Origin of the sequence: Psychrobacter sp. W2-37-MNA-CIBAN-0211 (assembly GCF_040309405.1) — a bacterium.
GTDB classification, from domain to species: Bacteria; Pseudomonadota; Gammaproteobacteria; order Pseudomonadales; family Moraxellaceae; genus Psychrobacter; species Psychrobacter glaciei.
The window spans coordinates 115,343-173,013 of record NZ_JBEOOU010000002.1; the positions used below are offsets into that span (position 1 = coordinate 115,343).

46 protein-coding genes (2 of these 46 running past the window's edge) are annotated in these 57,671 nt (G+C 43.1%); 32 read left to right on the forward strand and 14 right to left on the reverse strand.

Going from position 1 to position 57,671, the window contains the following annotated elements:
* The 4 genes from AAEY72_RS03330 to AAEY72_RS03345 form a co-directional block, all read left to right on the forward strand.
* Positions 1-677: the 3' portion of a hypothetical protein gene (locus AAEY72_RS03330; protein WP_352309434.1), read on the forward strand. The gene continues 430 nt to the left of window position 1, outside the view; the window shows 677 of its 1,107 coding nt (coding positions 431-1,107); its start codon lies off the left edge, out of view; the stop codon is at positions 675-677.
* A gap of 898 nt (positions 678-1,575) precedes the next feature.
* Positions 1,576-6,039, forward strand: a complete 4,464-nt coding sequence (gene gltB, locus AAEY72_RS03335) for a glutamate synthase large subunit (protein WP_352309435.1) — start codon at positions 1,576-1,578, stop codon at positions 6,037-6,039.
* Positions 6,040-6,231: 192 nt separating this feature from the next.
* Complete coding sequence (locus AAEY72_RS03340) at positions 6,232-7,653, forward strand: glutamate synthase small subunit GltD family protein (protein ID WP_352309436.1); 1,422 nt, start codon at positions 6,232-6,234, stop codon at positions 7,651-7,653.
* 205 nt (positions 7,654-7,858) lie between these two features.
* Positions 7,859-9,082, forward strand: coding sequence for an FUSC family protein (locus AAEY72_RS03345; RefSeq protein WP_352309437.1), 1,224 nt, complete (start codon positions 7,859-7,861; stop codon positions 9,080-9,082).
* 84 nt (positions 9,083-9,166) lie between these two features.
* On the opposite strand, the gene AAEY72_RS03350 is transcribed toward AAEY72_RS03345, so the two are convergent.
* Positions 9,167-10,300 (reverse strand): ABC transporter substrate-binding protein, encoded by a 1,134-nt coding sequence (locus tag AAEY72_RS03350; RefSeq protein WP_352309438.1) that lies wholly within the window; start codon positions 10,298-10,300, stop codon positions 9,167-9,169.
* 358 nt (positions 10,301-10,658) lie between these two features.
* Here AAEY72_RS03350 and AAEY72_RS03355 point away from each other — a divergent pair, with 358 nt between their 5' ends.
* Positions 10,659-11,471, forward strand: a complete 813-nt coding sequence (locus tag AAEY72_RS03355; RefSeq protein ID WP_352309439.1) for a 3-oxoacyl-ACP reductase — start codon at positions 10,659-10,661, stop codon at positions 11,469-11,471.
* Between the two features lie 51 nt (positions 11,472-11,522).
* A complete protein-coding gene (locus AAEY72_RS03360; protein ID WP_352309440.1) occupies positions 11,523-11,783 on the forward strand; it encodes a hypothetical protein in 261 nt (86 codons plus the stop codon).
* 100 nt (positions 11,784-11,883) lie between these two features.
* On the opposite strand, the gene AAEY72_RS03365 is transcribed toward AAEY72_RS03360, so the two are convergent.
* Entirely contained in the window at positions 11,884-12,714 is an 831-nt protein-coding gene (locus tag AAEY72_RS03365; RefSeq protein ID WP_352309441.1) for an HAD family hydrolase, read from the reverse strand.
* Positions 12,715-13,015: 301 nt separating this feature from the next.
* Here AAEY72_RS03365 and AAEY72_RS03370 point away from each other — a divergent pair, with 301 nt between their 5' ends.
* Entirely contained in the window at positions 13,016-13,522 is a 507-nt protein-coding gene (locus tag AAEY72_RS03370) for a hypothetical protein (RefSeq protein WP_189585736.1), read from the forward strand.
* A gap of 293 nt (positions 13,523-13,815) precedes the next feature.
* Positions 13,816-14,295 carry a BLUF domain-containing protein gene (locus AAEY72_RS03375; protein WP_352309442.1) on the forward strand — a complete coding sequence of 160 codons (480 nt, stop codon included), beginning with the start codon at positions 13,816-13,818 and terminating at the stop codon, positions 14,293-14,295.
* 217 nt (positions 14,296-14,512) lie between these two features.
* Here the strand turns inward: AAEY72_RS03375 and AAEY72_RS03380 are convergent, their stop codons facing one another.
* Positions 14,513-14,872, reverse strand: coding sequence for a hypothetical protein (locus AAEY72_RS03380; RefSeq protein WP_045443948.1), 360 nt, complete (start codon positions 14,870-14,872; stop codon positions 14,513-14,515).
* Between the two features lie 265 nt (positions 14,873-15,137).
* Complete coding sequence (parC, locus tag AAEY72_RS03385; protein ID WP_352309443.1) at positions 15,138-17,444, reverse strand: DNA topoisomerase IV subunit A; 2,307 nt, start codon at positions 17,442-17,444, stop codon at positions 15,138-15,140.
* Between the two features lie 361 nt (positions 17,445-17,805).
* Here parC and AAEY72_RS03390 point away from each other — a divergent pair, with 361 nt between their 5' ends.
* The 6 genes from AAEY72_RS03390 to AAEY72_RS03415 all read left to right on the forward strand — a co-directional run bounded on the left by AAEY72_RS03390 (position 17,806) and on the right by AAEY72_RS03415 (position 26,754).
* On the forward strand, positions 17,806-19,608 hold the full coding sequence (locus AAEY72_RS03390; RefSeq protein WP_352309444.1) for a vWA domain-containing protein: 1,803 nt from the start codon (positions 17,806-17,808) through the stop codon (positions 19,606-19,608).
* 360 nt (positions 19,609-19,968) lie between these two features.
* A complete protein-coding gene (locus AAEY72_RS03395) occupies positions 19,969-21,696 on the forward strand; it encodes an AMP-binding protein (RefSeq protein WP_352309445.1) in 1,728 nt (575 codons plus the stop codon).
* A 503-nt stretch (positions 21,697-22,199) separates the two neighbouring features.
* Positions 22,200-23,984 carry an AMP-binding protein gene (locus AAEY72_RS03400; protein ID WP_352309446.1) on the forward strand — a complete coding sequence of 595 codons (1,785 nt, stop codon included), beginning with the start codon at positions 22,200-22,202 and terminating at the stop codon, positions 23,982-23,984.
* A 259-nt stretch (positions 23,985-24,243) separates the two neighbouring features.
* Complete coding sequence (rph, locus tag AAEY72_RS03405) at positions 24,244-24,960, forward strand: ribonuclease PH (RefSeq protein ID WP_352309447.1); 717 nt, start codon at positions 24,244-24,246, stop codon at positions 24,958-24,960.
* A gap of 163 nt (positions 24,961-25,123) precedes the next feature.
* Positions 25,124-25,615 carry a hypothetical protein gene (locus AAEY72_RS03410; protein WP_352309448.1) on the forward strand — a complete coding sequence of 164 codons (492 nt, stop codon included), beginning with the start codon at positions 25,124-25,126 and terminating at the stop codon, positions 25,613-25,615.
* A 302-nt stretch (positions 25,616-25,917) separates the two neighbouring features.
* Complete coding sequence (locus tag AAEY72_RS03415; protein ID WP_352309449.1) at positions 25,918-26,754, forward strand: hypothetical protein; 837 nt, start codon at positions 25,918-25,920, stop codon at positions 26,752-26,754.
* 156 nt (positions 26,755-26,910) lie between these two features.
* On the opposite strand, the gene hemJ is transcribed toward AAEY72_RS03415, so the two are convergent.
* The 6 genes from hemJ to serB all read right to left on the reverse strand — a co-directional run bounded on the left by hemJ (position 26,911) and on the right by serB (position 32,887).
* The gene (gene hemJ / locus AAEY72_RS03420) at positions 26,911-27,345 is read right to left on the reverse strand and encodes a protoporphyrinogen oxidase HemJ (RefSeq protein ID WP_010201681.1); all 435 of its coding nucleotides are present in this window, start codon (positions 27,343-27,345) and stop codon (positions 26,911-26,913) included.
* A gap of 76 nt (positions 27,346-27,421) precedes the next feature.
* The gene (bioB, locus tag AAEY72_RS03425) at positions 27,422-28,492 is read right to left on the reverse strand and encodes a biotin synthase BioB (protein WP_352309608.1); all 1,071 of its coding nucleotides are present in this window, start codon (positions 28,490-28,492) and stop codon (positions 27,422-27,424) included.
* A 335-nt stretch (positions 28,493-28,827) separates the two neighbouring features.
* Entirely contained in the window at positions 28,828-29,334 is a 507-nt protein-coding gene (locus AAEY72_RS03430; RefSeq protein ID WP_352309450.1) for an SCP2 sterol-binding domain-containing protein, read from the reverse strand.
* A 240-nt stretch (positions 29,335-29,574) separates the two neighbouring features.
* Complete coding sequence (gene aciT, locus AAEY72_RS03435; protein WP_352309451.1) at positions 29,575-29,976, reverse strand: AciT family ciprofloxacin tolerance protein; 402 nt, start codon at positions 29,974-29,976, stop codon at positions 29,575-29,577.
* 238 nt (positions 29,977-30,214) lie between these two features.
* Complete coding sequence (locus tag AAEY72_RS03440) at positions 30,215-31,204, reverse strand: DUF368 domain-containing protein (protein WP_352309452.1); 990 nt, start codon at positions 31,202-31,204, stop codon at positions 30,215-30,217.
* 492 nt (positions 31,205-31,696) lie between these two features.
* A complete protein-coding gene (gene serB, locus AAEY72_RS03445; protein WP_352309453.1) occupies positions 31,697-32,887 on the reverse strand; it encodes a phosphoserine phosphatase SerB in 1,191 nt (396 codons plus the stop codon).
* Between the two features lie 460 nt (positions 32,888-33,347).
* Between serB and AAEY72_RS03450 the strand changes: the two genes are divergently transcribed.
* The 6 genes from AAEY72_RS03450 to AAEY72_RS03475 all read left to right on the forward strand — a co-directional run bounded on the left by AAEY72_RS03450 (position 33,348) and on the right by AAEY72_RS03475 (position 38,890).
* Positions 33,348-34,904 (forward strand): hypothetical protein, encoded by a 1,557-nt coding sequence (locus AAEY72_RS03450; protein ID WP_352309454.1) that lies wholly within the window; start codon positions 33,348-33,350, stop codon positions 34,902-34,904.
* 194 nt (positions 34,905-35,098) lie between these two features.
* Positions 35,099-35,332 carry a PA3496 family putative envelope integrity protein gene (locus AAEY72_RS03455; protein WP_010201674.1) on the forward strand — a complete coding sequence of 78 codons (234 nt, stop codon included), beginning with the start codon at positions 35,099-35,101 and terminating at the stop codon, positions 35,330-35,332.
* Between the two features lie 534 nt (positions 35,333-35,866).
* Entirely contained in the window at positions 35,867-36,424 is a 558-nt protein-coding gene (locus AAEY72_RS03460) for a YecA/YgfB family protein (protein WP_010201673.1), read from the forward strand.
* A gap of 154 nt (positions 36,425-36,578) precedes the next feature.
* Positions 36,579-37,037 carry a YbjQ family protein gene (locus AAEY72_RS03465; RefSeq protein ID WP_352309455.1) on the forward strand — a complete coding sequence of 153 codons (459 nt, stop codon included), beginning with the start codon at positions 36,579-36,581 and terminating at the stop codon, positions 37,035-37,037.
* 49 nt (positions 37,038-37,086) lie between these two features.
* Complete coding sequence (locus tag AAEY72_RS03470; RefSeq protein WP_194619506.1) at positions 37,087-37,572, forward strand: YbjQ family protein; 486 nt, start codon at positions 37,087-37,089, stop codon at positions 37,570-37,572.
* Between the two features lie 394 nt (positions 37,573-37,966).
* Complete coding sequence (locus tag AAEY72_RS03475) at positions 37,967-38,890, forward strand: bile acid:sodium symporter family protein (protein ID WP_240215172.1); 924 nt, start codon at positions 37,967-37,969, stop codon at positions 38,888-38,890.
* A gap of 157 nt (positions 38,891-39,047) precedes the next feature.
* On the opposite strand, the gene AAEY72_RS03480 is transcribed toward AAEY72_RS03475, so the two are convergent.
* Positions 39,048-40,175, reverse strand: coding sequence for a formate/nitrite transporter family protein (locus AAEY72_RS03480; protein ID WP_352309456.1), 1,128 nt, complete (start codon positions 40,173-40,175; stop codon positions 39,048-39,050).
* Positions 40,176-40,531: 356 nt separating this feature from the next.
* On the opposite strand from AAEY72_RS03480, the gene AAEY72_RS03485 reads away from it, so the two are divergent.
* The 6 genes from AAEY72_RS03485 to AAEY72_RS03510 all read left to right on the forward strand — a co-directional run bounded on the left by AAEY72_RS03485 (position 40,532) and on the right by AAEY72_RS03510 (position 48,064).
* A complete protein-coding gene (locus AAEY72_RS03485; RefSeq protein WP_352309458.1) occupies positions 40,532-43,477 on the forward strand; it encodes a valine--tRNA ligase in 2,946 nt (981 codons plus the stop codon).
* A gap of 256 nt (positions 43,478-43,733) precedes the next feature.
* Positions 43,734-44,264 carry a TIR domain-containing protein gene (locus tag AAEY72_RS03490; RefSeq protein WP_352309459.1) on the forward strand — a complete coding sequence of 177 codons (531 nt, stop codon included), beginning with the start codon at positions 43,734-43,736 and terminating at the stop codon, positions 44,262-44,264.
* 12 nt (positions 44,265-44,276) lie between these two features.
* Entirely contained in the window at positions 44,277-45,449 is a 1,173-nt protein-coding gene (gene thcB4, locus AAEY72_RS03495) for a Thoeris type III anti-phage system protein ThcB4 (protein WP_352309609.1), read from the forward strand.
* Positions 45,437-46,018, forward strand: coding sequence for a Thoeris type III anti-phage system protein ThcA (gene thcA / locus AAEY72_RS03500; protein WP_352309460.1), 582 nt, complete (start codon positions 45,437-45,439; stop codon positions 46,016-46,018). Before thcB4 ends, thcA begins: the two co-directional genes overlap by 13 nt.
* On the forward strand, positions 46,018-46,644 hold the full coding sequence (locus tag AAEY72_RS03505) for a TIR domain-containing protein (protein ID WP_352309461.1): 627 nt from the start codon (positions 46,018-46,020) through the stop codon (positions 46,642-46,644). Before thcA ends, AAEY72_RS03505 begins: the two co-directional genes overlap by 1 nt.
* A gap of 112 nt (positions 46,645-46,756) precedes the next feature.
* On the forward strand, positions 46,757-48,064 hold the full coding sequence (locus AAEY72_RS03510; RefSeq protein WP_352309462.1) for a VWA domain-containing protein: 1,308 nt from the start codon (positions 46,757-46,759) through the stop codon (positions 48,062-48,064).
* A gap of 16 nt (positions 48,065-48,080) precedes the next feature.
* Here the strand turns inward: AAEY72_RS03510 and AAEY72_RS03515 are convergent, their stop codons facing one another.
* Positions 48,081-49,211, reverse strand: coding sequence for a sterol desaturase family protein (locus tag AAEY72_RS03515; protein ID WP_352309464.1), 1,131 nt, complete (start codon positions 49,209-49,211; stop codon positions 48,081-48,083).
* Between the two features lie 299 nt (positions 49,212-49,510).
* Between AAEY72_RS03515 and AAEY72_RS03520 the strand changes: the two genes are divergently transcribed.
* The 4 genes from AAEY72_RS03520 (at position 49,511) to AAEY72_RS03535 (ending at position 52,991) form a co-directional block, all read left to right on the forward strand.
* A complete protein-coding gene (locus tag AAEY72_RS03520; protein WP_352309465.1) occupies positions 49,511-51,328 on the forward strand; it encodes a hypothetical protein in 1,818 nt (605 codons plus the stop codon).
* Positions 51,329-51,507: 179 nt separating this feature from the next.
* The gene (locus tag AAEY72_RS03525) at positions 51,508-51,849 is read left to right on the forward strand and encodes a VWA domain-containing protein (RefSeq protein WP_352309466.1); all 342 of its coding nucleotides are present in this window, start codon (positions 51,508-51,510) and stop codon (positions 51,847-51,849) included.
* A gap of 265 nt (positions 51,850-52,114) precedes the next feature.
* On the forward strand, positions 52,115-52,537 hold the full coding sequence (locus AAEY72_RS03530; protein WP_352309467.1) for a YbaN family protein: 423 nt from the start codon (positions 52,115-52,117) through the stop codon (positions 52,535-52,537).
* A gap of 244 nt (positions 52,538-52,781) precedes the next feature.
* Complete coding sequence (locus tag AAEY72_RS03535; protein WP_010201661.1) at positions 52,782-52,991, forward strand: cold-shock protein; 210 nt, start codon at positions 52,782-52,784, stop codon at positions 52,989-52,991.
* Between the two features lie 288 nt (positions 52,992-53,279).
* On the opposite strand, the gene AAEY72_RS03540 is transcribed toward AAEY72_RS03535, so the two are convergent.
* Positions 53,280-54,365, reverse strand: a complete 1,086-nt coding sequence (locus AAEY72_RS03540; protein WP_352309468.1) for a YeiH family protein — start codon at positions 54,363-54,365, stop codon at positions 53,280-53,282.
* Between the two features lie 248 nt (positions 54,366-54,613).
* Between AAEY72_RS03540 and AAEY72_RS03545 the strand changes: the two genes are divergently transcribed.
* Positions 54,614-55,549: a LysR substrate-binding domain-containing protein gene (locus AAEY72_RS03545; RefSeq protein ID WP_352309469.1), complete on the forward strand. Its 936-nt coding sequence runs from the start codon at positions 54,614-54,616 to the stop codon at positions 55,547-55,549.
* Between the two features lie 154 nt (positions 55,550-55,703).
* Here AAEY72_RS03545 and AAEY72_RS03550 read toward each other — a convergent pair whose 3' ends face one another.
* Positions 55,704-56,165, reverse strand: coding sequence for a universal stress protein (locus AAEY72_RS03550; protein WP_010201658.1), 462 nt, complete (start codon positions 56,163-56,165; stop codon positions 55,704-55,706).
* 434 nt (positions 56,166-56,599) lie between these two features.
* Here AAEY72_RS03550 and AAEY72_RS03555 point away from each other — a divergent pair, with 434 nt between their 5' ends.
* Positions 56,600-57,671, forward strand: the start of a protein-coding gene (locus AAEY72_RS03555) for an insulinase family protein (protein WP_352309470.1). 2,006 nt of this gene lie beyond the right edge of the window; only the first 1,072 of its 3,078 coding nucleotides appear in the window; its start codon is at positions 56,600-56,602; the stop codon falls past the right edge of the window.

The window sequence follows — 57,671 nt, forward strand, 5'->3', positions numbered from 1 at the left end:
TTGATGATAATAGTCAGATCCGTTATATGCTGACTTATGGTTTGATGAGTAGTCCGCAAGAGGCTGTTGGTGCTGCCAAATTAATTGATTTTAGACTACCGGCCAATGTGCGTGTCTTGCCTGAAGAAATTAATCGCTATGTCAGTATCATCGACAATTATGAACGCCCTGATCCGGTCAAAGACTTGAGTGCTAGACGCACACAATCTGTTAATTTGCGTCCAACCAAACGTGAATTGCCGGTGCGTCAGACAACGCAAGCTAATGATAGTGTCAATGAAAAAGCTGTCAGCAATAATGCCAATCGTGGTGGTCAAGAAGTAACTAATAGTAGTAGTGAGGAAAGTATCCGCCAGTCAGTTGATACCTCTGCGACCTTGTCGGTCAATGAAGAACGTACTGTTGGTAATGAATCACAATCAATCTCTGAAGTACCGGCTAAAAACGAAAATGAGGCAAATAGGTCTAATCAGGACAATAAAACGCCTACGACATCAGGAACGGGTAATAGTCCTATAAAAAAACCACCAGTGGTAGTAGCGCCAAAACCACCAAATACGAATAGCAGTAATGGTGCAAGCAATAATTCGAACGCTACTGGTCGAGTCGCTAATACCAATCCTTCAAAAAATAATAGTGACAGCATGAAGGCGCTAATAGAAGATAAAAGCAACTGATCCTTATTGAGTGTTGATTTAATAATGAAACCCACTAACCGTCTTTGTTAGTGGGTTTTTTGATGTATTAGCACTCGTTTTGGCTGTTTTAAAGTGAGGCTTAGAGACAGCCATGCTTTATGCCTCTTCGCAGTTAAGTCTTAAATTTCTCTCTTTGTATTAAGTTTTCAATCTGGTTTTTCATTGTCCTATAACTAATAGTAATAAGTTGTCTTACAATTTATGGCTGATGAATCGATAGAAAAGACTAGATTTTTTGTTAAGCATTAACTAAGATGAGTATGGGCAACGCTCTGTATAGTTATCGTAAATAACGGTTTAACGAGCAGTCATTTAGTAACTTATTATTAGTGGTAAGATAGTTGCTTACTAAACGGTTGTCGCTTCAAGTGCGGCGATTGGCCCTCTATAGTAAGCTTATTACAAATCGCAAAATCCCTGCTAGTGTCACTTCGATTAGGGTTACTAAGGCGCTTGTATATAGAGTGTCTGATATTCAATATTAATAAAATGCCATATTGTCGCATGCTCAACTAGCCGCTTACTAAGCCACGCTAGTAGGATGTAACACCAAGCGTTAATGAAAGTGCTAATGAGTGGGTAACTGGTATACAGGGTGTTATTTTACTCGGTTGCCACGGGCGGTTACTGATGGTTTATTGGTGCATTTTATTATTACACGAGTGGTCTGTTATTAGATTATCAAATGATTGGTTGCCAAAGCACTGTGAGAGTTAGAGTTTCATCTTATTCTCACAGCATAACTGTCTACTGAGCATCGCACTATTTATTAATTCGCATATACGAATATTTACCTACCAGCCCGTTCTGCCTGCGGTCACCAGTTTATACTCCGCATTGGATATATAAGCTGCCCGTTTACTCAAAAGGACAAGCTATGTCAATGATCTCTTCCCATACGCATTTGGCCACGCCGGATGACTTTTCTGATAACTGCGGCTTTGGTTTGATTGCTCATATTGAGGGACAAGCCAGTCACGATTTGGTAAAAACGGCTATTCATAGCCTCAGCTGTATGACGCACCGTGGTGGTGTTGCTGCTGACGGTAAGACAGGCGATGGTTGTGGTTTGCTATTGGCGACACCCACGGCTTTCTTCAAAGACATTGCCCGCGAGCAACAGTTAGTAATCACAGATAATTTCGCTGTGGGTATGGTGTTTGTTAATCTCGACGAGTCCAAGGCCCAGTACAGTCAGCAGGTACTTGCTGATGCAATTATTGCTGAAGGTTTAGAGATTGCTGGCTGGCGCGACGTGCCACTTGATCTAAGTATTGTCGGTGAGATTGGTCGTGAGACCTTGCCAGGCTTTAAGCAAGTATTTGTCAATGCACCTGACACTTTAGATGCGGAAGATTTTAACCGTAAGCTGTTTGTAGCCCGCAAAAAAGCAGAGCAGCGTTTGGTGGATGACGAGCTGTTTTATGTGTGCTCGCTGAACTGTCAAACGATTATTTACAAAGGCTTGGTAATGCCTTCCGATCTTCCAGCGTTTTTCTTGGATTTACAAGATGAGCGTTTGGCCTCGCATATCGTGGTGTTCCACCAGCGTTTTTCAACTAATACATTGCCGCGCTGGCCATTGGCACAGCCATTCCGTTATCTTGCCCACAATGGTGAACTGAATACCATCACGGGTAATCGTAACTGGTCTAAAGCACGTACGCCAAAATTAAAATCAGACAAACTGCCTAACTTAAATGAACTGACGCCATTAGTGAATAGCACAGGTTCGGACTCATCAAGCCTAGATAATATGCTTGAAGTACTGATGTCTGGTGGTATGAACTTGTTCCATGCAATGTCGATTCTGGTACCACCTGCGTGGCAGAATGTTGATAGCATGGATATGGATTTGCGCGCGTTTTATGAATTTTACTCGCAGCATATGGAAGCGTGGGATGGTCCAGCAGGTCTTGTGATTCAAGATGGACGCTATGCGGTCTGTATGCTCGATAGAAACGGCCTGCGTCCTTCACGTTGGGTGACCACCAAGAACGGCTATATTACCGTTGCGTCAGAGGTTGGCGTTTGGGATTACTCGCCACAAGATGTATTGGCAAAAGGTCGAGTCGGACCTGGTCAAATGCTAGTCATTGATACGTTGACTGGTCAAGTCTTAGATACGACTGCCATTGCAACTTTACTAAAAACGGCTCATCCGTACCGCAAGTGGCTACGTGAAGAAGCGACACGCGTCCGTGATGATGAGCGCTTAGAAGAAACCTTGGCAGCGCAAGCTTGCCGTGGTGATAAGCTAAAAGCTTTGCAGAAAATGTATCACATCACTAATGAAGAGCGTACAGAAATCATTCGTCCGAACGCTGAAAATGGTCAAGAGCCAGTTGGTTCGATGGGTGATGATACACCAATGGCGGTTCTGTCGCAGCAAATTCGCCATGTCGGTGACTTCTTCCGTCAGCAGTTCGCTCAAGTAACCAATCCACCAATCGATCCACTACGTGAATCCATTGTGATGTCGCTACAGACATGCTTAGGTGCGGAAACCAACGTATTTGCGCCATCAGCTAGAGACGCACACCGTATTATTTTATCGTCACCAGTCTTGTCAGCCAGCAAGATGCAGCAACTTGAAACTTTAGATGATGCGGCGTTCAAGATGGCGCGTATTGATCTGAACTATGACCGTACTGTAGAGCTGTCTGATGCTATCGTGGCTATTTGTGAGCAAGTAGCGACTAGCATCCGTGCTGGTAATACGCTGATCGTTTTATCTGACAAAGATATCGATGCAGAAAAAGTGCCAGCCAATGCCATTATGGTTACTGGTGCCGTACATCACTATTTAATTGGCCAAGGTATTCGTACTGATGCCAACTTGGTGATTGAGACAGGTCTGGCTCGTGACTCGCATCAAATAGCGGTATTGATTGGTTTTGGCGCGACCTGTGTTTATCCGTACTTAGCTTATGACGTCATCGATGATTTGGTTGCCACTGGTGAGCTGCTTGGTGATCCGATTCAAGCGCGGGTTAATTTCCGCAAAGGCTTGGATAAGGGACTGCTAAAAATCTTATCAAAAATGGGTATTTCTACCATTGTTTCTTATCGCGGTGCGCAGTTGTTTGAAGCAGTCGGCCTCTCAGAAGAAGTTGTCAATTTATGCTTTAAAGGTGTGCAAAGTCGTATCAAAGGGGCTACTTTCGCAGACTTAGCTGCCGATCAAGCGCAGCTAGCAGCGAATGCCTTTAAACGTCGCGCGCCACTGGATCAAGGTGGTCTGCTGAAATTCGTCTTTAATAAAGAATACCATGCCTTTAATCCTGACGTGATTAACAGCCTACATACCGCTGTACGCACGGGCGATTATGACAATTATCGTAATTATGCTGATTTGGTGAATAGCCGTCCGGTCGCCACTTTGCGTGACTTATTGCAGTTGAAGACGGACAATCCGATCGATGTCAATGACGTCGAAGATATCTCCAAAATTTTGACTCGCTTTGACTCGGCTGGTATGTCGTTAGGCGCGCTGTCTCCTGAAGCGCATGAAGCGATCGCTATGGCAATGAATACCATTGGTGGTCGTTCAAACTCTGGTGAAGGCGGGGAAGACCCAGTACGTTATGGTACCTTGCGCAACTCAAAAATCAAGCAAGTTGCTTCTGGTCGTTTTGGCGTGACTCCAGCATACCTACGCTCAGCAGAAGTCATGCAAATTAAAGTCGCGCAGGGTGCTAAGCCGGGTGAGGGTGGTCAGCTGCCGGGTGGTAAGGTCAATGCCTTAATTGCACGTTTGCGTTATTCAGTGCCGGGGGTGACGTTGATTTCACCGCCGCCACATCATGATATTTATTCTATTGAAGATTTGGCGCAGCTGATTTTTGATTTAAAGCAAGTCAATCCAGATGCTTTGGTTTCGGTCAAATTAGTCTCACGTCCGGGCGTTGGTACCATCGCTACTGGCGTGGCAAAAGCCTATGCCGACTTGATTACTATCTCAGGTTATGATGGTGGTACTGCAGCCTCTCCGCTGTCATCTATCCATCATGCTGGCTCGCCGTGGGAGTTGGGTCTTGCTGAGACGCATCAGTCGTTGCGAGTCAATGGTCTTCGAGACAAAGTACGTATCCAAACGGATGGTGGTCTAAAAACTGGTCTAGATGTGGTCAAAGCCGCTATTCTTGGTGCTGAAAGCTTTGGTTTTGGTACGACGCCGATGATCGCTGTTGGTTGTAAGTATTTGCGTATTTGCCATTTAAATAACTGCCCGACTGGTGTTGCCACGCAAAAAGCCCAACTGCGTGATGAGCATTTCATTGGCGAAGCGGAAATGTTGATTAACTTCTTTAAGTTTGTCGCTACGGAGACACGAGAATGGTTAGCAGCATTGGGCGTGCGTAGTATGGAAGAGCTGGTTGGACGTACAGACCTGCTTGACGTGCTAGAAGGCAATACTGATAAGCAGCGTCATCTCGATTTATCACCGCTATTATTTAGCCATCCGGCCAGTAGTGGCAAAGCGCAGACCTGTCAAGTAGAGCGTAATGAGCCATTTGATAAAGGCTTACTTGCAGAGCAAATGATTAGTGATATGCTGCTCAATATTCGTCAAGGTAATGGCGGCGATTATAGCTATTTTGTTGGTAACTGTGACCGATCTATCGGTGCTCGTATTTCTGGCGAGATTGCACAAGTATGGGGCAACCTTGGCATGAGTGATATGCCGATAAAACTTCGTTTGACTGGTACAGCAGGGCAGAGCTTGGGTGTTTGGAATGCTGGCGGCTTGAATATTGAGCTTGAAGGCGATGCCAATGACTATGTTGGAAAAGGCATGGCAGGTGGTGAGATTGTCATTTACCCACCAAAAGACTCAAACTTCATCGCCCAAGAAACAGCCATTATCGGTAATACCTGCCTATATGGTGCAACTGGTGGCAAACTATATGCTGCTGGTACCGCAGGTGAGCGTTTTGGGGTTCGTAACTCTGGTGCGCATGCAGTCATCGAAAGCACTGGTGATCATTGTTGTGAATATATGACGGGTGGCATAATGACCATTCTTGGTCGTACTGGTCTCAACTTCGGTGCCGGTATGACGGGTGGCTTTGCTTATGTGCTCGACATGGAAGGGGATTTTTTTGATCGCTGTAATCATGAGTTGATTGATTTAAACCGTATCTCAAGTGAGCAGACGGAAGGTCATCGCATTCATTTACAACAAGTGATTGAGACCCATGTAGAGAAAACTGGTAGCGCGTGGGGTCAGACTATTTTGGCTGACTTTGAGCATTATGTTCGTAAGTTTTACTTGGTGAAGCCAAAAGCGGCAAACATTGCGAGTCTCCTTAAAACCACAATGGCTGACCCACAATAGCTTGTATTAAGTTGATTCAATCAATTAATTTAATCAGAGTCGCCAGCGTTCCGTTTTAAGACACGTTTTAACTCACAGGTTTCGAGTAGGCAAGTGGCAGCAACGACATAGAGGTCCTAAGTCCTGATGTATTAAGCATCGTTGCTTGCCACCACCCATCATAGAAGAGCCTTATATTAAAGAGATAACACCATGGCAAAACGCTTAGAAAATAGCTTTCAGTTTTTAGATGTACCTCGGCTTGAGCCGACCAAAAAAGACATCGCGACGCGCTCAACAGAGTTTGTCGAGATTTACAAACCGTTTGAGAATGAATCAGTGGCGCAGCAGTCGCATCGCTGTCTTGAGTGTGGTAACCCGTACTGTGAGTGGAAATGTCCAGTACACAACTACATTCCAAATTGGCTCAAACTGGCGACAGAAGGTCAAATATTTCAAGCAGCAGAATTGTGCCACCGTACCAATACCTTGCCTGAAGTATGCGGACGAGTTTGTCCACAAGACCGTCTGTGCGAAGGTGCTTGCACGTTGAACGACGGCTTTGGTGCAGTGACGATTGGTAACGTCGAAAAATATATCAACGACACTGCTTTTGCACTCGGTTGGCGTCCAGATATGTCTGAAGTGGTATGGACGGACAAAAAAGTCGCGGTTATCGGCGCAGGACCAGCAGGTCTTGGCTGCGCAGATATCTTGGTCAGAAATGGCGTAAAACCTGTCATCTTTGATAAACGTCCTGAAATCGGAGGCTTACTGACTTTTGGTATTCCTGAGTTCAAAATGGAAAAAGACGTCATGCGCAATCGCCGTGTGATTTTTGAAGACATGGGTATGGAATTCCGCCTAGAAACAGAAATTGGCACAGATGTCACTATCGATGAGCTATTGGCTGAATATGATGCAGTCTTTATGGGTATGGGTACGTACACCTATATGCGCGGCGGCTTTGCTGGTGAAGAACTGACAGGCGTTTACGATGCGCTAGATTACTTAATCGCCAATGTGAACCGTTGTAATGACTGGGAAAAAGATGCCGAAGAGTATATCGACTTCAAAGGCAAGAGAGTGGTGGTATTAGGTGGCGGTGATACAGCGATGGACTGTAACCGTACCGGTATTCGTCAAGGTGCTGAGCAAGTGGTCTGTGCCTATCGCCGTGATGAAGAAAACATGCCTGGCTCACGCCGCGAAGTGGTCAATGCTCGTGAGGAAGGCGTTGAGTTTTTATTCAACCGTCAGCCTACTGAAATCATTGGCTTAAATGGCAAGGTCAATGGCGTAAAAGTAGTCACTACGCATCTAGGTGCGCCGGACAACCGTGGTCGTCAGCGTCCTGAGCCGATTCCTAACTCTGAAGAGATCATCCCATGTGATGCCGTCATTATGGCATTTGGTTTTAGACCAAGTCCTGCTGATTGGTTTGAGTCTCAGCAAGTGGCGATGGACAGCTCTGGTCGCGTATTGGCCGCAGAGAAACAAACCTTTAAGTTCCAAACCCAGAATCCTAAGATATTTGCTGGTGGCGATATGGTACGTGGCTCTGATCTAGTCGTGACGGCTATTTGGGAAGGCCGCGAAGCTGCGGAAGGCATCCTCGACTATTTGGAAGTTTAGTCAGATTTATTAAACTCAGCAATTTATAAGTAGCGTTTGAACATGAACGTCTTTTGTCTTTTGATAGGCAGAAGACGTTTTTTTTGATTAATGCTTTGTAAATAGAGAATCGACTGCTAGCATGTTTGTGAGTAACCTATATGATTTATCATTTATCTTGCTTATCAACTAAAACTCGCTTAACCACTAAAAAGAGTAGCCTTGCGTGAAACCAACCCTTTACCAGCGTGTTACTGCTCCATTTACTGAACCTTATGTTCGCTATCAACATGCCGATGTCTTGCATGCCATTCGCTTAGGAACGGCAGTAATATTGGCCCTATTGGTCAATACACTCACCAACCTCCCACATGGTGAATGGACAACCATTACGGTTTTTATCATTTTGGGATTATTACAGTATCAAGGCGCTATCTATACCAAGGCAAAAGAGCGCGTAATAGGAACTTTATTAGGTATTGGCACTGCGCTTGGGGTGTTGTGGTTCAATCAGAATGCGGGTGCGTGGCTATGGGTAGATTATGCACTCATCGGTCTCCTAAGCGGCATCATTGGCTACTTAGCCGTCAGGCAGCTTGGATATACAGGGCTGCTGACGGGTATTACCATGTTGATGATTGTCTCCGATTTAGGTAACAACAGCATCGGACAAGATGGCATCTACCGAGCTCTAAACATTTTACTGGGTACAGGCGTTTCGGTAGCAGTGACACTGATTTTGCCGCTCAAATCGACCTTGATGTGGCGGTTTTTATTGAGTAGTAACCTTGACGCTTGTAGTAGTCTCTACGCTGGCGTAGGCCATCACATTGATGCAACGGAGGGCGGAGTAGATGGGACAACAGAGGACTCTGTGCAAAAGTTAAAACCCGTAGCCTTTTCTATTGAGGAAGTGCCCGTTGATAGAGCATTGGTCACAGCGCTACAGAAGATCAATAAACGCTTGCTGGCTGTGCGTCCACATATCGCTGCAACAGCGAGCGAATCAGGGATCGAAAAAGAAACGTTGGAGACGATTCAACGTACTCATCGTAATATCATCGGCACGATTGATTTATTATTAAGTGCCGCGCCGCGCTTGGCGAATATTGAAATCGATGAAGAAAACCATGTCCTATTGATACATTATCAGCATGAGCTGACCCAAGCGATGCATCATATGGCCGCGGTGCTACGTAGCCCAAGCGATGAAGTATTTCGACCCATTACTCGTATTGCCGTCTCAGAGTACCCAAGCGTACAGCACTTGGCATTTGAGTGGCAGGGGTATTTTTGGTTGACACAAACTTTGCAGACCCAGCTGCAGCAGTTGAGCGACTTGTTGCAAACGACTAAGCCACACTGGTTTGCAGCATCTGGTCTGGGCTATCAGCGCCGTGAGCAGCGCAGGATAAAAGAGCATGGTGGTGAGACAGATTTGCATTTATAACACATAAAAAAACGCTGACCATTTAAGGTCAGCGTTTTTTATTTTTAAAAGACTGCTTTATTTTAAAGTACTAAATCAAAACTATTAACGACCAGTCTTTAGCTTATCCCAATACTGCTGATACACTTGCAACGCTTCATCACCGACATCTTCTTGAAATTCCGCTTTTGCCAGTACTTCTTTAGAAGGATAAATCGTTGGATTGTTTTGGACGCTCTCATCCATCAGCTCACGTGCTGCTATATTTGGCGACGCATAGCCAATCTCTTCACTCACGATTTTTGCATTTTCAGGACGCAATAAGTAATCAATAAATTTGTGTGCTGCATCAACTTGCTTAGCATTTTTTGGAATGACAAAGTTGTCCATCCATAAGATAGCACCTTCAGTTGGATACTTATAAACCAAGCTAGTTAAACCTTCGTCATTGGCCATGACTGCCTCGCCATTCCACGTCATACCAAGCGAAGTTTCACCTTCTATATAAGGCATACGTGTCGCATCTGAATTGAAGGTTTTGACGTTTGGCATCAACGTAGTGAGCTTATCGTAAGCGGCTTTGATTTCGTCAGGATTTCTACTATTGCCTGAGTAGCCTAGGGTCAGTAGTGCCATACCAAACACTTCGCGTACGTCGTTGGTGAGCATCACTTGACCTTTATACTTAGGGTCCCACAGGTCGTTCCAGCTATTGACGGTTTTAGGGTCGACACTGTCACCATTAATCGCTAGACCGGTGCTGCCCCACATATAAGGAATAGAGTATTTGTTTTCAGGATCGACTTTAGTATTGGTAAATGAAGTATCGAGGTTTTTAAAATTGCTCAATTTAGACTTATCCAGCTCTTGCAACAGTCCTTCTTTGGCCATTTTTTCGACATAATAAGTCGATGGAATTGCTAAATCATATTGGCTAGAATCATCCAGCAGTTTGAGTTTGGCGTACATCGCTTCGTTAGAGTCAAAGGTGGTGTAATTGACCGAGATGCCAGTCTCTTCTTCGAAACCATCTAAAATCTCTTGCGGCATATATTCTGACCAGTTATACAGATTGAGCGTCTCATTACTCGCCGCTGCGCTGCCATCCGCTGCATTTTCAGAGTTGCTACAACTGGCAAGCACTAAGCCGACAGCCGCCGCTAATAATGCTTTTGGCACTATGCGACCGATACGAGCCGAGGTATTAATGGTTGGATGGGACGATGATAAATGGGTCAAAATATCTCTCCTAAATAAAGATGATGCAAATCAAAAAAATTGATAAAAATGGCAAGACGATAAATGCCTAATGTCGCTAATAAAACTATTATGGTTATCACTTTGCACAATTTAAAGGGCTATTCTCAAGACTGTACTTAGTAATACTAATAAAGGTAGCGAGTCGTGCCAATCAAATGAGTAGTAAAGCTAACTTAAAGACAGCCAATGTTTGGTAGGGCTTTTAGAAAATCGCCAACAGTGAATCGAGAGAAGGCAGTATATAACCATGCTATGATTAACGCAGGCCAAAACGCGCTAAGCCCTTAATTCTCATAATACTAAATAACCATACCACAATAATAAAGGATGCAACATCATGACTCAAATTACCTCGACTCACAGCACCTCAGTGATTCCTGCACTGCTCACAGAAAAAGTCGCTATCGTTACGGGAGCCAGTCGTGGTCTTGGTGCACAGATTGCTCAGCAAATGGCAGCAGCAGGCGCAATCGTTTGTGTCAACTATCTCAATAGTGAAGAGGCAGCTAATAGAGTGGTTGCTGACATCATAGCGGCGGGTGGGCAAGCATTTGCATATCAAGCAGATGTCACCGAGCTTGAGCAAGTACAAGCAATGGCGGCTGAAGTCGTCAGCCGCCATGGTCGTATCGATGTATTGGTCAATAACGCCTTGCCAAATTATCAGTTTAATCCCAGTGCCGAGTACACCAGCATTGAGACCGTCAAATGGTCGCATTTCTCGCAGCAGATAGACGGTATCGTCAAAGGAGCGGTCAATACAGTACAGGCCGTATTGCCGCAGATGAAGGCACAGCAGATGGGTAAAATCATCAATATCTCAACCAACCTTGTTTATAATCCAGTAGTCACCTATTACGACTATACCACTGCTAAATCAGCATTGATTGGGCTGACACGCAATCTCGCTGCGGAGCTAGGGCAGTATGGCATTCGCGTAAACTTGCTGGCAGGTGGTTTGCTTAAGACCACCGATGCAAGCAGTCTAACCACCGAGGAAGTATTCGATTATATCGCGACCACCACACCGCTGCGTCAAGCGACTTCAGTGTCTGACTTTGCCAATTCTGTATTACTCATGGCATCAGATTTGAGTTCGGCTATCACTGGACAGTCGATCGCTGTCGATGGTGGTTTGACCATGCCTTAACAATGCCTTGAGTGGTTAGTGTCATTTGATTGAGTTTAGAAGAGAAATGAGATGAATAATCGTAAACGTACTGGGATTATTACGGCTGTGCTTGGTATCGTCGCTTTTATGGCACTGTTCAATGTTGGCTCACCGACCGCTATCATTGATTGGCCGGTTGAGACATATATGGGTTTGGCGTTTACGATTGGTTGGTTGAGCAATGTGCCCAATTGGTTGGCTTATGTATTGGCGGCTGTGGTGCTTATTTTGATTATTGTCGGATTTTATAAAATTGGTAGTTGGGTTTATGGATTGATAGTAAGAAGATAAATTTCACCAACTTTTCCCGTTAAAAGTTATCTTGCACCCACAGCTTATCGCCTATGAAAGGTTGTAGCGTGTGACAGTTATCGCACGCTACGGTCTATTTTTATAATGCTACATGCAATCGATCAAGCACCGCTTGTATGCCGTACTCTTCAATCGTACCAGTGACAAAGTCTGCACGCGCAATCAATTCTTGCTTTGCATCACCCATCGCTACCGCATAGCCGACCAAGTCAAACATCTCTAAATCATTCATTCCATCACCGAACGCCATACACTCACTGGCATCTACCGCATAATATTTGCACACATCTTTGATACCTCGTGCTTTAGACGCATCGGCTGGGAGTATGTCTGCACCAATCTGATGCCAGTGCACCAGTTTTAAATCATACTGCGCAAAATCGACGTCTTGCATTTTTTCTTGTTGATTATTAAAAAATACCGAGCACTGATAGACAGTGTTTGACTTGTAATACTCAGGGTCAACAATAGAATTGGGTGTGACAGCATTGAACTCGCGCAAACGGTCATTTTCACCTGACCATGCGATATGGGTTGCCGAGTCAAACTTATGAATCAAATCACTCTGCTGGCACAGGCGCACTATTTTATCTGTTTGCTCAGCGGACAACGGATAGTGGCTGATCCGGCCGCTTTTATCAAAGCTATACTGTCCATTCATACAAATAATGGCATCTAAGACATCAGCTTCGAGCAAGGCTAAAATATCTGCTGGCAATATCGCTTTGGAGCGTCCCGTTGAAATCACCAGCTTAATATCAGTACCTGCAAGCTGTTCAAGGGTCGCTTTGTTGTGTTCGGCAATGATGCCATTGCGGCTCAAAGTATCATCGATGTCAAAAAAGATGATTTTAGGTGTCGAGATTTTAGTGGTCATACTTTCTTTGGCAATCTTATCTTCGATAAACATGATGATCCTATTATTTTTAGTCGTTTCAATACCAATGATTTAGATACTACTACAACACACCCAAAGAGATAAATAACTATCGAGTAACCTGTGATGCTGCAAATTTGGCTACTGATGCAGTATTTGCTTTGCTGGTGGTGCGATCGATTAATACTAATTCGAAGGATTAACAAAAATCCTAAACGATATGATTAACTTAACAGTGTTGATTTATTATAAGGTTATATTTAATTATTAAAATTAATTTATAAGATGAGATGGACTGTTTTCATTAGTGCATCAGCTACCTAAAGGAACAAGTATGAAATTCTTTACCTTAAAATCGGTTACTGCTTTGGCAACATTGGCACTATCTGCCAATGCTTTTGCGATGGATGTTAAGTTTAGTGATGCCGCTTGGGATGGTAAAAAAATACCTGAAGGGCAGCAGTGTTTAAACTATGATGGCAAAAGTCCAGCCACGCCAAACATGACCATCTCAAACATTCCGGCAGGCGCAGAGAGCTTGGTTTTCGTTTACAACGATGTGAGCAATAAACGTATGCAAAATGGTGGACATGGCATTGTGGAGTTTGCTCTACCAGAAGGTGCTACGAGCATAGAAGTACCACGAGTATTTGGTCATACTTATGAGGTGCCAGTAGGGATTGAGATGGTCGCAGAATACCGTAGCCGTAAAGGCGAGGTGGGCGGTGCATATAAACCGCCTTGCTCAGGTGGCAAAAACCATCTGTATACGGTAGATGTGCAGGCATGGCAAGGCGATAGTGTACTTGCTGAGACAACGGTTGAGATGGGTCGCTATTGATGCTTTACGTTACAAGATAGTTTCTATTTTAGGCTTAAATTGCGGTTGATAGGCTAATATAGATTAGACTTTTGAACGATTAGAATAATGCTATTACACTGATTTTGACAACTTTTGTAGTACTATTTTACTGTGATAAATGCTGCGTACTATCCCGTTAAAATTTTTATGCTATAACGCTAAAAATCATAATAGCTGATAAAAAATCGGTCAAAATCCAAAAATTTTATTGATTATATTTTATAATAAAGTGTATCTTAGTTTAGGTAAGCATTTTATAAATAAGGTTTCTTATGCATACAACGACAAGCCATACTCCAGAAAGCAAAAAAAGAAGTGGCGAGCATATTCTTATCAAAATGACATATATCGCCAAAAATGTCGACCTAGATTCGGGCATTGAGCTGACTCGTGCACTTGAGTATTGGCGCAGATATTTTGAAAAAAACGATATCGTTTCAGCTTTAGTTATTAGTGAAGGTTATTTCGTTCAAAGTTTTCAAGGAACAAGACCTTCTATCAATACTGCCTTAGAAAAGATACTTGACGAGCACTCAGCCATTTTTCCTAATATTGTCAATATAGAGGAAATAGAATCGCGTCAATGGAATGGGTTTTTAGTCAAACATCTTACGTCAAGCGCTGAAGATGAAGAGTATGCCCTAAAAAGCTTCTCAGCAGGTTCTGACTATAATCCCTATCTAATGACAAGTACTCAGATTGAAAGCTTTTTGACAGCAGTTTTTGAAGATGCTGACTCTAACAAGTCTTAGACGATTTTTCTATTCTGATTGTCGCAAAAAAGCCGTCTATACCGTGTGTATAGGCGGCTTTTTGGTGAGAGTAAGTTGTGTTTCACATATCTATAAGATGTGCTAGCTGAGTAATGAGGTAAAGTCTTGGTTGATGCTCGTAACATTTAACTGATAAGAACAACTTGGTCAGTATTATCTAATCAGCCCTACATGGTAAAAGCCCAGCCTACGGTTGCTAATCTCGATGCTCCCAAACAACAGCAATCTTAGTACCTAGTATGTTTTCTAATTCTTGTAATATTTCTGGGCGAATAGATATGGTTTCATTAATATCGCTTTCAAATTCTTCGTTGTCATTGTCATCTAATTGCCAAAACCTATTAGTTGCTACAAAATCTCCAGCAGTCATCATAAATGGGCTAGTAATAATAATATCTGAATGGGTTAGTTCTAAATTTTCAACTGCATCAAAATAGGGTTCATGTTCACACTCAATAATATTTCCGTCAAAAAGCGAAAACGCTTTTTCTTTTTGTTCGTCGCTTATTACATGGTCTCGTTCTTTAACATAAATATAAACATGTTGCTCACTCACAATATACTCCCAAAAAGTTAAATAAATTTATTTTAGTTAATTGGAACTTAATTAATTCCAATTCGATTTTAAATATACTGATTATGTCAAAATTTAACTAATCTACAATAATATATTTTAGAAAATATAAGCATGGATAGGTTAGCTATATGGTGCGCCCAACACACTAACATAATAATAATCTCTAAAAATGGTGCACGGGGTGCACCATACGTCAACTAGGCTATTAATCGAGCTTACTCAAGCTCAAATAATCAAACCAAAACTACCCAACCTCAACACTCGTTACATTCTGAAAGCCTCTTGGTAACTGCCCACCACGATTACCACGTACACCCGTATAGTTAGCCAAATCATTTGGCTTGAGCGTCACATGGCGTTTGCCAGCGGTAATGATAAGGCTATCTTGCTGACTGAGTGGCGTGATAGTAAGCACTTCTTCGCCCTCTTTCAACTTGATAAGTTTGTTGCCTTTGCCGCGAGCTTGCTCAGGCAGATCATCGAGGCCAAATATCAGTAAATATCCTGCATTGGTTGCGACGGCGATATGGTCAGGTGCTACGCGTGTATTGCTACTCTCACCATCAGCATTGGCGGTTGTTTCCACTGGTGCATCAATACGTGCAACAGGGAGCAAGCGGCTATCAGTGGCTAGGTTAATGACATTTTTACCCGCCTTTTGATTGCTATCGAGATTACCGATGGTATTGATAAAACCATAACCTGCGGAGCTGGCAAGGATAATGCGTTGATTGTCAGCACCCGTTAATAGCTGCTCAAAGCTGGCACCTGCTGGCGGCTTTAACACACTGGTTAGCGGATCACCTTGACCACGCGCAGACGCTAAATTATGCGCATCGATACTGTAACTGCGTCCCGTACTGTCGAGTACGTAAATCCTTTCGTTTGATTTGCCGCGCACGTGCGCTTGATAGCTGTCACCTGAACGGTAACTCATGCCAGCGGCACCGACGTCATGACCCTTAGCAGCACGAATCCAGCCTGCTTTTGATAGGATGGCGGTGACAGGCTCGCTCGGTACGAGATCAGACTCTTTTAGTGCTTGCGCTTCTTCGCGTTCTGCCAATGGTGATACGCGCTCGTTGCCATGTTCTTTCATATCAGCAGTGAGCTCATCGATCATCAGATTGGTCAGACTGTCTGGATTGTCCAAGTACTCTTGAATAATGGCGCGTTCGGCTGCCAACTCATCTTGCTCGCGACGTAGCTCAATCTCTTCTAACTTCGCCAGCTGACGCAGACGAATATCCAAGATAGCATTTGCTTGAATATCAGTTAGATCGTAGTCCTGCATCAATGTTGCTTTTGGATCGTCCTCTTCACGAATGATGCGAATCACTTCATCAATATTAAGATAAGCAATCAGCAAACCTGCCAAGATGTGTAAGCGCTTGTCGATTTTATCGAGGCGATATTGCAAGCGGCGCGTAACCACTGAGCGTCGACAGACTAGCCATTCTTCTAATATTTCTTTTAGGTTTTTGACCTGCGGCTTACCGTTTAGGCCAATCATATTCATATTGACGCGATAGTTGCTTTCTAGATCCGTACTGGCAAACAGATGGCTCATGACGCGATCGACATCGACCCGTGTTGATTTTAGCTCAAGCACGATACGGCAGGCATTTTCGTGATCTGACTCATCATGAATATCAGTAATCCACGGCAGCTTTTTATCGGTCATGAGCTTAGCGATTTGCTCTTGGATTTTGTTGCCTGAGACTTGGTAAGGCAGCGCATCGATGATGACGAGATTCTTTTCTTTAGGATCAACATGGAACGTCGCGCGCATTTTATAGCTGCCACGACCCGTCTCGTACATCGCTTGCAAGTCTTTTTTACTGGTAATGATTTCAGCTGGCGTTGGCAAATCTGGCGCTGGTATTGACTGCGTAAGCTGCTTGACCGATAGCTCTGGGTTTTTTAACAAACGAATCGCCGCACGTACCACTTCATTGAGGTTATGCGGTGGGATATCGGTTGCCATACCGACTGCGATACCCGTAGTACCGTTTAATAAGATATTAGGAAGGCGGGCAGGTAGAGTGGTTGGCTCTTGCATCGTACCATCGAAGTTATCTTGCCAATCGACCGTACCTTGACCGAGTTCTGCAAGCAAGGTATTGGCATAAGCCGACATTTTGGCTTCGGTATAACGCATCGCGGCAAAGGATTTTGGATCATCGGGACTACCCCAGTTACCTTGACCCGTAATGAGCGGATAGCGATAGCTGAACGGCTGCGCCATGAGCACCATGGCCTCGTAACAAGCACTATCACCATGCGGATGGTATTTACCCAAGACGTCACCGACCGTACGCGCCGATTTTTTGGCTTTAGCAGTCGACTTTAGCCCAAGCTCGCTCATGGCGTAGACGATGCGGCGCTGTACAGGTTTGAGGCCGTCAGCGATATTGGGCAGCGCCCGATCCATGATGACGTACATCGCATAATTGAGATAGGCTTGCTCAGTGAACTCTGCGACTGAGCGAGTATCCATCGGTTCAGTGGGAATGATTGGGGCAATCGTATGATCAATAACATCAGACATAAAATAGGATTCACTTATCAGTTTTAATAGGTATAGATAATTGGTGCAAGCGTACAAATAGGATAGTGCTATCGTAAAGGAAATTGGCAGAATTAAAAAGGTATAAGTCAGAATAGACGACAGGTCGTGACGCGCTTATATTTTGCTTTTATAGAGCCTTCTTATCATGTCCTGATACATAGCTTTTATAGATTAAGTTGAGTATAGTAAATCTAATATTTGTTTTCTATATTATTAATAAGTGCCCTAATATTCGAGCGCGTTTATCTTATGTCATTCATCTATCATTCATTTATCATTGGCGTAATGTGTCGACACGGACACACTGCCATTGACCTATTTGCAATAAGGAATATCTGCCATGTCATCTGACCATTTGTCAAAAATGCTTACACCTGCCGTTATTGAAAACAGAACCAAACACATAGGCAAAAATTTTACTAAAAATGCACTGTTAATTAGTGTTGTAGCCAGTCTAGGATTGACAGCCTGTAGTCCCTCACAAATGAGTAAATCTGTGCCAGCCGAGACAAGCAGCACCGTTGAACAAGATGCAGCGGTGATGTCAGAATCTGTCATGGCGTCACCCATTGCCATAAACTTGGCTAGCGGACAACAGATGATGATACGTTCTGCCCCCCAGACAAGTGTCATACGTCCGTCACCGAGCATCATAGTCACACCAGAGACGAAAGACAACTATCAAAAAAACGAGGCGAATCCTGTACATCGGACTACGGACATGGCGGTATCGACCTTATCTATCGATACGGATACGGGCAGCTACGCCAATGTGCGCCGCTACCTAAATGAAGGACAGTTGCCACCCGTCGATGCTGTACGAGTCGAGGAGATGATCAACTATTTTAACTATCAATTTGATGATGGCAAACGCCTTGGCAACGCACCATTTGTGGTCGCAACGGAAGTGGTTGATTCGCCGTGGGATAGAGCAGATCAAGGCAATAAAATCGTCAAGGTTGGCATCAAAGCCGTTGATAGTAGTTGGTCACAAAAAACTGATAAGCAGTCTATGCCACCTGCCAATCTCGTATTTTTAGTAGATGTCTCAGGCTCTATGTCGTCGCGCGATAAGCTACCATTGGCGCAGTCGTCGCTTAAACTATTGACGGAACAAATGCACGCTCAAGATAGCATCAGTATCGTCACGTATTCAGGCAGTACCAGCGTGGCGTTACCTGCGACCAGTGGTGACCAAAAAGCGAAAATACTGGCTGCGATTGAAAGCTTAAGTGCGGCAGGCTCAACCAATGGAGAAGATGCACTTAAACTGGCTTACAGACAAGCTGAGCAGGCGCTAAAAAAGAACGGCATCAATCGAATTATGATGTTAACAGATGGCGATTTTAATGTCGGTATCAGTGATGTCGATGAGATGTTGGATTTGGTTAAAGCCAATCGCGATCGTGGTATCTCTTTGTCTACGGTTGGCTTTGGTCGCGGTAATCTCAATGACCACATGATGGAGCAGATGGCGGACAACGGCAATGGTAATTACAGCTATATCGATAGTCTGACTGAGGCCAAAAAAGTCTTTGGTGATGAGTTAGCCGCGACATTCAACACCGTTGCCAAGGATGTAAAAGTCCAAGTTGAGTTCAATCCTGATGTAGTGAGTGAGTGGCGTTTGATCGGTTATGAAAACCGCATATTGGCTGAAGAAGACTTTAATAATGACAAAGTAGACGCTGGCGAGTTGGGGGCGGGTAAAGCCGTGATTGCGCTGTTTGAGGTGACGCCAAAAGGGCAAAAAGGTCTCTATAGCGACCGACGTTATGGAGAAAACAGTGCTAAAGAGATAAATGCCAATACCAAAAAAGGTCAAAAAAATAATGAGCTTGGTTATCTAAAAATCCGTTATAAAGCGCCTACAGGCGGTAGCTCTAAACTGATTAGTCAACCGATTAACAACACCAGCCATGCTTTGAATAAAGCCAATATTGACACCCAATTTGCCGTGGCAGTAGCGGGCTTTGGTCAGCGTTTAACCCAAAGTGAATATATTAATAATTGGCAATACAGTGATAGCACAAAGCTTGCAAAAAGCAGTATTGCAGATAAACCAAGCAGTGACAAAGATGGCACACGTCGTAACTTTGTGACGTTGACCGAGCTTGGTAGTGCGCTTGACGGCAAGCGCTAATGAAACGCATATCAGGCGATAGCAACTGATATAAATGGATAATTGTTTAGTAGTGAAAACTGGTAGATATGGCTATTATTTTATAGATAGGCTGTTGATATAAATAGTAATATACTACGTCAAGGTGCTTTGCGAACTCAGGTAGCAATCTTTTGTATTGAGTAGTTTGTACAAAGTGTGTATGTTAAAGAACAAAGGGCTATTTGCTGCTACATTGTTTACTCATCACCATACGTCGACGTCGTCAGCCTTGCCACCCTGAAGAGGGTTTGCTTGCGCTCCGATGTTTCGTATGTTTATCACTCTGTGATTGGTATGGGTGGACGATAACGCATTATTATTACTAGGAGAGATAAGATTATGGAAAATCAAGGTAACCTCATTCGTCGTAATGACAAGGTATGGGTCAAAACTTACGAAAAACTTGGTATTCAGTACAATATTGACATGCCAGCTGCTAACACCTCTTTAATTGACGTACTTGAGCAGAACTTCATCAATCACGCAGGCAAAACTGCGTTCGTATGTATGGATGTTAAGCTCTCTTACGAAGATTTAGACTGCTATAGCAAACAAATTGCTGCCTATCTACAGTCACTTGGGCTAAAAAAAGGCGATAAAGTCGCGGTCATGATGCCAAACATTTTGCAGTTACCCGTTTCTGTATTGGGTGTACTTCGCGCTGGCATGACCTTGGTCAACGTTAATCCGCTTTATACGACCAAGGAGCTTGAGCATCAGTTAGAAGATTCTGATACCAAAGCTTTGATTCTTTTAGAGAACTTTGCCAAAACCTATGAAGATATTGGCAAGGACTTGGTTGATCATGTGGTCGTAGCGTCCATGGGTGATTTGATGAGCCCATTAAAGGGTCTGATCGTTAATACCGTTGTGCGTCATGTCAAAAAAATGGTGCCTGATTATCATATTAGAGGCAGCGTTAAGTTCAAAAAAGCCCTACATCGCTTCCCAGCCAAAAGCTATAAACGCCCTAACAATATCGGTCTCGACGACGTCGCGGTACTTCAGTACACGGGTGGTACTACGGGCGTAGCAAAAGGTGCGATGCTGACCCATGGCAACTTGGTGGCCAACCTGATTCAAAGCGATACGTATCTAGGCGATGCTTTTGATAAGTTCGATGGTAGTAATGAGCAGCCAGTCATTATGACCGCTCTGCCGCTATATCATATTTTCTCATTTACCGTGTGTGGTATGTTTGGCCTATATCGTGGTTGTATCGGTCTGCTCGTGCCAAACCCACGCGATGGCGCCAGCTTGATCAAAGCTTACAAAGACTATCCACCAGCATTTTTCCCTGCGGTTAATACCCTGTTTAATGCCCTCGCCAACAGCGAAGTTTTCCAAGCGTTAGATCATAGCAAGCTTGAGATGTCTATGGGCGGCGGCATGGCAGTATTGAAAGACACGGCCGAAAAATGGCAGAAGATTACTGGTAATGTAATTGTACAAGGCTATGGTTTGTCAGAGACCTCTCCTGTTGCCTCAGCAAATCCGCATGGTACAGGGGAGTTCTCAGGTAACATTGGTTTGCCAATGCCTATGACTGATATGGCCATCTTGGATGAAGAAGGCAATGAAGTGGCCCTTGGTGAGCGTGGAGAGATTTGTGTTCGCGGCCCGCAGGTCATGAAAGGTTATTGGAAGCGTGAAGATGCGACGGCGGAAGTCATGACTTCAGACGGTTATTTCCGTACTGGTGATATCGGTGTGATGGATGAAGAAGGTTACTTTAAAATTGTCGATCGCAAAAAAGACATGATCTTGGTATCTGGCTTTAACGTCTATCCAAACGAAGTTGAAGACGCCATGTCAACGCATCCAAAGATTTTGGAATGCGGTGTTATCGGTATTGATGATGAGAAGAGCGGTGAAGTACCGAAGATTTATGTGGTACGTAGTGACAACAGCCTGACAGCCGAAGAAGTCATCGCTTATGGTAAAGAAAACCTAACTGGTTACAAACGTCCTCGCCATGTTGCATTTATTGATGAGTTACCAAAATCTAACGTTGGTAAAATCCTACGTAAAGATTTACGAGTGCTTGAAGAAAAAAACCACGGTTAGATAATCAATAGTCAATGCTAGACAGTTTGTTATCAGCCACCTTTCATTGGAGCTGATAACAACTATCGTGGTATAAAATTTCGTGATGACCAAAAATGATAAGGCCAGTTCTATACTGCCTTATCATTTTTGTTTGTTTCTATCAGCGTTAAATAGCTGGTTAATATCCCGATATTATTTGCGCTATTTTTCTTGTTTGACGGCAATTTATCTCATTTTTATCACCATTTTTAAATTGAAGACACGCCTTAGCAGAACTGCTATAGTGCCTGCCGATATATTTTCTTATTTAGCGATAGAATTGCATGAGTTTGGCGCTATAGAGCTGGCATGATTATCGTCGTAAAAACGTATTAGCGGCTTAACCTTTTTGCCTGATTTGTAGTAGGCTTAGTGATGAATGTCAGGATTGTTCATTTATTGGAATGCATAAACAATCCTGACGTTCAGGATATTTTCATCAAATTATTCTATCTTTTTAACGGTAATATTTAGGGGAAGTTATGACGGACAATATCAATAAAGAGACAAAAAACGACAGCGCGGCTAAAGATGCTCAGTCAATGATTGAGACCAACACCTTTCCTACGATGCCGACGATAGCTAGTGACCGTCCTTGGCTGAATGCTTACGAGCGCTACAATATCGATGCGACTATCGATATGCCAGATGACAGTACCTCTTTACTTGAAGTGTTCGAACGCAACTTTAGCCGGTATGGACAAAAACCTGCCTATATCTGTATGGGCGCTTCTATTAGCTTTAAGCAATTAGACCTATACAGTCGCCAGATTGCCAGCTACTTACAGTCGCTAGGACTGGTCAAAGGGGACAAAGTAGGGGCGATGATGCCCAATATTTTGCAATATCCTATTGTGATGCTAGGCATCATTCGGGCAGGTATGGTGTTGGTCAATGTCAACCCGTTGTATACCAGTCGTGAATTGTCGCACCAGTTGCATGACAGCGGTGCCAAAGCGTTGTTTATCGTTGAAAACTTCGCCAAGACTTATGAAGAGGCGGAAGACAAAGGTCAGGTCAAGCACGTCATTGTCTGTAAGCTCGGTGATATGCTCGGCACGGTGAAAGGAACCGTGGTTAACCTCGTCGCTCGTCATGTCAAAAAAATGATTCCGTCTTATAGTTTGCCAGAGAGCACCAGCTTTAAGCATGCGCTAAATGCGGTCTCAGCTAGCGAGTATAAGCGCCCTGACATGAATCTAAGCGATGTGGCGTTGTTACAATATACTGGCGGCACGACCGGTGTTGCTAAAGGCGCGATGTTGTCTCATGGTAACTTAATAGCCAATATGCTACAGATTAGTGCGCTCATGGACAGCGCTTTTGAAGATGATATCGAAGCTACTGATGTTCTTTTGACGGCGCTACCGCTATACCATGTGTTCTCATTTATGGTTTGTGGGATGTATAGCATGTACCAAGGTTGTGCTGGTTTACTTATTCCAAATCCACGTGATCTTGACGGCTTGATCAAAGAGATGGGTAAATACAAACCTGCTTTTATCCCTGCGGTAAATACCTTGTTTAATGGCTTAGTACATAAAGACGGCTTTGCCGACCTAGATTTCTCTAACTTAAAAGCCTCCATTGGCGGTGGTATGTCGGTATTACCAAGTGTGGCAAAAGAATGGCATAAAATCACTGGTTTACCTATCGTCGAAGGCTATGGTTTGTCTGAGACATCCCCTGTGGTTGCTTTTAACCCAATGACCATCGCTGAATTCACGGGTAAAATTGGTATTCCGGCTTCTAGCACCGATGTGATACTGATTGATGATGATGAAAATGAAGTCGCCTTAGGCGATCGTGGTGAAATCTGTGTCAAAGGCCCGCAGGTGATGATTGGTTATCAAAATCGTCCAGAAGAAACCGCCGAGAGTTTTACTGTCAACGGTTACCTAAAAACGGGTGACATCGGTATCATGGACGAAAAAGGCTTTATAAAAATTGTCGATCGCAAAAAAGATATGATTTTGGTCTCTGGCTTTAACGTCTATCCAAACGAAATCGAAGAAGCCATGAGCGAGCATCCAGGTGTGGTAGAGTGCGGTGCCATTGGTATTCCGAACGATGATCGTGGCGAAGAACCAAAAATCTTTGTGGTCAAAAAAGGCTATGTGACTGAGCAGGAGCTGCTTGATTTTGGCAAAAAGCAGTTGACGGGTTACAAACGTCCGCGTCACGTGCAGTTCGTTGACGAATTACCAAAATCAAACGTGGGTAAAATCCTCCGTAAAGAATTGCGTAAGATGGAAGGTTTAGAATAAAGTAAGCGCCACATTTAATGGCAACAACGGCGTAATAGCTTGAGTGAATCTTGCTATTGCGCCGTCGCCACGTTAGGATGTCGTAATATTTAGGTCTGCTAAGGCATCCAGTTATCCTTTATTTCGGAGTGTCAGTATATTGGAATCCAAGTGTTTCGGAACTCAAGTGTTTCGCTAAATAAATACTGGCTACTACCCAAATAATGACAGACCCCTTATCTTATGACATTGCTTTTAAAACATCGTACTAGGAATTTTTATGCGTATTGACAATCGTGAGCTTGACCAACTTCGCTCGATCAGCTTTGAGCGCCATTATACTAAGCATGCTGAAGGGTCTGTATTAGTCAGCTTTGGCGACACCAAAGTACTCTGCACAGCCAGTGTTGAATCAGGCGTACCGCGTTGGCTCAAAGGTAAGGGTAAGGGCTGGATCACGGCAGAATACGGTATGTTGCCACGAGCGACCAATACCCGTAATCAACGCGAAGCGGCACGTGGTAAGCAGTCAGGTCGCACGCAAGAAATTCAACGTCTCATCGGTCGTAGCTTGCGTGCCATGATTGACTTGAGCAAGCTGGGCGAAAACACCATTTATCTTGATTGTGATGTATTGCAAGCAGATGGTGGTACTCGTACCGCTAGTGTGACTGGCGCAGCTATCGCGCTCATTGATGCGTTAGAAAGCATCCAAAAAGCCAAAAAATTGAAAGTGGACCCATTGATTGGTTTGGTCGCTGCGGTTTCTGTTGGTATGAAAGATGGCAAAGCGTATCTAGATTTGAACTACGAAGAAGACGCCAGCTGTGATACGGACTTGAATGTGGTGATGACTCAGAAAGGTGAGTTCATTGAACTACAAGGTACGGCAGAAGAAAAGCCATTCACCCGTGCGCAAGCAGACGATATGTTGGTACTGGCAGAAAAAGGCATTGCAGAGCTTATTGCGATGCAAAAAACAGCGTTAGGCTGGTAATTCACTGTTAATGTCTAAGATAATGAAATGTTTTTTTGATGCTATTGTTAATCTTCGATAGTTAAGTGTCTTTTGACAGATAGTTGTTTCCCAAAACCCATGGTTGTCTTTTAAAAGATAATTGTCTCTCAAAAAACAGTGGTTCTGCAACAGGTAGTAACGCATGCTCAAGCTGACTGATGATGGTGCCAAAATCACTCTGCACGCTCAACCGCAAACGGCTGATAATGGTCTGTTTTGGTTTGGGTCAGCATTGCTTATTGGTGCAGTTGCAGTCGCCATGGCCATGAGTCTACTCTCTGAGCGCTTGGCTATTGGTGCGCTTGCTTTGCTTATTATCGGTAGTTTTATTTTTAATAAGCAACGCCAACAACGCAAAAAGGCCATGAGTGGCGTTATTAATAACGGCATTTTATGGGTGCGAGCTGGTGAGCTGGTGCATGACAATAATGGTAAGCGTGAGCACATCCATTTGATCGATAGTGATGACGTCAAGCTTATCGGCGAACAGCTACAAATTTGCGATAGTGACAATGTACGTAAGTATCATATTAGCGGCTTTGAGACTGTCCAAGAGGCAACCGCTGCTAAAGCTATCTTGCAAGGTCAAGCGCTGACAAAGCGCCATGTCAATATTAAGATGAGCAGCGATTAGCGTCTTTACTAGGGCGTGTCCTCGTTTTTAAAATGAGGGCACGTCCTAGCCTTATAATTGTGAGCCTATACTTTTCTAAAAATTTCTATCCCACTCCCGTATTATTCGTACTTACATTTTTATTGCCTGTCTAAACCCTTTTTCTCTACTACCATTAGTCTGTCTTTTTATACCTTTTATCGTCAATGAAAAAGGAATAATGCTTGCAGATGCACGCTTAAATAGTTTATAAATAGGATTGGAAATCCAACCCCTATTATTGTTAATGCTATCATTGCGATGCTATTGACAAGGAGCTAGTCATGTCGCGTTTGCCAGTGTCTATGTCGTCGGTCACAACGTCATGTAGTATGTCGTGCAGTCTATTGCTACTCACTGTCGGTGTGGTAGGTCAAGCCCATGCAGATAGTATGAGCGCGCTTATTGCACAAAAATCCGTCCAGCCTGAGTACAGTGCCCGTTATACACCAACGCCTGCTGCGGTACCTGCTGCCAAAGTGAGTACACGCTCTACTATTCAACGTGCTGGCAGCTATCGATCAAGCCCTGTCAATGTTCGACCAACTAGTACTCCCTCTTATTCAACCACTAGTTATTCTAACAACAACCCTTACGCGAATCCGCCAGCTGTCAATACTTCTTATCGTTATCCTGACGTACAACGTCAAGCACCTAGGGCGCTACCAGCGTTTTTATCCGGTAGTTATGATAACGTCGATAGTGAGTATTTACCGTTGCTCAGCAATGCTGAGACGCAAAGCAATATGGCAGCGCGTGAGGTGGTGAGTACAGCGCGCAAAATGGCACTGAACGAGCGCTCGATTATTCAAGGCGGCTGTTGGGATTATCTGGATGCGGTATTTAAACGGGCAGGGGTGACGCGTGATACGGTGCATAAAGGGACTTATGGTCAAGGTCCGTACGCCAATAGTGGCGAGATTGAAGTCGGGGATTGGCTCTACTATATTAATCATGGCTACAATGGTGTTGAGCATAGTGGACTGTTCGTCGGCTGGGTTGATGAGCGTGCAAAGCAAGCATTGATACTCAGTTATGCGGGCGAAAACCGACGCGAACCTGCACGTTATCGTGTTTATGATTTGAGTAATGTTTATCAAATCATGCGCCCTAGTGTTTAAGCTCTACTGTTTGACAGTAAGTCATAAAATACGATTGGCTATGTCAAATGCCTTTGGTGTAGTAAGATAATAAAAAAGCGTCCGTTACTTATTAAAGTAGCGGACGCTTTTTATTTTTAGGCTGTTAGTTCTAGAAATTAGCCATTGTACTGAGCTCTAGAAAGGTTTTACCACCACTAAAATTACGATAATGACCAAAGCAAATACTGGCACTTCATTAAACCAGCGCCAAAATTTATGCGACTTATAATGTGGATTATCCATCAGTTTTTTACGATAAAATCCGCATGCACCGTGATAGCCAGACAGTAGTACGACCAGCAAGAGCTTAACGTGTAACCAACCTTGAGTTTTATACACATCCCAGCCTAGACCTAACATCCATAGACCAAATACCCATGTCGCTATCATCGATGGTGTCATAATACCGCGATAGAGCTTGCGCTCCATAATGGTAAAGCGCTCTTGGCTAATGCTATCATCACTCATCGCATGATAAACAAACAGGCGCGGCAAATAGAAAATCGCCGCAAACCAGCAAACCATAGAAATAATATGTGCTGCTTTAATCCAGTTAAAATAGTCTGCCATCTAGGTTTCTCTTACTCAGCTTTGATTGTCTACTGCTAGTTGGTTATACGGTAAAGTGGAATGTATTCATCAGGCCTTAATCAGCCATCACGACTTGTGTCTGATGACCGTTCATCGCATCCATTACAGGCAATACTCTAGGCGCTCTTGGTGCGGCAAACTGCTTTGTTAGACCAAGCTCACGCATGAGTCTGTCATCGCCTGATTGACTGGCGTTACCAGTGGTCAGAAGTTTGTCACCATAAAAGAATGAATTGGCACCTGCCATAAAGGCCAGTGCTTGCTCAGAGTCAGATAGGCTTTCGCGACCAGCCGACAGGCGCACATAGCTGGTTGGGCAGCAAATACGCGCCACGGCAATCGTACGAATCCACTCAAATACAGGCAGCTGACCTTCTGCTAATACCTTATCGCCAATCGGGGTGCCTTTAATGGGCACCAATAGATTGACCGGAATCGACTCTGGTGCTTTAGGCATTTTTAGCAGCTCGTGTACCCAGTCGATGCGATCGTCACGGCTTTCACCCATACCAACGATGTTGCCGCTACAGACATTGATACCTGAATTGCGCACGTTATTGATAGTATCTAAGCGCTCGTCATAGCTGCGCGTGCTGACAACTTGCTCATAGTAGCGGCGCGAGGTATCCAAATTATGATTGTAATAATCCAATCCTGCATCCGCCAATTGCGTTGCTTGATTGGTATCAAGCATACCAAGCGTCATACAGGTCTCAAGACCTAACGCTTTTACTTCTTTGACCAATTCAACCACATAGGGCATGTCTTTGGCGCTAGGATGTTTCCACGCTGCACCCATACAGAAGCGTGACGAGCCACTGGCTTTGGCACGTTTGGCTGCGGCAATGACCTTATCGACTTCTATGCGTTTCTCTGCTTGCAAGTTGGTGGTATCGCGATGATGACCTGATTGCGAGCAATAGCCACAGTCTTCTGGGCAGTTACCTGTTTTAATAGACAGTAAGGTACTGATTTGCACTTCATTCGCTTTAAAATGTTGACGGTGAATGGTTTGTGCTTGTAATAATAAATCCATCAAAGGCAAATCAAAGAGCTGAGAAATTTGTTCACGGCTGTGTTTGCTGGTCACATTTTGGTCTGTTTTAATCGCGTCTGTGGCTAGCATCGCCAACAACTCACTGGTTGTATTGGCTTGATTGTTAAGTGTGTCAGTTTGGCTGTCGGCGTTAGGTTCTGAGATACTAAGCAGTCCTGCCATAATATAAGTCCTTTTATAACGGTATTAAAAATATGGATATTTGCGTCTTTTATTGTTTTAAAGTATTTAATGGTTCTAAAACAATAAAAAAGGCTGCGATATAGTATACCGCAACCTTTTTAGAAAGTCAGAACGCGACTAGATAGTATTTAGAATGGCTACAATTAAGCACATTAGAAACATCTTAGAGGCACATCAATAGTCATTGTTGGCTATTCATTTATTTAACTGTTTATGTCTGACTATTTACCCAATTTATGCTTAGCAACACCAACCCAATGCTCAGCAAATTTCTGTGCTTTATAGGCATAAGGTTTGGCTTTATCAAGATAAGGCTTACACTCTTCTGGAATGGCTGGCACGATGTGTTTGGCAAGCTTGTTGAACCACATCATTAGACTGTAGTCACCCTCGATGCTCAGGTTGCCTTCTTGTACTGCTGTCATAAAAGCAGGCAGACTGCCTTGGGTCAAAAGCTTAACGCCAGTCATAGAGTCTTTGAAATTGATGGTTAGGTCCGCTTCTTTTGCATGACCGCTATGTTGGCTAAACTGTCCATTATCAAAGCTAAAAGAACGGGCAATATCAGATTCAGTACTAGCAAATTCAATCGTGACTTTGCGATCAGAAAATAGTGCTTTGACGTCTTCATTGTCGCTATCAGCTAGCATAGACAAGCGATAACCGACCACGGCCAATAATGCATCTAATGGGTCAGATTTGATATCTAATACAGGAATAGTAAACATAGTGGAACTCCTAAAGGGTGGGGCATAAAAATAAAGCGTACTTTATACCAGTTTTTATGATAAATATATAATTAGATTATAAACTATTGAGTGGTATCAATTCTTTAGGAGTTAAGTAGAGCGTGTTAAGTATCTTGTAACATTGGTCGTTTAAGGTTGACCGATTGCTTGGCATCTGTGTTTTTGATTACTTGCTTTCTGATTATCTACTTTCTGTTTAATGGCTTTCTGTTTAGCCGTCTAATGAAAACGCGGCTGATAATCGTCGTCGTAAACAGGTGTGTGCTCGACATAGCGCGCCGCTTCCAACTCGCGCTGCTGACTGACCGACTGACTCACATCATCGTAGCGTAATGCCCGATACAGCACCCAGACCGTCAAAGGTAGCCAGCTTATTCCCATAGCGATGACGTAGCTGTGCCATTCTGAAAGCTCTGATAGTGTAGGGCGACCTGACAAGATATTTTGGATAACTTCGACGCTCAGCCAGTAGACCATGCCGCCAAACAGATATAGTAAGAGCCAACGATGCGATGAGAGAGCAAGTGCCACGACCACACCTGCTAGCAGCCCATAACCAAGCCATGCCGCGCTGCTCCACGCATCAACACCGATAAAAGAAAAAATAGTCAGTAACATCATTCATCTCGCTATTCATAAGGTGAATTCCAATGAGGCTATTATGAAAGGTTATTGAACAAAGCTGAAGAGGGTGTAGGCGACTTTGCGACAACCGTTGACGTTTGGTTTTTTGAATGATTTTGACCGTTTAGCGTAGGGATTTGCTAAGAAAAGCGCCGCAAGAATGGGCGCTTTTTATTGGTAATAAAGAGAAGGTTTTGTTAATTTTAGATGAGATTAATACAAGCTTGAGGCAGGGCTAAGCTCGATTGGTACGGTTGCCCCACCAAGACAATAGCGAGACTAAAATAGCACCGAGTAGCATAAGTCCGACTGTGCTTAACCAGTGCGGGCCAGTAGGATATTGCCATGGCATGACGTTGGTGATCGCCTCACTATTTAGAGAACCTAAGGCGTCGACTTTCCACGGCCAGACTTTAACCAAGGATCCGGCGATAAAGCCTGTGAGCAAGGCTAATGTAGCTTGATAATAGCGAGACAATAACCATTTAAGCGCACGAGTAAATAATAACAATCCCGTTGCCATACCCGCCATAACAGTAAAAATGACGGTGAAATCATGAGTATGGACAGCCTCTAATACCGTATCATACGCTCCCATCAACAGTAAGATAAACGACCCTGAAATACCCGGTAAAATCATCGCACAAATAGCAATGGCTCCGGCAAAAAACAGATAGGGTAAGCTTGGAGTAGTGGTCAGTAAAGGCAAACTACTGATAGTAACAGCTGTTACTATTCCAATGATAAACAGTACTGCTCGTCCTATATTCCAGCGCTTAATTTCGCTTAATAAAATAAATACGGTTGCGACAACCAGCCCAAAAAAGAATGACCAAATCAGTAATGGCTCATTGTCCAGTAGATGCTTGATCATACCAGCCAAGGTCAAAAAACTGGTGGCAATACCGAGTAGCAGACATAATAAAAAAGTGGCATCCACTTGTCGCCAAACTGCAACTAGACCTTTGATGCCACCTTCTTGGCGGAATATCTGCCACAGATGGGGGCCAATGCTACTAAGTGCATTAATCAGGCGCTCGTAAATACCTGCAATCAATGCAATAGTACCGCCAGAGACACCAGGCACGATATCAGCCGCGCCCATGGCCATACCTTTGAAGTAAACGCCTAATAGCTGTTTTGGACTGTCAGTAGTAGTCACACTGGTATCTAATGGTTGCGGCACTGACGACTCGCTTGGTTTAGGTGATTGGGGTGCCGTCATGGACAGTCCTTGAGTGATTTGAGATGAGCGTTGAAGGTGAGTGCCAATATTTAGATTAAAGTCATGAGTTAGACTAAAGTCATGCTCAGGCAGTAAGGTTCAAATGGTTTTATTAAAATAGCGCCATAGTCAGTGGCAACAAAATATAAAAACTATAAATATAAAAGCCAGATTAGGGTCTGTTGAATATTCAAATGTGGAACTGGCAGTGGCTATTTTTTAGACAATATGCAGTGAAATTTTTGACGCCTAGTTATTCTAGGTTAGACAATTTCGCCATATATTGGCAAAAAATAGTACTGCCCTGAAAGGCTGATGCCAAAATCACCCCAAACGTTGTTGTAAACCTAGCTAAGGTCTCGACATTATCGTCGGTTTACGCCTAGTTTGATGCGATTTTAGCGATCAGCAGTCCTAATATTTGAATGTTCAACAGACCCTAATGACAAAGACATTAACCTAGCTTTTTATAGTGTGTCCAGCATTTAGACATTACTCAGTAGGAGCAAGTGCGGGATAGCCAAGCGCGTAGAGCACGCCTTCTAGACCAGTCACATTAATCGCTGCATCGGCACGTGCTTGCACAATAGGCTTAGCATGATACGCGACCCCCAAGTCAGCAAGCGCCATCATCGGCAAATCATTGGCACCGTCGCCGATACAGACCACTTGTGACATCTCGATACCCAAACGCTCAGCAGTATGTTCGACGATAGCGGCTTTTTTGGCACCATTTATGATGGGTAATTGTATGTGGCCAGTGACTTCACCTTCGTCGATGTCTAAGGCATTGGCATGGACTTCATCAATACCCAATTGCTCAGCAATATACCGGGCAAAATAAGTAAAGCCGCCAGATACCAATACCGTATGATAGCCCAAGGCTTTTAGTGCGCTGATGGTAGTGCGAGCGCCTGCAGATAGCGTTAAGCGGCTGCATATATCATCGAGCACATCTGTTGAGATGCCTTTTAGTAACGCCACCCGCTGAGCAAATGATTCATCAAAATCAATCTCACCGCGCATGGCTGCCTCAGTAATGGCTTCGACTTCTTCACCAATTCCCGCTGTTTTTGCCAGTTCTACGATGACTTCTTGTTCAATCAACGTCGAATCCATATCAAAGCAGGCAAGTTTGTGGGTACGCAGCATATGACCGACGGATAAAATATGGCAATCAACGACGTTTAAGTCGTCCGTAATACCTGTGCTGCGCGTGTTTTTATATTGCTCGGTCAAGTCATGACGCAAGCGCGTGGTCAATTGATCATCGATGATATGAGCCGCCGCCGTCTTCTTGCCAGGGTGCATGAGAGTGTCGGTTACTGGCACCAGTAGATAGCGGAATACTTGCGCCTGTGTAAAGGGAAGACGTTGCGCATCTGCTGCCATCGGCTCTGTATCAGAAACTGTGATATTGACAAAGCTTGCATCGGTGTCTTCGGCGACGGTTACCAAATGCCAGCTTGGTTGCTCATCGACCCATGACTGAACATATTGATGAATATCCATTGCTGACACTTGAGTCGGCAGCACTACGATGAGTGCAAAAACAGGCAGCGACTGTAGCGCATCAAAATCTTGCAAATTGGTATCATCAGGTAATAATGCCGCAATAGAGTCGACGGCTTGTTGCCATGCTTTGCTGTCTTTTGGTAACGAATAAGAGGTATTTTTTGGCATGGCTCAATTGTCCCTTGTATGCTCATATAAGATTGGGAATAATAACAGTTTTACTGAGCAGCGCCTATAGATGACGTGCAAAGTATCACAGGTGTCTAAGATTGCCTGTCAGGGCGCAAAAACTGCTCAAATGCGATAAAGTTATCATGATAAATTTATAAAGTGACTAACGCTATAAGGCTTATTATGGTGATATAGTAGATGAGATAAACTGCCCACTTGGTAACGATGTTGTGGCAAAGACAGCAGCGGTGTTAATGATGCAGATTGCGATACTATCATGAGTTAAGTTTAGTCCGATGGGCGAGAGCTATTTGACGTCATAGTAATTTAAATAATGGTGATTGGTTTCAGTAACGCTCTATCAATATGCACGCATCACAATTTTCTAAAAATTAGCCAAAAAATGAGCAATAGCCTCGTTTTTTAATTTCTCTTCTCCAAAAAAGTTTACCATATCATGACGTATTTAGCGCCGCGGCAAGGGTTGTTTGCCATTATTCTTCTGGTTAGTTTTTGTTTGCAGACTCTATTATTGGTCATCAGTACCGACCAACAGCTGAGCAAAAGTCGTGCGTTAAAAGGCGAGCAGATGGTCGCCCAGCTGATTGATGAGGCAAGGTTGTCTTTAGAAAACAAAGACCGTGTCAGCTTAAGCGTTATTGCCAATCGCTATACCAGCGAGCAAGACGTCACACGGATACTGATTAAAGACAACAACGACGACATCTTGGTGCCTGTTGGCAATGCGCCAATGCAGCAAGGCGATACCATTCGTCAGATCGCCACCAATGGCGATGCGGTGATTGGCAGTGTGTCGTTGACACTAAAAGATATTAGCAAGGGCGAGATTATCGCTATGCAATGGCCGTTTGTCATCGGTACTATGCTGCTGCATTTATTGCTTTGGCTGATTTATGGTTATCTGGCTCGTCCTACTAAAGAGCAAATCAATGCGCTCAGCCGTGATGTCGAAGATTTATATCGCGAGCAATATCGGCAGGTTGATCAACGCAGTGACTATCGTGAGAATGCTCGCGAGAATGATCGTGGCTATGCTGATGGTGCGAATGACAAGCGCTCAGCCGATAACGAGAATAACAATACTAGAAACAGTAGCAATAAAAATGAAGGTCGTAATCTTGATGATAATCAAGTGACTGGTGAAACCAGTAATAAAACCACAAATACCCGCAAAATTGACGTCCATAATGAAGTTAATGCCTATCTAAGGGCGCAGCAGAATCAAGATGCGACGACGGAAGACACTGGTCTTAATGCTGACAATACCTCTGAATATCATACAGATGATCAGGCTACCGACGCAACGCAAAACGATGGGCGCAGCAGTGATAATGGCACTCATAAAGTCAATGGCAGTGCCTCTCAGTCATCTACCGCTAAGCTATCTGCCACACGCGCAGTTGACACGGTCAGTGTCCAAATCGTATTTCATGACGAATTTAATATGCTTGAGCGTCTAGCGCCTTCCCAGCGCTTGCCTTACCTTGCGCTATGTACGCAGCTACTCAATCAGGCAATAACCGAGCTACTCAAACAACCGCTGTTGATGGGTGTTAGTGCGATGAATGAACCACGCTTTGACGAAAGCGGTGCCTGTGCGGTGCTCAAAGCGGATAATAGCCATGCCAAAGTCGCGCTAGCAGGCGTGATGCTTGGCAAGCTCTACCTGATGCTCAATAAGATCATCCACGACAAGCATATTGAACTGTCGCGTTTTGCCTTGTCAGCCAAAGCTGGCGTGAGTGATGATGCCCAAGCCGATGCCATGACCCAACTGTTACAAAGCGTGGGCAAAAAAGAGCAGATGTTGATATTGCTGCCTAATGCTGGACTAAAACAAATCAGCAACCATGTTCAAGTACACAGCATCATGCGTCCGACAACTGTCTATGAGCGTGAGTGCGCGATATTTGATGGTGGCAATGACTCGATGATTCAGCGTTTGGCAGATGTCCGTAATGCAGTTCTGATGATTGAAGAAACGGATGAGTAATATGCTTCATCGCTATTAATGCTGCCACTCTCTCTACAATTGCCTGCGAGATAGCCTGTACGATTGTTCTTGTGTTTGTTGCTAAATAGGGCATAGTGATAAAAAGGATTGACAATGCCCAGTAGAGACTTTATAAGGCATATATATATTCACGTATTTTTAATACACTTGCCAAAAAATGATAGGAGTTTGTCATGAGTGACGCTGATATTGACGACGATTTTGATGATGATTTTGTCGACGATGATGATGCAAAGATGGTAGAAGAGGCTGAGACTAGTGTGCGTACGCGCCTAAGTAGTCTTGAGAAGCGTCGACTAATCGATAATTTGCTAGAAGAAAAGCGTTTGGCTAAAGAGTTAAAAGACGATCTTGACGATCTAGATAACTTCGATGAAGATGGCGATGATTGGGATGATGATTTTTAGATTTTAGACTTAAGTTAACGATCCTTTTAGGTCAGCCAAGCAGATGATACGATTAAAGTAGGCCCAGTAAACCAAACTAAGCCAATGCCTTAGGGGTTGATCGTGACTGAATTGTGCTAAGCTGGCTGTACCATATTTTGGTTTTCAATGCTTGGTTTTCAATGCTTGGTTTTGAACGCTTGGTTTTAGTTTTTAATGATTGCTGTGCCACTTAGGGCGTTTCATCAATTAGCACATTGATACATTTAGTGGTCTTAAAATGGTTGAATTTTGCCAAATGTCGTCAGAAATCTTGTCAATAGATGCATATTTACGGCAATTTCTTTCTTGTTTGGCTACAATTTTCCTCATTTTAAGCCTAACAATCTAAATGATGACACGCCCTCGTTATATTTAATAAATTTATTTTATAAAGGTTGTTTGGTTTTAGGTGTGTCATCCAAGCAACTGCTATCCCCTTCTTATTCACCATCAGACATTTAATCGGTCGTTTGTGGTGACTGACGCAATCCATCTTTCAAGGATTATTACATCATGAGTAACCAACTAAGTTTTGATGAATTACTAGATTATTTGGACAATCAAGAGAGCCAGTTTGTGCTCGATAGTGTCGCCGCGCATGGTTTTCTGACAGCGACAGTCATCGGTCGTCCATTGCCTAATTGGATGGATGCGCTATTTGAAGGTCATGCTAGTGAGATTCCAGAAAATGTCATCGATGGCATTAAGCGCTGGCGCGACTCTATCATCGCTGAACTAAAAAATGAGACGCCTATCGAGCTACCGTTTGGTGAAGGTGCTGGCGACGAAGAAGTGGCTGTCGATTTTTCAGACGAGTCAGACATCGTTGCTTGGTCAATCGGCTTTGTCGATGCCATGTATGGCGATGAAGCCAGTGATTGGTTTGAAGATCAAGACACCGCAGAAGACGTGGCAGTACTGACCTTGCCTATGATTGTGCTTAGCGGCATCGATGATGAAGATCCAGAACTATCTGAGATGCGTAAAGACGAAGACAAAATGGTACAGATGGCCAATAGCATCGAAGGCAATTTGACTGAGCTGTTTTTGTTGTTTCATACCAATGATTAGTCTTTTATAGACAGTTTTTATAGGCAGTGTTGATTGCCATTAATAATGTGGTTTGTTCGCAGCAATGTGGTCTGCCATTATTCTTTATCAATGTTGATTAACGCTGACCATTTCTAGCTGAATTATTTTTATAAGTCACCGATAAGGTCGTACTATGACTGTGCAACTCTCCAATCTTGAGCACTTACCCAATTATCAAATTACCGAACGCCTAGACGTTGTGTACGGTAGTACCGTGCGCTCAAAGCATGTGGGTAAGGATCTGTTTGCTGGGTTAAAAAATATCGTTGGCGGCGAGCTGACTGCCTATACTGAGCTACTAGAAGAGTCGCGCCAAGAGGCGATAGATCGCATGATTGTCAAAGCCGAAGCGCTAGGGGCTGACGCAGTTGTCGGTCTGCGTTTTTCGACTTCTAGTATCGCGCAAGGTGCGTCAGAGCTGTTTGTCTATGGCACCGCGGTCAAAGCAGTACCTGTTCAACAGCAGCCTGCATCACCGCCACAGTACCCATCTGGTCACACTCCACCTATTCAAAATGCACCTACTCAAAATCCGCAAACGCAACCGCCAATTCCAGCGGACGATCTACCACGTTTCAATCCTTTTGGTTAGTTAATTAAGTTTTAAAACACTAAAGCTTTTTTATGATAAGAGACGTGCCATGAATAATTCTATGACTCAATTCCTCATTAACTACGCGCCGCTTATTATATTATTCGTGGTGGGGTGGTTCTTTGGATCGCGTCATGAGCGCCAACACTTAGCACAGCTCAGTATCGCAGAGCAAACCTTGGGTCACATCGTGGTCTCAAGCGAGCGATTTTATCATCCCAAGTTGGCAGCCGATAGTAAAGGTGAGCTGGTGCTGGGCAGCGTGGTGATTGCCCAAGATTACTTTAAGATGATTATCGCTCGGGTACTGAGTTTATTTGGCAAAAACTTAACCACTTATGAGACTTTGCTAGATCGCGCACGGCGTGAGGCTATCGTCCGTATGCGCACGCAGGCACAGGCCAAAGGCTACAATCATATCTATGGTTTACGTCTGGAAGTCACTAGTATCAATCAATTGGGCAGCATGGTCGAAGCCATTGCCTATGGCACAGCAGTGGTCGATATCGACACAGCAACTGACCACCACAAATAGCTGAGCCAACGCCTAATTATCTGTAAGTTTCCATAGCTTTTCCGATAGTCATCAATGCTTGTTTCTTCAATGCCATCGTAAGCATGCCATCCTAAAATTTATATTTACATCTATCAGCGTAAATACCTCAAACCTATATTTCATTACAAAAGCCCATTATTGACCGGGGAGTAAGTGAATGATGTAAGTCATGAGCACGCGACAACGCTATACTTCATTTTATCATTCGATATGCTGGTGTACGTGTATTAGCAGGATTGGCTTATACCGCTAGCGTGAAAAATATCGTTATAAATTCTACAGCAACCTAGCCATTAAGTGCTTTGATCAAGTGCATTAAGGACAAGCGCTGTGTGTCGACCTATAGACAGGTCTTATCTACATGGATGTAGTTATGGAAAATCTTGAAATAGTCACCTTAGTAAACTCAGTCGTTATTCCCCTTTGCCTATTTTTGATTATGATGGGCATGGGTATGACCCTCATTACCAACGACTTTAAACGTGTTTTGAAATACCCAAAAGCGGTCAGTATTGGCTTGCTCAATCAGCTTATCTTATTACCGATTATTGGTTTTGCACTGGCAAATATTATGCCGTTGCGACCTGAGTATGCGGTAGGGGTCATGTTACTCGTGCTCTGTCCGGGTGGCACCACTTCCAACTTATTTACCTTCCTTGCCAAAGGCGATGTAGCGTTATCAGTCACTATGACGGCCATTGCTAGTGTCGTCACGGTATTTAGTATTCCTGTTGTCCTGAGCTTTTCATTGATTCACTTTATGGGTGCTGGGAGCGAGTTTCAACTGCCGATTATAAAGACAATGATTTCTTTATTCGTCATCACCATTCTGCCTATTAGTATTGGTATGCTGATCAAACGCTTTGCGCCAAGAGTTGCTGATAGCTCACAAGTCATAGTCTCTCGTTTTGGCGTGACGTTTTTGACATTCTTGGTCGTGTTTTTGAGTTATGTACAAAGAGATATCATCGTTGAGGCCCTTATCGCTACCGGACCAGTATCGTTGCTACTAAACCTGTCAACCATGGCACTGGGTTACTATAGCAGTAAATGGTTGGGCTTAAACCTAGCACAGCGAACGTCCATCACTATGGAAGTTGGCTTGCAAAACAGCACCTTGTCTATATTTATGGCGCTCACGTTATTGTCTAATTACGACATGTCGATGACACCAGCTATCTATACGTTAGTCATGTTCTTGACCGCTGGTATATTGGTGAGAGTATTTAGCTCGAAGTTCAATAAGCTGAAGAAGACGGAAATTGAGAAAGGTGTTTTGGCCGCCCGTATGCTTTAAAAGTGTCATCAGTGTTGAGCACTTATTGCTTATAGAATATGATTACTCATAAAATATTGCCAGCGCACACTCTTAAATAATGAGTTTGCGCTGGCATATTTTTGTACGAATCAGAGGCTTTATGAGCTGATAATAGTTTGATAGTCATTTGATTACTCTAGCGATGTCGTCTATCCATCCTTGCTATTTTGTTGTCTTTATTTTGCTGCTTAACTTTGGCGACATCAAATAAGAAAGTACGGTTTTTGAGAACTGCGACAAATACCACGCCGCCGACGGTATTGCCCAATATCACCACCACCAAAAATATCAAGTAACGCCAAAATCCGACGGTGTTGCCATAGAGTAGGGCAGAAAATACCTCAATATTACCCACGATACTATGATGCAAACCCAAAAAGCCAATACTGCCTGTGATTAACGAGACCAGCACGATACGGCTAAGGGTGTCGCGTGCCGAGGTGACAAGCCACGCAGCAACGCCCATCATCCAACCTGCTAGTACCGCGCTACCAAATATGACCCACCATTCAAATCCTAAAACATGCTCGGAATAGGCGTCGATATCGCTGGCGTCAAACAGATGCATATGCAAACCCAAACCGATCATCAACGCTGCAAATAGACAACCGCCAACGATATTACCAGCGATAACAATCCCCCAAAGTCGCATGAGTTTGTTTAATGGTTCGATACCATTGAGTACTGGTAGGCTCAGCAGAGACGTTTGCTCAGTGAACAATAGCGACTGACCAATGACGACGATAATAAAGCCAATCGGATAAAGTAATGACGCCAGCACCATGGCATATTGATTGGGCATTACATCGGTCAATAGGGCGAAGGCGGACAAAATCATAAACAGGCTAATACCAATCTCCAATCCTGCAGTAAAGGCACTGGTAAATAACGAGCCAAGCGAGCGATTAAAGGTTTCTTTGGCATCGATGACTTGTTCGACTAAGATGCTGGCATAACTTTTTGGTTCGCTTAAGTTGTCATCGCTGGCCACTTCTTTGATGGTTTCTTTGTCTTCATCACTGATCTCTTTTGGCAAATCTTCATCTTTTATAGCGTCACCTTTGGGCACACCTTCATTTTGGTTTGCGTCTTCAGAGTCATTTTGGCTTTCATTTTGAGCATCATCCTGATTGGTTCCAGTAGCCACTTCTAACGCCTCGTTATTGTCCTTCTTATCGGCATTGTCACTACTCTGCGCCGCGTGAATACTAGCTGTCGAACTCGGATTATTATTTTTATTAGAATTGTCTTTAGTATTAGGCATGACAGTAAACTTATATAAGAGGAGCGGTGAGTGAAGGATATAAAAATAACGGTCAAACCAGTGTCAACGTCATAGCCGTCGCCATGTTGCTGCAATGCAAAAAAGCTTATTTTAACAAGTTACAGTAAGGCCATAACGACTGCAAGTATCGAAAAAGCATTCGATACTAACAAAATCTGCCCATATAAGATAAAATCATCCTACTAACTTTTTTGTTTGCTCGAATCACCTATTATTATCCAGCGTTAGCGCTATGCCTGAACCCAGCTTGCGTTGGTTAATTGTATGAATTCAGCGATAACCATACTTTTGCTTACTATTTATTTAATCCATTTATGTTTTAGTCTGAGAGCCTTATGAGTAACCCTAATAGCAAAAATAATTTAACCCAGTCTATCCAAGCGGCCTTAAGCCAACTTGAAAACGCCTATAATCCTGCAGAAGTCGAAGCAGGCATGTATCAAGGCTGGGAAGAAAGCGGCTATTTTCAGCCGACTTTTGACAAAGACGAGTCGTTCTCTATCGCGCTACCACCACCGAACGTCACTGGCTCGCTACATATGGGTCATGGTTTTAACAACGCAATCATGGATGCGCTCACACGTTATCACCGCATGGATGGTGACAATACGCTGTGGCAACCAGGTACGGATCATGCGGGTATCGCCACCCAGATGGTCGTTGAACGTCGCCTAGAAGCGCAAGGTATCAAGCGCCGTGATATGACGCGTGAAGACTTCATCGATAAAGTATGGGAATGGAAAGAAGAGTCAGGCGGTAATATCACTAGCCAAATCCGCCGTTTGGGCAGCTCGGTTGACTGGTCACGTGAGCGTTTTACCATGGATGATGGTCTGTCTAACGCGGTAAAAGAAGTGTTCGTACGTCTATTTGACGATGGCCTTATCTATCGCGGTAAGCGTCTAGTGAATTGGGATCCAAAATTCCAAACCGCATTGTCTGATTTAGAAGTAGAAAACCACGACGAAAAAGGCAGCTTGTGGCATTTCCGCTATCATTTCACGGATAAAGATTTAACGACCCAAGATGGCAAAAACTATCTAGTCGTCGCCACCACACGTCCTGAGACTTTGCTTGGTGATACTGCTGTTGCGGTCAATCCTAGCGATGAGCGTTATGCGCACTTAGTCGGCAAAACCATTACCTTGCCAATCACTGGTCGCGTCGTGCCTATCGTTGCTGATGATTATGTCGAAAAAGACTTCGGTACGGGCTGCGTAAAAATTACTCCAGCGCATGATTTTAACGATTATGAATTGGGTCGTCGTCATAGCTTGCCATTGATTAATATTCTTGATGAGCGCGCCAATATTTTACCAGCAATGGAAGTCTATCCTGATCTGCAAACGCGTGAGCCAGAGTTAGAGACCACGCCAAGCGAGTATGCAGGACTTGAGCGTTTTACCGCTCGTAAGTTCCTCGTAGCGCAAGCAGGCGAGCAGGGCTGGCTAGAAGATATCGAAGACTATGCACTCAAAGCTCCGCGTGCTGAGCGCGGCGGTACGATCGTTGAGCCATGGTTGACCGATCAGTGGTATGTCGCTGTCAAAGAATTGGCCAAGCCTGCGATTGACGCGGTAGAAGATGGCAGCATCGAGTTCGTCCCTGCGCAATATAAAAACATGTATATGGCGTGGATGAACAATCTACAAGACTGGTGCATCAGCCGTCAGCTCTGGTGGGGGCATCGTATCCCAGCGTGGTATGACGATGCGACTGGCGAGATTTACGTCGCGCGTGACGAGGCTGAAGTTCGCAGTAAGTACAATCTAAACGCTGATGTAAAACTGCGCCAAGACGATGACGTTCTCGATACCTGGTTTAGCTCGGGTCTTTGGACGTTTAGTACGCTTGACTGGGCGGACGTCAATGCTGATCCACGCGTACTGAAAACCTTTCACCCAACCAGCGTGTTAGTGACTGGTTTTGACATCATTTTCTTTTGGGTCGCCCGCATGATTATGATGACCCTGCATTTTGTCAAAAACGAAGATGGCACGCCGCAAATACCGTTTAAGACCGTTTATGTGCATGGTCTGGTACGTGACGGCAATGGTCAAAAAATGTCAAAATCTAAAGGTAATGTCTTAGATCCGATTGATCTGATTGACGGTATTGATCTGGAAGCACTGGTAGAAAAACGCACCAGCAACATGATGAATCCAAAAGATGCAGCCAAAATCGAAAAGCAAACGCGTAAAGAGTTCCCAGAAGGCATCCCAGCCTTTGGTACGGATGCACTGCGCTTTACCTTTACCTCGCTGGCTAGCACGGGTCGCGATATCAACTTTGATCTAAAGCGTGTCGAGGGCTATCGTAACTTCTGTAATAAAATTTGGAACGCCAGCCGCTTTGTACTCATGAACTGTGTCGATAGCGAGGGCAATGCCAAGCCTATCGACCAAGCGGCCAACCCTGACGTTTGGGAATTACCAGAAAAATGGATCATGAGTCGTCTGAACTCTACCGTTGCCGATATCCATCAGCATTTCACCCAGTATCGTCTCGACATGGTTAGCCAAGATATCTATGAGTTTATCTGGAACGAGTACTGCGATTGGTACGTTGAGCTTGCCAAAGCCAGCCTCAATGATGACTCGGTATCAGATGAGCGTAAAGCGCAAATCCGTTATGTGCTACTGCACGTGCTAGAGACGGCGCTACGCTTCAGTCATCCAATCATGCCGTATCTAACCGAGCAAATCTGGCAGACGGTTGCGCCGTTATTGAATCGTAAAAACACTGAAAGCATTGTCATCGCTGATTATCCACAAACCGATGATGCTCAAATCAGTGAGCAAGTCGAATCTGATATGGCATGGCTACAAGAGCTGATTGCGAGCGTCCGTAACATCCGCGGTGAGATGAAACTGGGTAATGCGGTACGTCTGCCAGTGCTGCTACAAAATATCTCTGCTGATGAAGATGCGCGTCTATCACGTATCAAAAACCAGTTCAAAGCGCTTGCCAAAGTCGAGAGCCTAGAGATCGTCAAAGAAGGCGATGAAGTGCCACTGTCATCATCAAGTATGGTCGGTCAGCTACGTGTACTCGTACCGATGAAAGGACTAATCGATCCAACGGCTGAGCTGGCACGTTTGGGTAAGTCATATGATAAGTTGAAAGGTCAATCCGAAGGTATCGCGCGTAAGCTCGGCAATGAAGGATTTGTCAGTAAAGCACCTGCGGAAGTGGTCGATGCTGAAAAGGCGAAACTGGCTGAGCTAGAAGGGCAGTTGACGGCAATGACGGCGCAGATGGAGCAGTTGAAGGCGTTATAAAAACAAAAGCTTAAAAAGCATGGCCTCAGCATCGGAGTCCTTTAACAGTGGGCAAATATGCGATGTATGGGGCGGTGTTCTTTAATGGCTTAGCTTGGCGCTCGTCCCTCGCGTAAAAGCAAGCATAATAGATAAGCCACCATTTTTATGGTGGCTTTTTTTATCCTCCGTCTAATCTGTTAGCTCTTAAATAACTCAATATTTGTATGCTAGAATGTTGTGAACATTATCAAGCTAATTCTCAAGAGGATTGTTTATGGCATTTCTAACTTTAAGTGAAGTGCGTAGCAGAGCAAGGAGCAATAGATCATTTGGCTTAGAATCGAGAGATATTCTAGAAGAACAGTTCGACAGTTTCAAATCGTATAAAACATACGATATATTTTTATCGCATGCTTTTTTAGATGCTAAAGCAATCGATGGTTTGAAAGTTGTTTTAGAGGAAGCAGGATTTAGTGTATACGTAGATTGGCATGAAGACTCGCATCTTGAGAGAGGGAAAGTAACTAAAGAAACCGCATTAGTTATTAGAGAACGCATGAAGAGCTGTAGAACATTAATATTTGCTATGACTCAAAACTCTCATGAGTCTCGTTGGATGCTATGGGAGTTAGGATATTTCGATGGTTATAAAAATAAAGTTGCTATATTGCCACTTACTGAAAGACGAGATGATAATTTTAATGGACAAGAGTTTATATCTTTATATCCATTAGTAGAAATTTATGGTGATAGCTTTTATATTAACAATCCTTTTGAATCTATAGAGAATTGGATTAACGAGTAAGGAATATAGTTGATGAAGAATTACTGTTATCAGTTGATAATATTAGGAAAAGATTTTGATATACGAGAAGCTGTTATCAACAGTCTCAAGGATAAAGTTGAAGAAATCGGTATAGATTTCAATCATTTTAGAATAATTAATGATGAAAATTTTGACGAATACACTGATGCAAGCCCCTCTTTTTGTATCTACCTAGGACGAAACGAAGAAAATAAACAATTTGCTGATGTAGAGTTACTAAAGAAAATAGTTGTTGATGCTTCCTTAGTATTGCCTATTGTACAAGGTTCGCTAGAAGATTTTAATCAGTGTGTACCTAAAATTATATCCACATATAATGGATTAGCAGTTTCAGATCAAGACAAAGATGTAAAGGTTGAAAAAATTGCAAATAATATCCTAGAAGCTTTTTCTCTTCTAAGAAAAAATCGTCGTGTTTTTATTAGCTATAAACGTGATGAATCTACCAGTGTAGCCATTCAATTATATGAAGCTTTAGAAAGAAGTGGCTTTGATGTATTTCTTGATACTCATAGTATTAGACCGTCTGAACCTTTCCAAGACGAACTATGGCATCGTATGGCAGATAGTGACGTAGTTGTGCTATTGAATACTTCTAATTTTTTAGAGAGTATGTGGACAACTAAAGAGCTAGCTATGGCAAATAAGTTGCTGCTAGGAATGATCGTTGTTTCTTGGCCTGACCACTCTATTAAGGATCATAGAGATGCTGAAATATCATTTCCAATTCAGTTGAAAGCTAACGACTTTAATTATGAGGGTAAGCAATTAGATGATAATGTGGTTGATACAATTATTGAAAATGTAGAAAGTATAAGAGCCAGAACGTTAGCTGCCAGAAGAGATAACTTAATATCAAATTTTATGAAAATGGCTAAGTTTAGAGGTTATGCACCACAACTCGACAGTTATAAAATCATTTCTATGACTAAAAATAACGAAGAAATAGTTTTAGTACCAGCAGTTGGTATACCTAATTCTCTAAATTATGAAAGTTCATCGGTTTTTATCGAAGAAATTAGGAAAAAAAAGTACGAACATGTTTATATACTTTTTGATGAAACCTGTATTCGCGATTATTGGCTAAATCATCTGAAGTGGTTGGATAGTAGCCTTTCAGTAGAGACATTAAGTATTTTAAAGGTGCAAAAATGGCTAAATTAAAAAATATCTTTCTTTCAGCAAGTATACCTCTGAAAGAACGCAACCCTATTTACTATGATACGGCTGATGTAATTGCTATTCGAGATTGTGTTAGTAGTTTGGCTAAAGTTGTTTTACCTGAATGTCGTCTTGTTTGGGGTGGTCATCCTTCTATTACGCCTCTAATTAGCTCTATATTAGAGAGTGTAAATGTCAATATTAAAGAGCATGTACACCTTTATCAGTCAGATTATTTCAGACAAATGTTTCCTGTAGAGAATGAGGAGTTCTCTGAATCTCTTATTGTTACAGATAATATTGGAAGTCGTGATGAAAGCTTGGCTTTGATGCGCGAAAAGATGATTGTTAATAATGACTTTATTGCTGGTATTTTTGTAGGTGGCATGGAAGGGGTGGAAGATGAATTTGAACTATTTACTCAGTCTAATCCTGAAGCTATGGTGCTTCCAATGGCAAGCACTGGAGCTGCCGCGCTAGAGATTTATAAGGGTGACGACTTTGATGATTCTTTAAAAGATGACTACGCTTATATAGCTTTATTCTATAGACTGTTTAAGGGTTATTTGTAATGGCTAAAAAGATTTTTATATCATACAAACATAGTGATAGTAATGTCCAACCCTTGAGTAGTTCTACATATTATCGGCCAACTACAGCTCGTTCATATGTAGATATAATACAGGAGCATTTTGAAAACACTGGTGATCATATATATAAAGGTGAGGACAATAATGAAAGCCTTGCAAACTTTAAAAATGATGCTATAAGAAGTAAGCTATCCGACAAGATATATGATAGTTCTATTACTTTAGTTCTAATTTCTCCGAATATGAAAGAAAACTATAAATCAGAAAAAGATCAATGGATACCTTGGGAAATATCGTATTCTTTGAAAAGAAAAACACGTAATACTATTAGTAGTGCCCCTAATGCAATATTAGCTATTATTCTACCTGATAGATACGGGAGCTATGAGTATGCAAGGAATTCAAATTTTGGATTTGAAATTATCAATAGAAATAGAAATAATATAGAACATCGTTACCCAGTAAAAACGTTTAGAAGCGGTTGTTCCGAATCCTATATATTAATACCTACATGGGAGCAGTTTACAAGTAATTATAATGGCTGGATTGAAGCTGCTTTAGAAATAAGGCAGAACATAGATAAATATGCGATATTGAAGTCTGTTTGATTAAATTATTTTAAATTCTGAAAATCGCTCCAGCTCATGCTGTAGCGGTTTTTTAATGTTAGCAAATAGTCTATTATTTTCAAAGGAATAAAACTCTCATGTAAGGAACACCATGAACCATCTCACCGTCGGACAACGCGCGCCTCTAAGCAATCTTGCTATTGACGATACCGCACCAATTACGCTCAAGTTCACTCGCCAAAGTCTGATAGAGATGGACATTAGCTGCTTTGCCTTAGATGCAGCGGGTAAACTGATCAATGATGACTACATGGTGTTTTATAATCAGCCAACCTCACCTTGCGGACAAATCAAGCTCACCCATTACGAGTCGCAGCCAACGGCGAATAAAGGCATCCAAGCCGAGTTTGAGGTTAACTTATCCAAACTGGCTACCAATATAGACAGCTTGTTTTTTGTGTTATCAGCCTACACGCCGCTGAATCAAATTCAATCGTTAGAGATTGGCATTTGGCAGCAATCGCAAAAGGTACAGGCAGAGTATCAAGCCGCAGACTTTGCCCAGCAGCAAGCCAGTATGCTGTTGCAGCTATATCGTAAGAGTGGCATTTGGCGAGTATCTAACGTCGCGCAAGGCTTTAATGGCGGACTTGCCGCCATCGTGCAGCATTTTGGTGGTGATGTAGAAGAGGGTAAAAGCGACGCTTTATCTTCACAAGCTCCGCAACCTTCTAAAATAAATACTTCAAAAGTCCCTTTAGAAAAAGTCATGCTAGAGAAAGCACCAAAGCTAGTTAACCTTGCCAAAAAAGCCACTATCTCACTAGAAAAACGCCAATTGCAGCAATTAACCGCAAAAGTGGCACTGGTGTTAGATGCTTCAGGTTCAATGAACAGACAGTATAAACAAGGCCGCGTGCAAGAGGTGGTCAATCGCTTATTGCCATTGGCAGTGAGCTTCGATGATGACCAAGCGCTAGACTGCTGGGCGTTTGCTCGAGATCCGCAGTATTTGGGCGAGATTGGGCTTAGCAACTATGACGGTTTCATTGACAACGCTCATGGCGGCTGGCGCAAATGGGCACTTGGTCCGCGTGTGAATAATGAAGCAGAGGTCATGAAAGCCGTGACGGATTTTTATCAAAAGGATGGGTTGGATGTACCTGTATACGTACTATTTATCAGTGATGGTGGAGTGAGTGACAACCGTGGTATCACGAAAGTCATGACGGAAGCAGCAAAACTACCGATATTTTGGCAGTTTGTGGGCTTGGGTGGTCTTGGTTATGGCATTCTGAAAAAACTAGACGATATGACAGGGCGCGTGATTGATAATTGCAGCTTTTTTGAATTAGATGACTTGGATGATATTAGCGAAGAAGCTTTGTATGAAAACATGCTAGAAGAGTTTCCAAGCTGGCTCAAAGAAGCGCGCGAGATTGGATTGATAGCAAAGTAAGTAGACATTAGCAGCATCAATTTTTCTTACGTTGTTTGTGTTGCAGCGGATAGACCAACTGCGCCACAAAGCCCTCTGGTACTTTTGTATTCGCTGTCGTACCATATTTTTTGGGTAAATGGTCTGGTAGATGAGCGGTTTTAAATATCACATCATAAATGGGTAAAAAAGCGGCGAAGTTTTTGTCCCACGCTTCCTTTTCTGATGAATGATGCCAATGATGAAACTCTGGCGTTGCAAGCAACCAGCGAAAATACGGAAAACGGAAACGTACGTTGGCATGAATAAAAATGGCGTGAAAAGAGATAAATACCAAATAAGCATAAGTTGCCGCTGGAGAGAAGCCCATAAATAATAATGGAATATAACCGACAAAACGATTCACAATCAGCTCAAACACATGCACCCGACTTGCCGCCAGCCAGTCCATATGATGCGAAGAATGATGCACAGCATGTATGCGCCACAGTGACGGGACTTTGTGCATACTGCGATGGATCCAGTAACTAAAAAAATCCACCACGATCAAAATCTCTATAAATTGCAGCACTAAAGGCTGACTACTTACCATCTGGTGCCACGTGGGATTGAGCCATTGGTTAAACAAAATCTGCGCAGGAATGATGGTGAAAAAGCTCAGTAACTGGATACCTAAATGGCTAAACATAAAGTATTTAATATCTGTTACCCAGCCAGATCGCAACAGTTTTTGTTCTTTATATTTAGCATAAAACCGTTCCATTGGAATAAACACCAGCGCGGAAATTACCAGCGTTAAAATAAAATAGTCCAAGCCTGCATACATACTACGGTCATAGTAATTGGGCTCGATCTGTCCTGATGCGAGCAGCGCTGCAAAAGCATTGAGTAACATACCTGCCATTCCCCAGCGCTTAGACGGATTGCGTAGTAGGCTAATAACACCTGACACAAAGCCAATGACAACACTGGCAAACAACATACCTCGTAAAATATTGGCATTATATAAGGGTCTAAAATCTGGCGTGGTGAGCAGATTGGGGAACAAAAAACACAAAGCCGCAAGCGTAGCAAGTATGCCCAAAGACACCGCAACAAAGGCGGACACTTGTCCTGAGCCTTTTTTTATTTCACGGTCTTCAAAGTGCTTTCGGAGTAATTTGCTCATAGATTTAATTTGCTAATGCCATTTGAATCTAATTTAGCATTGTTTAGCACAAATGAATATGTTGATTACTCAACATTTTTAGACAAATACTGTGGATTTTCATAATTGAGGTAGATATAGTGGATTCACAACTCACCCTTAGCACATAAAACAAAAGCATCTAAAAACAAAAGCTGTTAAAAGGAAGTTCTTAGCTTGCCTAGGGCGAGAAAACCGTTACCGCTTTATTGTGCTAGCAAAAGTCCTGCTGATAAGCGTAATTTTATTCTTCTTAAAATCATACTGCTGGATAGCGATTTATGACTGATTTGACACCCCACTCTATAGGCAATCATGCAACCGTTCTGGCTTCTCTACCATTGAGCATTTTACTGGCATTAGCTATCAGTGGCTGCTCTTCGGAGTCATCTGTTGATGATAATAGGGACTCGGTAGATACAGAATCAAGCATACAAGCCGCGACCAATAATACAAGTAGTCACAAGCCAAACTCTGCTTTAAAGCAAATTACAGCGCTTCCCTTTACTAAAGAGACATCACAAAACGGTCAACAAAGGCCGTTATCAGCGTTTCCAGTAGAGACGAATAACAAACAGCTCCAAGAGCTGCTATCGCGTGATTATATGAAGCGGGCAGGATTTTATCAGCTCCCTGATAAAGAGGATATGCAAGTCTTTGTCATATTTCATGCTTATGAAAGTGAGTCTCTTGAGCTTGAAGATACCTCTGGCTTAACCATTGACCAACTTGAAGACCAAGATAGCTATCTTGTGACTATTAAAAAAACGCTTACGCCAAATGCCAATGACACGGTTCATATATTTGAGCTGGCTCAAAACGACTTTGTAATAGCAAAAGACTATCAACAGATCATTAATACCTATTATAGGTTTAACCGCCAACCCATTCATTATCAGTTAACTGATGATGGCTCAGTGCGAGCAGATCGAAGTATCACCAATGTCACTACACTGCCTTTTAGCAGTTATAATGTTGATGACGCCGTGCAGCTCGATACCAATCTGGTCACTAGCGAGTTTACAATGGACGATCAAGTACTTGCCAAGCAAGTGACTAATAAGCTTAAGCCTGTGCTGGGCGGCGCCTCTGACCAAGGGTTTTTTAAATTACCCAGCATTGGTGATATTGAAGTATTTTTGGCATACGGATTATTCGAGGATAGCGGCGCGGACTATATTACTGACGATAATCCTGATGGCATGTTTGTAGACCCTGAATATTACCTCATTACTGTTAAAGACGACGATATCGCCATTGCTCTTTTAGGTAGTACATTCACTATTGAAGAGGATTACCAAGAAATATCAGTAGTTGACAAGTATTTTCAAATCACGGTTACAGGAAAGATTATTCCTGTTAATGAACGTCTCAAACAAACCCCACCTAAGGCTAAGATCACCCAAGCAAGCTATAAGCAGTTTTTCCCCAGTCCTTTATTTACCAGTTTTCATTTCGATGTCAATAATGATGGTAAGCGCGACTTACTAGTGGCTAAAGATAAATCTACAGACAATGGTTATCAAGGTGATGAGTTGTATGTGTATTTAGCAAAAGGTAAATATTATGAGTTAGATTTGTCTTCGATTACCTTTGCTGATAATCCTTCTACCCTTTTTTCTTCGATCACTCCTAGAGAAAATAATAAGGGCTTTACTGTAAGTACGTACTGGGCAAATAGTGAAAAAGACTACATCAAAGACTATCTGTTTGAACAGGTTGGCGCTGAATGGTGGGTGACCCATGGCGTTCTAAAAAGTACAGTAGCTACGGGCGCGGCATATTATTGTCAAAGTAAAACGCAATATAATGCCACGACGGATTTTGCTCGATTTGATTTAGATAAAGAAGTCGACGATGACTACAAATTGAAAAGTTGTCCCATACCGCCTACCCGCTATAAGGTAATCAGTGATAAAGCAGAAATTCTAGATAAGGATTTTATGCCCAATAAACCAAAAAGCTATTTTATAAAAGGCGATATCATCCAACAACCCGACATTTTTTACGGACAAAATCAAGATTGGGTTAAAGTAAGCTATAAAGGTGGCTTAAAGTCAGGGTGGGTGCGTCAGCGTGATTTGATAGGTATGGAATAGAATATCTAATGGTTTAGATATTAAGACTGCTGATAAATAGGGCGTGTTTGATCTTTCACAAATAGGCACTGCTAATTGTTGCTAGCTTATCAAAGCGGATTCCAGACTAGGCGCAAATCGAAGATAACGCAGGTGTCTTAGATAGATTTGCAACATACAGCTTATATAAAGCTGGAGTGATGGAAGCGGTCACCCAGTTTTATAAAAACGATGGACTTAACATACCCGTTTATATTTTGTTTATTAGTGATGGCGGCGTACGCTACACTCGTGGCATTAGTAAGATTATGACTAAAGCCGCGAAGCTGCCGATATTTTGGCAGTTCGTGGGCTTAGGTGGTCGTGGTTATGGCATCCTAAAAAAACTAGATGATATGGAAGGGCGCGTGATTGATAATTGCGACTTTTTTGAATTAGATGATTTGGATGATATCAGCGAAGAAGCGTTGTATGAAAACATGCTAGAAGAGTTCCCAATATGGCTCAAGGAAGCCAAGCAACTTGGTATAGTCACGAAATAAACCAGTCAGACACTTGTCACTAAAACTAAAAGCCGCCCATAGTCTAGACTGTGAGCGGCTTTTTAGTGCCAAAAATTCAGTCAAAGATTGTCAACGCACTTACCCAACCACTAACCAAACATACCTATTGATAGCAAAAACCTCGTAAAAATAGTCTTGTACCATTTCGAGTGATATTGCATGCTTACCTAACTATATAGGTAGCTATTGTATAAATCAGTAGCTACTTACCCCAACTGATGCATCGTTGAATGACACTACTTATATGACCGATAATAAAAAAATATTTTACTATAGACCTAATACCAACCAATCAAGAAGCCCAACAGTGCGTTGGACGTTTGTCATACTGGGCTGGATATTTTTTATATTGGGTATTATAGGCGTGCTGTTACCCGTGATGCCAACTGCACCTTTTATACTACTGGCAGCAGGGTGCTGGGCACGCAGCTCACGGCGCTTTCATTTTTGGCTGATCAATCACAAATACTTTGGGAAGTTTGTCCGTGATTGGGAAAATAATCATGCCGTACCTCTGTATGCTAAGTGGTTAGCCACGATAATGATGACTATATCGACGGCAATGTTATTTTATCGCTTGCCAGCCGATACGATGTGGGTGGCATGGGCGGTAGCCACTGTTTGTAGTGGGGTTGCGGTGTATTTATTCCGCTTGCCAAATGCCTAAAATCGTTGTAATTTGAACCAAAAATGACTAATAAAAGAGCTTTGTTACACGAAATGTCAGATAAGACTTGCGATACTAGGATGTACCCCTTATAATACGCCCAAGCTTAAGAGCAGTTCTGCACCAAATCATTACCTCGTAGTATTAGTTATAATCCTTCGTTTTAATATTTATCGTTCAGTAGCTATTTGCAAGCGTTACCGGTCACTAGGCCATTAATAAATTAAAAAGTAGGATTATCAATATGTCAGATACTCAAAAAGGTACAGTTAAGTGGTTCAACGAAGCTAAAGGCTTTGGTTTTATCGCTCCAGAAACTGGCGCAGACGTTTTTGCTCATTACAGCGAAATCACTGGTTCAGGCTTCAAAACTTTAGCTGAAGGCCAAGAAGTTGAGTTCACTGTAACTCAAGGTCAAAAAGGCCCACAAGCCCATAACATCGTTGCTATCTAATCTGTCTTTATAGACACTTAGAGCAAGATGAAAAAAAAGCGAACCTTCGGGTTCGTTTTTTTTCGTCTGTAATTTAGTATTAGATAATATAGTCAGTGAAAAGTAATATCGAACCATCACGCACTGCTGATATCAATTTTTCTTGCTTGCTGTGCCTGTGCAAACAGAGGCTACAAAAAATTGATATCGACAGTATCGTAGCGTTTTTGGGGTATTTTGGCTATATATTAAAAAGGCCTCCGACTATAAAGAGTTGGAGGCCTTTTTTTAAAGAGTGTGGTGAATCTATCAGATAGAGCTAATACCAATATTAATCAGACCGCCACCAATGATTAACCAAGCAAACATAATAGCACCTAAGATTAGTGGCTTCACGCCAGCTTGCTTAATCGCGCTCAGATGAGTCGTCAAACCCAGTGCAAACATCGCCATCGTTAGCAAAACATCATCAAATTTGACCATACTCTGCTCAAAGCTGTCAGACATCGGTATCCATGTGTGCAGTATGACGATAAGAATAAAAATAAAGGCAAACCATGGCACGTTGACTTGTTTAACACGGTCTACAAATGATACTTTTTCGCCATGACTATCACTATCACCCTTAGTCAAAGCAAAGGACAAAATCAGTAGGAAAGGGGCTAGCATCATCACGCGTATCATTTTGGTCACGACGGCTGTATTACCAACTTCAGAATTGATCGCGTTACCTGCGACCACGACTTGCGCGACTTCGTGTATGGTCGAGCCAGTATAGATGCCATATTGTTGAGCATTTAACCAAGGCTGCAACCAACCAAGATGATATAGGAATGGATAGAGTAGCATCGCAATAGTGCCAAAGACGACGACGGTTGCCACAGCTATAGTGACTTTATGCGCTTCTGCTTTTACCACTGGCTCTGCGGCAATCACTGCGGCTGCTCCGCAAATACTCGCGCCTGAACCAATCAATATAGTCGTTTTTTTATCGACTTTTAGCCATCTCGTACCCAGCCAATAGGTCAATAAAAAAGTCGATGTCAGTACCAGTGCATCTGTCATAATCGCTGGCATACCCACGCTAGCAACTTGGGTCATGGTTAGCTTAAACCCATAAAAAATAATGGCTAAGCGCAAGATTTGACCTTTGGCAAAGCATACGCCAGCATTGAGCTGCTCAGCGAAATTAGGGTATACCGTATTGCCTAAGACCATACCGAGCAAAATTGCCAATGTTAAAGAGGACAGTCCGACGATGCGCCCGTTCGACCAAGTGTCTAGACCAGTATTGAGCCATAAACAAAATAAACTACCGACCAGCACCACGACCAATCCTGCTAAGTGGCGATTGTTTGGAAAGTAACTATTTACTGAGTGGGTAAAAGCGTGCATGACAGACCTATCCTATTATTGCTAATCGACATAAGCATAAACTTATGAATAGACAGTATAAGATAAGCTGATTTATAATAAAAACAGATTAATAAGATACAAGCTATCGATTTTTTAGGTTAATAGGATTGTATTAATCGTTTGATAGCAAGAATCTGGTATTAAAAAGCTATATTAAAGAGAACAATATCAAGAGATTGATATTAAAAAATTAGTCCTAAAAGACGGGCATAAGGTGTTATTAACTAATGAAAAAAGCGATGCAGACGCTACCGAAGATTACGCTAAAACAATTGGCGGTATTTGTGAGTATTTATCAGACAGGCAGCACCAGCCGTGCCAGTGAAGCGCTGCATTTATCACAGTCAGCCGTCAGTAGCGCGCTGACTGAGCTCGAATCCAGATTGCAAATGCCGTTGTTTGAGCGCGTTGGTCGTAGGCTCAATCAGCATCCCAATGCCCATCCTATTTATGTGCAAGCGCAAGCAATTTTGGGGCAGTCACTGACGCTTGAACATTATCACAAGCATCAAGCAGGACAGATTCATATTGGCGCGAGTACGACCATAGGCAATTATGTATTGCCACCGCTGTTGGCTGAGTTATATAAAGCCTTGCCAGATGCAAATGTGAACACTTATATCGCCAATACCCAAGAGGTAGTCGCGGAGGTCGAGCAGCTAAATATAGATATTGCGCTAGTAGAAGGGATGCCGCGACCTGCGGATACTAAGGTCATTGAGCAGCGTGCATGGCGAACAGACACCTTGATGGTCTTTGCCAAACGCGATAGTAAATGGCTGACAGATATGGCAGCATATAACGATGTGGATAATTGCTACGAGCTTAGTGTTGAACAACTGGCAAAGCTACCTTTGTTAGTACGAGAGGCAGGATCAGGTACTCGGCAAATTATCGATGAGCAATTATTACAGCATATGCCCGATGCCGAAGTTATCATGGCCATTCAGCAATCGGAAGCGATCAAGCATATGGTCAGTGCCGATATTGGGCTGGGTTGTCTATCACAGCACGTGATTGAGGCAGAATTGGCTAGCGGTAAGTTAGTACAAGTAAAAGTGGCAGGCATTGATTTGTCGCGAACTTGGTGGCTAGTATGGCATAAAGCCCGCCATCAAAGCCCAATTTGGCAAAGCTTTATTGATATTTTGACATCAGAATGATAGTTAGAGACAGATAATAAAAAACGTCCCATAGCCATGACTATAGGACGTTTTATAAAATGTTATGTTTAGTTTGTAATATAAGCGGCTCAAGTCAACTCATCAAAGCTAAGCCACCTTTACACTTAAGCATTGTTTATTGAAAGGTGAGCGCTTATTTATTAACTGGCTTATCCAGTCTCACGACTAAGCTATCGCAGGGTACATTTGGCAAAATATTATCTGCTGTTGCCCCACTGAGCCATGCGACGATACCATGGCGCTCATGACGACCGATAACCAGTAAATCAACATCATGCTTATGACAATAATTGACGATACCTTCGCTACTAGAGATGGCGGTAGTCACCTCGGCATTGACGGCGGTTAAGCCATTACGCTCTAAAAATTGTGCTAGCTTGGCTCGTGCTTCTTGGCAACGCTCATCGTCAATCTGGTCATATAAGCTAGAGGCGGGTACTAGCTCATAGCCAAAACCAACCATCGTGTCCTTGACAATGTGCAGTACAGACAGCTTAGAACCCGGGCGGTTATCGACGATTTGTTTGGCTTTTTGCGCTACTGTGTCGGCATCAGATAACAAATCGGTAACCAGTAAAATATGTTGGTAACTCATGAGGTGCTCCTCGTAGCAAGTAGTCTTAACTATAGCACTACTGATGACTGCTGTTAAGTAATGTCGGCATACTTTTAAACCGCTAAGGTATTGCCCGTCCTAGTTGTACTATAGTTGAATTCAAATAATTTCGATACAAGGAAACCGAGCGCAAGTTATACATTAGTATGCTTAGCGCGGATGACGATGTAGCGGATTTATATGGATTTGACTATATCAGCGTTGCTCTTTCTTAGGATAATGCCTTGACTTCTCTGTCTGCTAGCCCCATCTATTAGCGCTAGACCCATTTTTTCATTGCTATAGCTTACCCACCATAAAACCGATAAAATTTTAAGCATTAAATTTTAATGATGATTTTATCACGCACATTGTTACCATTCTATTTACCCTGAACTGCAGGGCATTATCTACATAATGAGCTAAGGACAACTATGACTGACACCGCATTTACCGCTGACCTAACATTGCACTCCGCATTTGAGTTGATTGAACATCGTCATATTGAGGCACTATCGATGGATGTGCTGATCAGTCAGCATGTCAAGACTGGTGCGATGCATTATCACTTAGCACATCCAAGTGATGAAAATGCATTTCTGGTAGGCTTTCGCACCCAGCCAATGGACTCAAAAGGCGAGGCGCACATTTTAGAGCATGTGGCTTTATGTGGTTCTGAAAAATTCCCTGTGCGTGATCCATTTTTCTCAATGATTAAGCGCTCGCTCAATACCTTTATGAATGCGATGACCGCTGCTGATTGGACGGCTTATCCGTACGCCACACAAAACAAAAACGATTACTTTAACTTGCTTGCCGTTTATCTTGATGCGTCATTTTTCCCGAATATTCATCCGCTTGATTTTGCTCAAGAAGGTATTCGTGTTGAGTTAGATGAAAATGACAAGCCGCAATTTAAGGGCATTGTTTTTAATGAAATGAAAGGCGCTATGAGCGGCGAGATTGATCAGCTGTATCATGCCGTTGCCCATCATCTCTTCCCAACGACGACGTACCATTATAATTCGGGCGGCGAGCCGGCTGATATTCCGGACTTGACCCATCATGAGCTGGTCGAATTTCATCAAAGCCATTATCACCCATCAAACAGCGTCATCATGAGCTTTGGTAATATTCCTGTCGCTGACACCCAAGCGAAGATTCATGAAGATGCCTTGATTCAGTTTGAGGCGGGCAAGAAGCATGTATCGCGTCCAGAAAAACGTCTGTCTGCACCCATTAGCGCCACCGACACTTATACCGCTGACGAAGCTGGCCCTGACCAAACCCATCATGTTGTAGCGTGGTTATTGCCATCGATTACCGACCCCAAGCAGCGCCTTGCTTTGCGTCTACTAGAAGGCGTGTTGATTGAGCATGCTGGCTCGCCACTCCGTGCTTATCTGGACAGCCATCCACTCGGCAAAGCACCAAGTCCGCTATTGGGGCTTGATGACAGCCATTATGAAATGGTCTTTTATACGGGTCTGCGCGGTTCAAACCCAG

Excerpts from the sequence above, each read along its gene's own strand:
- gltB (WP_352309435.1), top strand. The coding sequence starts at position 1,576 with ATGTCAATGATCTCTTCCCATACGCATTTGGCCACGCCGGATGACTTT.
- AAEY72_RS03340 (WP_352309436.1), top strand. The coding sequence starts at position 6,232 with ATGGCAAAACGCTTAGAAAATAGCTTTCAGTTTTTAGATGTACCTCGG.
- AAEY72_RS03355 (WP_352309439.1), top strand. The coding sequence starts at position 10,659 with ATGACTCAAATTACCTCGACTCACAGCACCTCAGTGATTCCTGCACTG.
- AAEY72_RS03360 (WP_352309440.1), top strand. The coding sequence starts at position 11,523 with ATGAATAATCGTAAACGTACTGGGATTATTACGGCTGTGCTTGGTATC.
- AAEY72_RS03365 (WP_352309441.1), bottom strand. The coding sequence starts at position 12,714 with ATGTTTATCGAAGATAAGATTGCCAAAGAAAGTATGACCACTAAAATC.
- AAEY72_RS03370 (WP_189585736.1), top strand. The coding sequence starts at position 13,016 with ATGAAATTCTTTACCTTAAAATCGGTTACTGCTTTGGCAACATTGGCA.
- AAEY72_RS03375 (WP_352309442.1), top strand. The coding sequence starts at position 13,816 with ATGCATACAACGACAAGCCATACTCCAGAAAGCAAAAAAAGAAGTGGC.
- parC (WP_352309443.1), bottom strand. The coding sequence starts at position 17,444 with ATGTCTGATGTTATTGATCATACGATTGCCCCAATCATTCCCACTGAA.
- AAEY72_RS03390 (WP_352309444.1), top strand. The coding sequence starts at position 17,806 with ATGTCATCTGACCATTTGTCAAAAATGCTTACACCTGCCGTTATTGAA.
- AAEY72_RS03395 (WP_352309445.1), top strand. The coding sequence starts at position 19,969 with ATGGAAAATCAAGGTAACCTCATTCGTCGTAATGACAAGGTATGGGTC.
- AAEY72_RS03400 (WP_352309446.1), top strand. The coding sequence starts at position 22,200 with ATGACGGACAATATCAATAAAGAGACAAAAAACGACAGCGCGGCTAAA.
- rph (WP_352309447.1), top strand. The coding sequence starts at position 24,244 with ATGCGTATTGACAATCGTGAGCTTGACCAACTTCGCTCGATCAGCTTT.
- AAEY72_RS03410 (WP_352309448.1), top strand. The coding sequence starts at position 25,124 with ATGCTCAAGCTGACTGATGATGGTGCCAAAATCACTCTGCACGCTCAA.
- AAEY72_RS03415 (WP_352309449.1), top strand. The coding sequence starts at position 25,918 with ATGTCGCGTTTGCCAGTGTCTATGTCGTCGGTCACAACGTCATGTAGT.
- hemJ (WP_010201681.1), bottom strand. The coding sequence starts at position 27,345 with ATGGCAGACTATTTTAACTGGATTAAAGCAGCACATATTATTTCTATG.
- bioB (WP_352309608.1), bottom strand. The coding sequence starts at position 28,492 with ATGCTAGCCACAGACGCGATTAAAACAGACCAAAATGTGACCAGCAAA.
- AAEY72_RS03430 (WP_352309450.1), bottom strand. The coding sequence starts at position 29,334 with ATGTTTACTATTCCTGTATTAGATATCAAATCTGACCCATTAGATGCA.
- aciT (WP_352309451.1), bottom strand. The coding sequence starts at position 29,976 with ATGATGTTACTGACTATTTTTTCTTTTATCGGTGTTGATGCGTGGAGC.
- AAEY72_RS03440 (WP_352309452.1), bottom strand. The coding sequence starts at position 31,204 with ATGACGGCACCCCAATCACCTAAACCAAGCGAGTCGTCAGTGCCGCAA.
- serB (WP_352309453.1), bottom strand. The coding sequence starts at position 32,887 with ATGCCAAAAAATACCTCTTATTCGTTACCAAAAGACAGCAAAGCATGG.
- AAEY72_RS03450 (WP_352309454.1), top strand. The coding sequence starts at position 33,348 with ATGACGTATTTAGCGCCGCGGCAAGGGTTGTTTGCCATTATTCTTCTG.
- AAEY72_RS03455 (WP_010201674.1), top strand. The coding sequence starts at position 35,099 with ATGAGTGACGCTGATATTGACGACGATTTTGATGATGATTTTGTCGAC.
- AAEY72_RS03460 (WP_010201673.1), top strand. The coding sequence starts at position 35,867 with ATGAGTAACCAACTAAGTTTTGATGAATTACTAGATTATTTGGACAAT.
- AAEY72_RS03465 (WP_352309455.1), top strand. The coding sequence starts at position 36,579 with ATGACTGTGCAACTCTCCAATCTTGAGCACTTACCCAATTATCAAATT.
- AAEY72_RS03470 (WP_194619506.1), top strand. The coding sequence starts at position 37,087 with ATGAATAATTCTATGACTCAATTCCTCATTAACTACGCGCCGCTTATT.
- AAEY72_RS03475 (WP_240215172.1), top strand. The coding sequence starts at position 37,967 with ATGGAAAATCTTGAAATAGTCACCTTAGTAAACTCAGTCGTTATTCCC.
- AAEY72_RS03480 (WP_352309456.1), bottom strand. The coding sequence starts at position 40,175 with ATGCCTAATACTAAAGACAATTCTAATAAAAATAATAATCCGAGTTCG.
- AAEY72_RS03485 (WP_352309458.1), top strand. The coding sequence starts at position 40,532 with ATGAGTAACCCTAATAGCAAAAATAATTTAACCCAGTCTATCCAAGCG.
- AAEY72_RS03490 (WP_352309459.1), top strand. The coding sequence starts at position 43,734 with ATGGCATTTCTAACTTTAAGTGAAGTGCGTAGCAGAGCAAGGAGCAAT.
- thcB4 (WP_352309609.1), top strand. The coding sequence starts at position 44,277 with ATGAAGAATTACTGTTATCAGTTGATAATATTAGGAAAAGATTTTGAT.
- thcA (WP_352309460.1), top strand. The coding sequence starts at position 45,437 with ATGGCTAAATTAAAAAATATCTTTCTTTCAGCAAGTATACCTCTGAAA.
- AAEY72_RS03505 (WP_352309461.1), top strand. The coding sequence starts at position 46,018 with ATGGCTAAAAAGATTTTTATATCATACAAACATAGTGATAGTAATGTC.
- AAEY72_RS03510 (WP_352309462.1), top strand. The coding sequence starts at position 46,757 with ATGAACCATCTCACCGTCGGACAACGCGCGCCTCTAAGCAATCTTGCT.
- AAEY72_RS03515 (WP_352309464.1), bottom strand. The coding sequence starts at position 49,211 with ATGAGCAAATTACTCCGAAAGCACTTTGAAGACCGTGAAATAAAAAAA.
- AAEY72_RS03520 (WP_352309465.1), top strand. The coding sequence starts at position 49,511 with ATGACTGATTTGACACCCCACTCTATAGGCAATCATGCAACCGTTCTG.
- AAEY72_RS03525 (WP_352309466.1), top strand. The coding sequence starts at position 51,508 with ATGGAAGCGGTCACCCAGTTTTATAAAAACGATGGACTTAACATACCC.
- AAEY72_RS03530 (WP_352309467.1), top strand. The coding sequence starts at position 52,115 with ATGACCGATAATAAAAAAATATTTTACTATAGACCTAATACCAACCAA.
- AAEY72_RS03535 (WP_010201661.1), top strand. The coding sequence starts at position 52,782 with ATGTCAGATACTCAAAAAGGTACAGTTAAGTGGTTCAACGAAGCTAAA.
- AAEY72_RS03540 (WP_352309468.1), bottom strand. The coding sequence starts at position 54,365 with ATGCACGCTTTTACCCACTCAGTAAATAGTTACTTTCCAAACAATCGC.
- AAEY72_RS03545 (WP_352309469.1), top strand. The coding sequence starts at position 54,614 with ATGAAAAAAGCGATGCAGACGCTACCGAAGATTACGCTAAAACAATTG.
- AAEY72_RS03550 (WP_010201658.1), bottom strand. The coding sequence starts at position 56,165 with ATGAGTTACCAACATATTTTACTGGTTACCGATTTGTTATCTGATGCC.